This window comes from Halorientalis persicus (assembly GCF_900110215.1).
GTDB lineage: Archaea > Halobacteriota > Halobacteria > Halobacteriales > Haloarculaceae > Halorientalis > Halorientalis persica.
The window spans coordinates 165,293-217,745 of sequence record NZ_FOCX01000001.1 but is presented as its reverse complement, the minus strand read 5'-3'; the positions used below and the strand labels follow the sequence as shown (position 1 = coordinate 217,745).

Sequence of the window (52,453 nt, the reverse complement as noted above, 5' to 3'; positions counted from 1 at the left end):
CTTCGCCGGCAACTTCCTGCCGGCGAGCCCGCAGGTCGCACAGGGCCTCGGGATCGGGCTCGGCGGCGTGAAGCTGCTGCTGTTCGCCCAGATCTTCCTCGGCGGGATCCTCATCCTCTACATGGACGAGGTCATCTCGAAGTGGGGCGTCGGCTCCGGTGTCGGCCTGTTCATCGTCGCCGGCGTCAGCCAGCGTCTCATCGGCGGTTTCTTCGCGCTACCCGGAATCGGCTCGGAACAGGTCGGCTTTTTCCCGTCCTGGATCCTGATCGCGATCGGTGAGCAACCGATCGGCTCGCTGTTCGGCGCGGGCCTCCAGCAGGTGCTGATGAGTCCGCAGTTCGGCCTGATCAGGCTGGTGACGACGGTCACTATCTTCGTGGTGGTCGTCTACGCCGAGTCGGTGCGGGTCGAGATTCCGCTGTCGAACGCACGGGTCAAGGGCGCACGCGGTCGCTTCCCGGTGAAGCTGATCTACGCGAGCGTCCTGCCGATGATTCTCGTGCGTGCGTTGCAGGCGAACCTCCAGTTCCTGGGGCGGATCCTGAACGCACAGCTCGGGTCGGGGATGCCGGCCTGGCTCGGCACGTACTCCCAGTCCCAACCGACCGGCGGGCTGTTCTACTACATGGCTCCCATCCAGTCGCCGAGCGACTGGATCCCCCAGCTTGCCGGGAGTGCGGCAGCGGCCGAACTCTGGCAGATCGCGCTCCGGGTCACCGTCGACCTGACGTTCATGGTCGTCGGCGGCGCGATCTTCGCGGTGTTCTGGGTCGAGACGACCGACATGGGCCCCGAAGCGACGGCCCAGCAGATCCACGGCTCCGGGATGCAGATCCCCGGCTTCCGACAGAACCCGGGCGTCATCGAGAAGGTCCTGGAGCGGTACATCCCCCAGGTCACCGTCATCGGTGGCGCGCTGGTCGGCCTGCTGGCCGTGATGGCCAATATGCTCGGCACAATCGGGGGCGTCGGCGGAACCGGGCTGCTGCTGACGGTCTCCATCACGTACAAGCTGTACGAGGAGATCGCCGAGGAACAGCTCATGGAGATGCACCCGATGATGCGCCAGATGTTCGGGTAACACCGGCCTGGCGACACGTCGTTTCCATTCTTTCACATCTCGACCCACAGCGGCGGCCGTGTCGGGTTCACCAGACGGAAGACCACTATTCGGGTCCTGCGTTCTCCGGCAACGGATGCCTGATGTCGTACTGCTGACCGTTGACTCGGTTCGGCGGGACTTCGTGGATGCCATCGCGGATCACGAGGTGTTGACCGATGTGACCGCGGGTCACTACACACGACCGAGCCTGGCGGCGGTGCAGTCCTCGCGGTTGCGGGCGTCGGTCCAGTCCCGCGTCGTCGGCCCCACGATCGTCGAGGCGTTCAGCGACGCGGGCTACACCACCATCGGGCTCGTGCCCACTGCGCAGGCGGACCCGGCCTTCGGGTTCGACAGCGGATTCGACCACTACGACAACTATCTGTCCGAGTCGGGCAACGCCGCGTCGAACCGCCGGAGCGGGCTCCGGGAGTACCTCGGCTCGTACGACATCGTCCGGCAGGTGTACCGGCGGGTCTACCCGATGGAGGCGACCAGGGACGATCTGTCTGCGGTCCGAGGCACAACGCATTTAACCGTTCTCACGAAATCCGGGTCCCATACGTATGTTGGCGATTCGGCCGCTCTTCCAGGCCACTGGCCTCGACAGTCCGACGCTGACGGCGGTGCTGGTGGTCGTCGCCCTCCTGATCTTCCTCTGGGGGTTCAGACGCTACCAGCGTAGTTTCTCCAAGACCGAGTTCGGCGTGGCGACGGCCATCGCGCTCGGCACGCTGGTAATCGCTCTCGTGCCGGATCTGTTCAACGCGCTCGGGAACGTCCTGCAGATCGAGCGGCGGCCGCTGGTCATCTCGCTGGTGGCCACCATACTGTTGACGGCGCTCGTGCTGTACGTGATCGGTCGGCTCTGCGAACAGCAGTTGGCGGTCGCCGAACGGGAACACGGCAAGAAGCCGAAGGTCAGATACGCGCTGGGGTTGATGCGGACGATATTCGTGACCTGGATCCGCTAGCCGAACAGGCGCTCCAGCAGCGAGCGGTCGCGTGACTTCTCGGCCAACAATACTGAGCACTCCACGTCGTCGACCACGTCGAGGACCAGCGAGCCACGGACGAGCCGTTCGAGCAGACCCTCCTCGGTCGCGCCGATGATGACCAGCGACGCGTCCCTGGCGGCGGTCTCGATGGCCGTCTCCACGTCGCCGGTCTCGACCCGGAGGTCGGCGTCGCCGAGGCCGTGTTTGCCCGCCCACTCGTCGAGGAAGGCCCGACCCTCGCTCTCGTCGTCGGCGACGTGGAGCAGGGTCACGTGGGAGTCGTACTCGGCCTGCAGGGTCCCCGCGATGGCGGCGCTCAGATCGGAGTCCGGGCCGCCGGCGGTGGGGACGAGCAGGCGCGACGGGTCGAACCCGCGGTTCTTGAGGACGAGGAAATCACAGGGTAGGTCCTGTGCGAGTTCGTCGATGGCGGACTCGGCTCGGCCCGGCGAGCCGTGGGCGTCCGGGCCCCAGCCCATCACGACCAGATCGGCCTCGTGTGACTCCGCGGCGGTGAAGATCTCCTCGAACGAGCGGTGTGAGATGATGGTTTGGGTCTCGACGGGCACGTCGAAGGTCTCGGCGTCGGCCTCGGCGGCGGCCAGCAGGTCGGCCGACTGGCTGTCGAGTTCGTCGACGTGTTCGGCCCCGTAGGACAGCGAGGTCTGATCGGGGACGGTGACGATGTGGGTGGCCAGGACGCTCCCGCCGCGCTGTTTGGCGACGGCGCTGGCCAGCGTGATGAGGTCGGTCTCGTGTTCGGGGTTCGCGAGTGGGACCATCACCTTGTACTGGCCCCCGTCGGGCTGGACGCTGTCGGCGGCTGTGACTGCGGAGTCGGGCATCTCCTCGGAGCGTGCCTGGATGTACTGGCCGAGGATGCCCTGTTTGTCGGCCCGCGTCCGGGCGTAGGCGAAATACCAGACGATGCCGCCGACGACGAACAGGAGACTGAGCAGTATCTCGAGGGGGGCCATGAACCCAATCAGGCCGAAGGAGAGAAACGCGCCAAGAATCGGTGTGATCGGATAGAGCGGGACGGTGAAATCCGGATCGTACTCCGGGACGTTGGCTTCCCGCATCACGATGAGTGCGAGGTTCAACAGGCCATAGACGATCAGGTGGAGGACGCTACCGGCTTTCGCGAGGGTCTTGATGTCGCCGATACCGATGAAAAGGAGGATGAGTCCGCCCGTGATGGCGATGGACCGGTACGGAGTGGCGAACCGCGGGTGAATCTGGTTGAGCCAGGCCGTCACGAGCTTGTCACGCCCCATCGCGAAGTTGATCCGCGACGACGCGAGGATCGACGCGTTGGCGCTGGACGCTGTCGCGAGCAGGCCCGCAAAGAGGATCAGGCCGCCGCCGAGCGTGGCCAGCCCCAGTGTGTTACCGAACGCGACCTCCGCGACGTCTATAACAGGTGTATCCGACCCGGCGAGGATGTCCCAGTTGATGACACCCATCAGCACCACCATGATGATGGCGTACATGATGGTCACGATGACGACCGAGCCGACGATCGCGAGCGGGAGGTTTCGACCGGGATTTCGTATCTCCTCGGCGACGGTCGTGATCTTCGCGAACCCAAGGAAAGAGACGAACACGAGCGCTGTCCCGGGCAACAGCGAGCCATAGCCGAAGGGGGCGACCGGCGTGAGCGTCGAGAGATCGGCGTTCAGTGCGCCGACGATCGTGAAGACCGTCAGGATCGAGACGAGCGTGATGACGATGATGTTCTGGAGGCGGCCGGTCTCTTTGGCCCCGACGTAGTTGACCCCGACGAACGCGACGCCGGCGACCAGTGCTGCGACCTGGGTCGGCGAGAGCGCCACGATGCCAAGATTCACCCCTGGGACGCCGACGAGTTCGATCAGGAACCCGCCGAACCCGATCATGTAGAACGCCGAGGCGAACGCCAGCCCCATCCAGTTCCCCAGCCCTGCTACGGACCCAAAGAGCGGACCAAGCGCGTGGTTGACGTAGTAATAACTGCCACCGGCCTTCGGCATGGCCGTCCCGAGTTCGCTGGCCGAGAGGGCGGTGAACAACGAGATGACACCGCCGACAACGAACGACGCGGCGACCAGTGGTCCCGCGACGCCAGCCGCTTGACCGGGCAACACGAAGATGCCCGCGCCGATCATCGTCCCGACCCCGATGGTCAAGGCGGCAAGCGGCCCCAGGTCCTTGGCGAGTTCTTCGTCGCTCATTCATCCCCTCCGTCGGTCGCCGTGTCGTCGTCCGGCAAGACGATCACGGGACGATCCGTCTCGGTGATGAGGTCGAGGGCCACGTCTCCGGTGAGCAACTGGACCCAGCGGCTCCCGCCCCGCGGCGTGAAGACGATGGCCGTCGCCTCCATCTCGTCGGCCACCTCGAAGATCGTCTCGGCCACGTCGGTGCCGTAGGCAATTTCGGTCTCGATACCGTCGCCGAGTTCCTCCTGAACGATGGCGAATATCTTCTCGGCTTCCTGCTCGCGTTGCTCGACGGAGGCCTTGTCGGGTGCGCCGCCGGCCTTCTCGATCACGTTGACCGCGACGACGTGGTCGCTGTCCGCTGCATACGGGGCGAAGGCCTGCGCGGTCGTTCGACCGTCCTCCGTGCTCGCCACCGGCAGGAGGACGCGCTCGAAGATGTCAGTCATCGGTCACCCTGTCCGCACACTCGTCTCGTCGGTCGGTTCCCCCGATTCCAGAGCCGACTCGTCGTTTCATGGGCGCGATTGCGAATGGACCGGACTTAAGTTCTCGTACCTTCGGCCGAGGACGGACCTCGCGGAAGGGAAATTCTCTTGAGTAGCCCGTGGGTACGGGCCTGCAATGATTGCCGGTGATCGGTCGTGCGCGTAATTATCGTCGGTGCCGGCCAGGTCGGCTCGACAATCGCCGAGGAACTCGCCCCGCTTCACGACGTGGTGGTGATCGACGTGGACCGGGACCGCGTCGAGTCGCTCACCTACGACGTGGACGTGCTCGCCGTCGAGGGTGACGGGGCCGAACTGGCGACGCTCCGGGAGGCCGGCCTCACCGACGCGGATATGCTGATCGCCAGCACGGACGACGACGAGACGAACATCGTCGTCAGCGGGACTGCCAAGACCGTCGCCGACGTTTTCACCATCGCACGGGTCAAAAACACGAAGTTCCTCCGGACCTGGCGACAGGCCGCGGGGGCCTTCGGCGTCGACCACATGGTCGGAACGAACCTCCTGACCGCTCAGACGGTGGTGCGAGTCATCGGGCTGCCGGCGGCCCGCGACGCCGAGACGTTCGCCGAAGGCTGTATCCAGATGGCCGAGTTCGGCGTCCCCGAAGACAGTCCCGTCGCGAACCAGACCGTCCGCGAGGCCGATCGCTTCGAGTCGCTGACGTTCGCGGCGATCCTCGGCGAGGACGACGTGGTCATCCCGCGTGGGGACACGGTGATCGAACCCGGTTCCGACGTGGTCGTCATCGGCAGTCCGGACAGCGTTCGGGAGTTTGCGGGCGCGCTGGTCCCCGACGCCGACGGGCTCAGCGACGTGTTCATCATCGGTGGGAGCGACATCGGCTTCCACACCGCGCGCCTGCTCGAACAACAGGGGCTGACGCCACGAGTGATCGAGCAAGATCCCGACCGTGCCCGGGAACTGGCCGAGGAGCTGACAGGAAGCACGGTTCTGGAGAGCGACGCGACCGACCGCGAGTTCCTCGAACGCGAGAACATCGACGAGGCCGACGCCGTCGTCACGGCACTGGATTCCGACGAGAAGAGCCTGTTATCGGGCCTGCTGGCCAAACGGCTCGGCGCGTCGCGGGCCATCGCAGTCGTGGACAACGGGGAGTACGTCCCGCTGTTCGAGGCAGTCGGCATCGACGTGGCGGTCAACCCGCGCGAGGCGACCGCCGAGGAGATCACCCGGTTTACGCGCGAGCAACGCGCGGAGAACGTCGCGATCATCGAGTCCGACCGCGCCGAAGTGCTGGAGATCGAAGTCGACGCGGAGAGTGTACTGGTCGACCGCCCAATCCGCGAGTCGGTCGCCGACCTCCCGGACGGGGTCGTCATCGGCGCGATCTCGCGGGACGGCGAGCTGATCAAACCGCGCGGTGATACCGTCATCGAGATCGATGATCACGTGGTCGTGTTCGTCGACGCCGAAGTGATCGAGGAGGCGAACTCACAACTGTGAGCCGACTCCGTGTCGACTGGCGGGCGGCGACGAGTCTCGTCGGGACCGTCATCAAGTACCTGTCCGTCCCGCTGCTGGTGCCGCTGATCGTTGCGCTGCGGTACGGCGAGGGGATCGCCGAGTTTCTGGTGACCATCGCAGTCGTCGTCGCCATCGGGACCGCGCTCGAACGACTCGACCCCGATCCAGATCTCGGGGCTCGCGAGGGATTCCTGATGGTCGCGTTGACCTGGTTGCTCGTGCCCGTCGTCAGCACACTGCCGTATCTCATCGCGGGCAACGGTATCCCGTTCGTCCTCGCGCCGTACGAGCCCGCGTCGACGCTCGGGAACCCCGTCAACGCGCTGTTCGAGACGATGTCGGGGTTCACCACGACGGGCGCGACAGTCGTCGGTGAGATCAGCTTCGAGCGCCACTCCCACGCGATCCTGATGTGGCGACAGCTAACCCAGTGGCTCGGCGGGATGGGGATCGTCGTCCTGGCGGTCGCGATCCTCCCCGAACTCTCAGTGGGTGGGGCACAACTGATGGACGCGGAGGCCCCGGGACCGGGCATCGAGAAGCTCACGCCCCGGATCGCCGAGACCGCGCGGGCGCTGTGGATCGCCTACGCTGGGTTCACCGTCCTGTTGTTCGTGCTGCTGTACGGACTCCACTGGGCCGGGATCTTGCTGGACGTGCCGCTGGCCCCGAATATGGGACTGTACAACGCCATCGCCCACCCGTTCACGACGCTGCCGACCGGCGGGTTCTCGCCGGAGGCCCGGAGTATCGAGGCGTTCTCGGCGGCCGTCCAGTGGGTCATCATCCCCTTCATGGTCGTCGCCGGGACGAACTTCGCGCTGTTGTGGCGCGCGATGACCGATGAACCGGGCGCACTCTTCGAAGACGGCGAGTTCCGCTTTTACCTCGGAATCATGGCCGCGCTGACGGCCCTCGTCGCCGGACTCCTCGTCACCGGGGCCGGGACTGAAGCAGTTACGGAGGCCGTCGGACCGCTCGCGGGTCAGGGTGAGGCGGCGCTCCGACACGCGACCTTCCAGGTCGTCTCCATCGTGACGACGACGGGATACGCGAGTATGGACTTCAACGCCTGGAGCGGCGCGGCGCAGTACCTGCTGCTGTTCGCGATGTTCGTCGGCGGGTCGGCGGGGTCGACCGGCGGTGCGATCAAGATCGTCCGCTGGCTGGTGATCCTCAAGTCGATCCGGCGGGAGCTGTTCACGACCGTCCACCCGGAGGCGGTCAGACCCGTCCGGCTCGGCGGTCGCGCGCTCGACGAGCGGGCGCTCCGGGGGATCTACGCCTTTACCCTCCTCTATATCGCTATCTTCCTCGTCGCGACGGTCGTCGTGCTGGTCGACGCCACACGCGTGTTCGACAACCTCTCCGCGTTCGACGCGATGAGCGCCGTCGCGGCGACGCTCGGCAACGTCGGCCCCGGGTTCGGCGTCGTCGGACCGATGAACAGCTACCTCGACTTCCCGGCGACCTCGAAGCTGTTCATGGTCTTCCTGATGTGGATCGGCCGGCTGGAAATCTTCCCCGTCCTCGTCTTGCTGACGAAGGCCTACTGGTCCTCCTAACCCGGGACCTCAGGGGTTCAACCCGTAGATCGCCGAGCGGACGAACACCAGCACCGGGATGATCTCCAGGCGGCCGACCCACATATTGAGGACGAACATTCCCTCGGCGACGGGGTGCATCGACGGACCCGTGATGCCCGATGAGAGGCCGACGTTGCCCTGGGCGCTCGCCACCTCGAACAGCGCGTCGGCGTAGCCGAAGTCGGGGCCGGCGAGGTTCACTAGGACGACGCTGCTGGCGATCAGCAGGAGAATCCACAGGATCGTGACGATGGCGGCCTCGCTGAACTCCCGTTCCATCGCCTCGCGATCCAACTGGCGGTCGCCGATCCGTGCCGTCACGACGGCGTTTTTCGGGAGGAAGACCCGCGAGAACTGCCACATGATGCCCCGGGCGATGGTGTAGCCGCGGACGATCTTGATGCCCCCGACGGTCGACCCGGCGGCACCGCCCAGCGTCATCGCACCGACGACGAGGACCTTCCCGCCGGCGAGCCAGCGGCCGATCGGGGCCGACTGGAACCCGGTACAGGTGAGCGCGCTGATCCACTGGAACGTCGAGTCACGGACGGCGTCGAGCGACGGCGCGTCCAGCCACGGGACGGACAGGAACGCTGGGCCGGTGAACGCGTCGGCCGCGATCCGGACCGACGTGACGTTCTGGACCGAGAGGACGACAACGCCCAGTCCGAGCAACGCGAACAGCCACCGGGTCTGGAGGTCGGCGACGAGTTCGCGGAAATCGCGGTCGTGCAGGACGACGTAGTGGATCGGGAACGCGATGGCACCGAGGATCATGATGGGGAGGAGGACGAACTCGACCAGCGGGGAGCCGTAGGTCCCGATGGAGTTGTCGGTGACGCTGAATCCCCCGGTCGTCAGCCCGGTCATTGCGTGGTTCAGGGCCTGCCAGCCCGTCTCGAACAGCGACAGCGAGGCGGCGTACTCGCTCTCGCTCAGTGAGATGGCTGCGAACAGGAGCACCGTCGACAGCAGTGTGTAGCCGACCACGAGTTTCCAGACCGTCCGGACCGTCGAGACGACGCTCGGGTGGATCTTCTCCTCGCGTGCCTCGCTCTGATAGAGGGCGTAGCTCCCGCTCCCGGGCCGGGCGAGGATCGAGACCGTCAGGACGATCACGCCGACGCCGCCGACCCACTGGATGAACGAGCGCCACCACTGGATCGCCCGGGGGAGCGACGGCTCGTGGATCGCCATGGTGAGCCCGCTGCCCGTCCACCCACTCATGCTCTCGAACATCGCGTGGAGCGGGTTCCGGAAGTACGCGAGACTCGACAGGGTCGTAGTGCCGCCCACACGGACCGGCTCCCAGTTCGCGGCCGCGGGGACGAAGGTGTCCATCACTGCCGGGGGCGTCAGCCACGCGGTGAGGAAGAAGGGTAGCGCGCCGAACACGGCGGTCATGAACCAGCCCCCGGCGGCGATGACCATCCCGTGTTTCATCTTCGGGGCCGGGGCCTCGGCGAACCCGCGGTTGGCCAGCCCGCCGACGCCGGCGGTGAGGCCAGCGGCGAGGAAGATCGCGAAGGCCGCACGAAACTCGCCGAACCCGACCGCGATCGCGACGGTGATCGTCATCAGCGCCGCCTCGATCAACAGCAGTGAGCCGATGTCCCGGGCGATCGTCGCCAGGTCGTCGGGGATTCCGGGTCGCAGTCGACTCATCTCAATGGTCTTCCTTGTGACCGAACACGTCCGTGACCTCGGGCGTCGCGCCGGTCGCCGAGTACACGGTCAGCAGGTCGTCGACCTCGATCTGCGTGTTCCCGCGCGGCGTGATCGGCTCGCCCTCGCCGTTGCGCTCGATGGCGACGATCAGCATATCACCGCCGATGTAGCCCTCGTCAGCGGCTTCCGAGAGCGTCAGCCCGGCGATCGGAGCCCCGCGCTGCACCGTGATCTCGAACACCTCGGCCTGCTCGCCGATCCGCATGAAGTCGACGATGGAGGGGCGCTTGACCGCCCGGTAGAGGTGTTCGGCGATGAGCCGCTGGGGGTTCTCCATCGTGTTGACCCCGATCTGGCGGAAGAGACTCATGTGCTCGGGGTTGTGGACGACGGAGACGACTTCCGGGACCTCCAACTCCTGGGCCAGCAGACAGACCATGATGTTCGTGGCGTCCTGATCGGTCGTGCTGATGAGGGCGTCGGCCCGTGTGGCTCCGGCCTCCTCCAGGGTCTCCTTGACCGTCGCGTCGTCCTGGATGACGAGACAGTCGTACTGGGAAGCCGCGCGTTCGGCCCGGCCCTCGTCGCGTTCGATGACGACGACCTCGTTGCCCCCCGCAGTCGCGATCTCGATGAGGGGCGTCCCGATGTCACCGGCACCGACGATGACGATATACATCTGGTCCGGTGTTCAGAACCGACGGTCGAAAATCTGTCGTTGTATTTATGTCGTCCGGCGATGGCTCGTACGGACCCGTAGAACCCTGTCAACCCTCGATTCGGAGGTCGTAGTCGTCGGGCCGGTCGAATACGTCGAGAAACAGGGTATCGAGGAAGTCGGCGGCGTGTTTCGGGTCCGCGATGGCCGAGACGTGGACCTCGCCGTCGGGTGCTTTTCTGGTCGCCGGCTGGGCGATCTTGAACACCGGAAACTCGGCGAGCAGGGCGTCGAGTCGGTCTCGTTGCGCGTCGTCGACGCGGACGACGATCTCGCGGTCGCAGTACTCGACGTACGGCGGATCGTCGGCGGCGACGGCGACGAGGACTGGCGACTGGCTCCCGGCCCGACGGTGGGCCGTGATGGCCTCGGCGATCCGGGTCCGACGCTCGATTGCGCGCTCACCGTCGGCTGTCATGACCATACCGAGGAGGGCCAGCGGTAAAACGACCGTGCTCGTCGCCGGTCGCCGGAGAACGTCAGGTACAAATCCCGGGCTGGAGAAGCCGGTCACATGGCAGACGCACACGTGCTGATTCTCGGCCCGCCGGGCGCAGGCAAGGGGACACAGAGCAGTCGGATCGCCGACCAGTTCGACGTGGAACACGTCACCACCGGCGACGCCCTGCGGTCGAACAAGGACATGGACATCTCGGACATGGACACCGAGTACGACACGCCCCGCGAGTACATGGAGGCGGGCGATCTGGTGCCCGACGCCGTGGTCAACGCCATCGTCGAGGAGGCCCTCCAGAGTGCCGACGGGTACGTGCTGGACGGCTACCCGCGCAACATGGATCAGGCCAAGGAACTCGCGGACATGACCGACCTCGACGTGATCCTCTCGCTGGAAGTCAGCCGCGACGAACTCGTCGACCGGCTCACCGGCCGCCGGGTCTGTGACGACTGTGGCACCAACTACCACGTCGAGTTCGACCAGCCCGAAGAGGAGGGCGTCTGTGACGAGTGTGGCGGCGAGTTGATCCAGCGCGACGACGACAACGAGGAGTCGGTGAACAACCGGCTGGACGTGTTCGAAGACAACACCGCGCCCGTGATCGACCACTACCGCGGCCGTGAGGACTTCGTCGAGATCGACGGCGAACAGACTCCCGACGAGGTCTGGGCGGCCATCGAGGCGGCCATCGACGAGCGCGTCTGATCGGATCGGTTCCGAAATCCCGTTTTCGCCGCATCGAGAGTAAAAGCTTGATTAGCGGTGGTGCCTAGAGCTTCGACAATGCCACGCACCGCCGAGAAAGTAGAGTCGCTCGCCCGGGAAGACGGGGCGTTGCTGGACGCGCTCGAAGCGGTCCTCGACGTCGTCGAGGACGATGGGGTCGTCGAGTGGAGTGACGTCAGCGACGAGATGACCAGCGGCCAGTGGGGTCGCCTCATCGAGAAGGGACTGCTCGTCGACGCCGACGGGTCCGGGTTCGTCGTCGACGACCCCGAGGGTGTCCGCGACGCGCTCAGCGACGACGACGTGAGCGACGCGGCCGCCGACGGCGACGGGGAGTCCTCGTGGTCGTCCTACGACAAACTGGCCGGCGTCGGCGCGCTCGGGATGATGGCCGGCTACTCGTTGCCGGCGGTCCGGGACGCTATCGGCGGGAGTCTCGACGTGCTCTTTGGCCCGCTGGAGGCGATGCTTCCCTTCTACGTCGTCGTCATGGTCCTGGCCATGCTCACTGGCCTGTACTCGACGCTGTTGCAGGCCAATCTGATGGACATGGACAAGATGAGCGAGTACCAGGAACAGATGCAAGAGATCCAGGAGCGCCGCAAAGACGCCAAGGAACGCGGCGACGAGGAGGCCCTGGACCGCATCCAGCAAGAACAGATGGAGGCCATGGGTGACCAGATGGGAATGTTCAAAGAGCAGATTCGGCCGATGGTCTGGATCATGCTGCTGACCATCCCGGTCTTCCTCTGGATGTACTGGATGCTGCTCTCGCCCAACCAGTCGATCCACCCCCAGACTATCACGCTGCCACTGATCGGGTCGGTGAACTGGACCGACGGCGTCCTCGGCCCGCTCCAGGCCTGGATCCTCTGGTACTTCCTCTGTTCGATGGGCTTTACCCAGATCATCCGGAAGTCGCTGAACATCCAGACGACGCCGACCTGAGGCGGTACTCCCCGAGCCTTCTCGGGCCGATCCGAAGACACAACCTCTTTTACCGCGACCACCGCAGGTCTGATATGCTGATTACCGTCTCCGGCCCCGCGGGCAGCGGGAAGAGTACGCTCGCCGCGGGACTGGCCGACGCGCTCGGGTACGAGCACGTCAGTGGGGGTGACATCTTCCGCGCGCTCGCAGACGACCGCGGCTACTCGCTGGTCGAGTTCAACGAACTCGCCGAGGAAGACGACCAGATCGACCGCGATCTGGACCGCCGGCTCCGCGAGACCGCCCGCGAGTCGACCGACCTGGTACTGGAATCGCGACTCGCCGGCTGGATGGCCGCCGAGTACGCCGACCTCCGGGTGTGGCTCGACGCCCCGCTCGACGTACGGGCCGACCGTATCGCCGATCGCGAGGACAAACCCCTCGACGAGGTCCTCGAAGAGACCCGCGCCCGCGCCGCCAGCGAGGCCCAGCGCTATCGGGAGTACTACGGCATCGACATCGAGGACCGCTCGATCTACGATCTGACCGTGAACACTGCCCGCTGGGACGCCGACGCCTGCCTCTCGCTCGTGCTGTCGGCCGCCGAGTCCTACAGCTCCGACCGCGACGAGGGCAAATACCCCGTCGAGGGCGTCCGGTACGAGTTCTGATGGCCGACCGCGGCGCTCCCGACGACCGGTCGATCCCCAATCTGCTCGAATTCGGTGTCGTCAACCTCGACAAACCGCCCGGCCCATCCGCCCACCAGGTCGCCGCCTGGGTCCGGGACATGGTCGCCGACGCCGTCCCGGGCGGCATCGACGGCGTCGCCCACGCCGGCACGCTCGACCCGAAGGTTACCGGCTGTCTGCCCCTCCTGCTGGGCGACGCCACCCGCATGGCCCAGGTGTTCGACGACGCCGTCAAGGAGTACGTCGCCGTCCTCGAACTCCACGGCCGGGCCCCCGCCGATCTCGAATCCGTCGCCGCCGAGTTCGATGGCCCGATTTACCAGAAACCGCCACGAAAGAGCGCCGTGAAGCGCCAGCTCCGGGTTCGAGAGATCCACGACCTCGACGTGCTCGAAATCGAGGACCGCCGCGCGCTCCTCCGAGTCCGCTGTGAGAGTGGAACGTACATCCGCAAACTCTGTCACGACCTCGGGCTGGCGCTCGGGACGGGCGCGCACATGGGCCATCTCCGGCGGACCAGTACCGGCCAGTTCGACGACCGGGATCTGGTGACGCTGGAGGACCTCGCCGACGCGCTCGCGTGGTGGACCGAGGACGACGACCCCGAACCACTCCGGGAGATCGTCCGGCCCGCCGAGTACGCGCTGGAACCCCTGCCGTCCGTGACCATCGCCCCCAGCGCCGCCGAACAGGTCGCCGAGGGCGCGCCGGTGTACGCGCCCGGCGTAATCGAGTCCGATCTCGATGCCGACGACGCGGCGGATCGACCGCTCGTGGCCTGCTACACCCCGAACGGGGCGGCGATCTGTCTCGGTCGACTGGTGGGTGACCCCGACGGTGAGTCGGGGACCGTCGTCGAGTTAGAACGCGTACTGGTTTAGCGGGAAAACGACACCCTTAATCCGGGGACCCTCGTGATCCAAATTGCGGGACCGTGGGGTAGCGGTATCCTCGGCGCATGGGGTGCGTCGGACCTGAGTTCGAATCTCGGCGGTCCCACTCCAAAATAAAGGATAGCGGCCTTCTTCGCCGCTTTCTCACCGAAACGAGGTGGTCAGCGTGAGCCGTGCGGCCGACGCTGACGACGCCGATTACCCGCCAGTGTGCGACTTCTGCGGGTGCTTCATCGACGTTCCCAACAAGCTGTGCCCGGCGCTCGATGACGGGGTGTGTCGGCCATGAGCAGCCAGCCACGCACCCCGACGTGGGACCCGAGCGACGACCTGCCGGACCGACTCGGCGGGACGCCGACGCTGTCGATGCCCGACGACTGGACGCTGTCGACGCCGTGGCAGCGTGCCCAGGAGGAGACCGACGGGGGCGGCCCGATCAACGACGCCGAGCGCATGGTGTACCTGGAAGGGAGCGACTACCCCCATCGCGTGACCTTCGCGCTCGACGGCGCGGATCTGCTCGCCGAGTGCGACTGCAAGGCCCATCGGTACAACGACGGGTGGTGCAGCCACGTCGCCAGCTTGTGGTGGCAGTGGGTCCGCGGGGAGATCGTCGTTCACCACCTCGACACGGGTCGGGAGTACCCAGCGCCACCATGCTGGCTGTCTCTCGATGGCGACCGAACCGACCTGCCGACCGACGACCTCACATCTGCCGAACTCGACGCCTGGCTCACCTGCGACCTCGGAGACGTGAGTGTCCGCGAGTTCGCGCGCTTTACTGACCGAAGCCCCGGCACTGTCGGGAACCTGCTTCGCTGGGCACGCGAGAAAGTCGGAGGTGAGGGCCGGTGACGGGGGGAGGCCCCAACCCACTCCCGAGCGGACGGGGAGGGGGGTGTCCGCCACCATACCGCGCAGTCGAAACCGACCCGTCAAATCGGACCCCCCGGATGCGGGGGAGCGCGACCCCCGTTTCATCTGTGTCCGCACAGGCTTCGGTGTCTGCGGACAGGAGGACAGCATGAGCGGGACGCGCCTGCCGGGCGACTCAGAGGCCAACGACCGGCACAAGAGCGACCTGCGCGCCGAGACACGGCTGTCCGGCGACCTGGCCGCCCGCTTCGAGCAGTTCATGGAGTCTCACGACGCCCAGAAGAGCGAAGTTCTGCGGGAAGCACTCGACGAGTTCCTGCCGTCCTCGGCAAACTCCGAGTACGTCCTCCCCCGCAATCCCGAACTGAAAGACGCTTACCTGGCGCTCGCCGGAGAGGACGAAAAGCGGGTGATGCCCGTCTCGAAGGCCGAGAGTATCCTGAGCCAGCAGACCCATCCCAACGAGCCGTTAGAACTCATCCGCGAGGACGTGATTGCCGAACTCGATGGGTCCGGCCTGCTGGCCGTCAAGGGCGGCAGGGTCGCAGTGGCCCCGCTCACGCCACGCGACGAAGTGACGCCTCAGGACGGTGATCGGAATGAGTGACGATGCTCAGTGTGCGGGCGGTATTGAGCGCTCACGGCTCCGCGAGCAGGCGGCTATGGAACGGGACGCGCGGGACCACAATCGGAAGGTTCGGCAACGTGACGAGTGTCGAGTCTGTGACGGTGACGTTCCCGAAAAGGACTTTCCCACGAAGTACGCGGCCGCTGCCGGCTGTCTCGCTGGACCGTTCTGTAGCAGTGAGTGCTACTGGAGGTGGATGAACTCATGACGGACGGCACTGACCGATTCCAGATCCTCCACGCCTTCGCGGATCACGCCGTGGAGTCGGAGGTGTTGACGACTGTTGGGACTGTCACGCGGTGGACTCGTGACCCTCGACCGAACCCGCACGTCGCCGAGACGGTAGCCGTCGACCTGATGGAGCGAGTACCGAGCGGTCAGTTCGACCTTGCGGTACTCCACCCGCGGTGTACCGACGAGAGCGACATGACGAGCATCAGCGGGGACCCTGACGATCACGAGAATCAGATCCCCCGCGCCCGGGAGATCGCCGAACGGGTCGCCGAGGACTACGTCATCGAGAACAAACCGCGGGACGACCTTCGGGACCCGACGGTACTCCACGGCCGGATGTTCGGCCTTCCGCTGGCCTACAAACGGGCCTTCGAGACCACATTCCCCGTTCGGTCCCCGGCGCGGCACCAGCCGCTTGGCGAGAAGACTGTCACGCCCTACTACTACTCCGACCGGACGAGAGAGTGGTGGGCGGCGACAAAGGGTTTTCGTGGCGATTACCCGAAGCAGCACCTCGCCAAGAACACCCTTCCAGCCGCTTACGTCCGCTGTCTCGTCCGTTCGTGGCTCGAATCGCTCGACACCCGAGACGCCGAGGTTCCCCAAGACAACAACCAGCCCGCCCCACCGAAGGTACCCGACGATCAGACGACTTTAGTCCAAGCCGACGGCGGACGAAACACCCGCTACGTAGACACGGGAACTGAACAGGAGGACCGATGAGCGACGGTCGCCAGGTCGGCTATCGGTGTATCGCGCCCGGCTGCGGCAACGTCGAGGACAACCTGCCAGACCACCACCGCCACCTGGCCGACGCCGATCACCCCGACCACGGCGAGACAGTCGTCGACCTACCAGCGGACCGGTAGACCACTCTCCCCGTGCAGTCATTGATTAATTGATTAATTAATTGATTACCTGACAGGTTTTATCCCCAGCGACCGCGTTGGTGGGGCTGTATGGAGGGATTTGCTCAGTGCCGGAGGTAGAGTTCGGATCACTGGACGCTGCAAACCAGGCCAGAGACAACTACGCGGACCACCTGTGTCCCGACGACAACCGGAGCCGGAAGACCGTCACCTTCCGGAGCGACACCCCTGCGGACGTTCTCGAAGCGGCCCGGCGGGACGCCGACGACTCACGGACCGGCGACACGTCGGGATACTCAACGGCCCTTACAGACCGTGAGAAAGACCAGATCGACTTTTCGGACATCCACATCTCGAAGGCCAAGCGGGCGAAAGGGATCTTCCTCGATGAAGGCGTGAGCGACTGGCTCTCGTACTTCAGCGAGGATCTGAAGACCGAATCGGACCAGCGTCAAGCTGCCCAACGAGCAGCCCGCGACTCCCAGGGGAAGCGGATGGACGCCGAGACGGACGCGCAGGAAAAGGCCGCTGATAGTGTTCGGACGGCCAAATCCGAAGAGTGCGACCATGCCGCGGGCCACTGCGCCCACGGGGACCCCGAAGCCTGCGAGTTCATCGCTGACGAGTGTGGTTTAGACCCGGAGAGGGTTCTCGCCCGGCGGGAGCCCGAGCCGCGACCGGAGCAGGAACCTGCTCCCGAGGACCTGCCGGAGCGTCAGGAACCCCAGAATGACCCCTCAGATAGGGTCCAACCAACCCCAGCAGAGGCCGCGGCCCTCACCGACGAGGAGATGGGGGCCATATCTCGTGCATGGGAAGGCTATCACGGGGCTATTGAGACACTATCAGAGGCACTCGAATCGGTCCGCGAAGAGTGGGAGAACGCCCAGCAGGCCGCGAAGGCCGTGAACTCCATCCGCCAGGACAACGATCAGCCCCCGCTGCACTTCACGGATCTGGAGGAATCACAGGCTGTACTGACTGACATCCTGCGGAAAGCGGCTAACGACTGTGCAGAGTGTCATGCGGACCATTCCGGCCACGATCACCCCGTGACGAGTGGCCCCAGAGAGTCCATTCAGACTTTCGTCAACCGCTCAGCCGCAGCAACTCCTGTCGGCCGTGGCCGAGTCGAGATCGAGACCAGCGACCTTCCCGAAAGGGGCCAATCTGGCCCCTCGAAGGCCCCCGAACAGGCCAGGAGCGACGACAGCGCCGTACACCAAACTGGGGACCAATCTGGGGGCCAGTTCGCGCAGGAACAGCAGGGGACCCTCGGCGTAGGGGTCGATCCGGAGGCCACGGCCGAAGAGAAGCAGGTAACGCTGACCGGCGCGGACGCCACTGAATCCAACCAGGCGGTCCCCGGCGCGTGGTACGTCGAGCGGAAGGCCCCGAGCGGCGCGGCCGTGAAGTACAGCGGTGGCCCCCACACGGTCGAAGTGGTGGGCGACGGGGACCAGTTCGGTGTCCTGCTCGACGGTCCCGACGACCTGAGCTTCACCGTCGCCAGTGGGCTTCGAGATCGGGCGACCGCGGCCGACGTAGCCGGCGAGTTTACCCGGCGCGTGAAGCCGGACGAAGTATCGTTCAAGAGCGACAGTGGCCGGATCGACACCGCTGCCGCCGAATCACTTGATGCCGCTGTCGACAACGAGGGCGGCATTCTCGCGTATGCAGACTGACCCATGACAGACGCAGAACCTCACTGGTGTCCCGTCTGTGGGCCGGAGGACGACGGTCGAGACCTCGCCTCAGTGCGGGGTCACATCGTCTCGTCCGGTGACCAATCCCACGACTGGCACGAACTGAAAGACGACGTTCACGCACAGACCGAAGACCAGCCGACCGACGACGAGGGAAATTCATCTACGCCCGAGACGGGACCCGACTCGGGCCAGTCGAGCGACGAATCCTCAGAAGCCCCTGAATCGGACGACGACCAGCCCGACGACCCCGAAGACGACGATATGCCCACCCCCGAGGAACTGGAACGGCAGCGCGAGAGTACCGATACCGACGAGAACGACGACGGCGACGACGACACCACCACGTCGACGGACTCGGGGACCGGCGCGGGCATCCCGATTCCCGTCTCGACCACGACGCTGGCCGCTGGCGTCGGGCTCGTGCTGGTCGCCGCACTGCTGTACCTCTACCTGCGGAGTGGGGACAGCTCTAGCGACGACCCGGCCACGGTCGACGTGGAGGACGACGACGAACCGACCGACCAGGGCGCTGGTCTCGTCGCAACAGAGGAGGCCGAGGTCCGATGAGCGACGATGATCCCGATGACGCCCCTGCCGACGACGCTCCCGAACCCGACGAGCAGGCGGCCGACACTGCCGACGACGAGCAGCCGGAGATCGACGACGACGAGATGGCCGACTTCGGAGCGGTAGCCGACGAGATCGAGGACGCCGCCGGGGCCGATCCCGACGACGACGAGGACGACCAGGAGGACAGCGACGACGAGGACGAGCCGAGCTTGTCGATGGACGCGACCGCGGACGACCGGGTGACGCCGGGGGACATCTACTGCAACGCGCTCGGGATGGGCGCGGCGGTCGCACGGGCCAACTACGGGACCGCGGACCCCGACGACCGGAGCGACCTCGTTGACGAGTACGGCGACATGGCCCGCGACCTCCAGATAGACGAGTACGTCGACCAGTGGCTCGAAGAACACGGCGGCATCGACGAACTCGGGCCGGGGCAGGCTATCCTGCTGTCGACGGTCATGTTCGGCGGTATGGTTGCGATGGACGACCCGGAGATGATAGAGAACGTCGCCCAGCGGGGTGGTGAGGCGTGAGCCCCGACTTCCTCGACAAAGGGAAAGAGGCGATGGCGAAACGGATGATGGGCCAAATCACCCCCAGCGAGACGCCCATCGCCCAGGCTGTCGCTACCTCACTGACGACCGTCGAGCATCGACTGGCGGCGGCTATCGACTCGGCCCACGAAGCGGCCGGGACCGGCGAGCGAATCCGGCACGATCCCGACGAACGGAAAGACTCGCTGCTGTCGCTGGCCGATGCCGTGGCCGAACAGCGGGTTCAAGATTGGTGGTTCGAGAACGTCGGGGCGTACCTACTCGACAACCACGAAAGAGCGAAGGGCTACGTCGGTCTCTCCGGTGACGAGTGGCGCGGCCAACTCCGGCGCTGGTACGAGCAGTATCACGAGGCCGGGGTCGTCGACACTCCGCTCGACGAGGCCGACCCGGCGGAGATCGGGACCGTGGCCGACCGACACATCCGCGAGACCTTCGGCATCAGCCTTCGGGAGTTCGTGGCGGCCATCGTCAACTGGTCCCGCGGCGAGCAGTTGCAGGGAGTGATGTTCGGTCCGATCAAGCAGTACACCGCCCAGGTTCGCCGGCTGGAGGAAGAGATCGAGCAGCGAGACGAACGTATCGCCGAACTAGAGGAGCAAATCGACGGAGAAGCATGAGTCACGCCCTGATAGCGGCAAAGAGCGGCTGGGGAAAGTCGTGGTTCGCGCAGTGGTGGACTGAGGACAACCTGCCGAACTACGATCACGTGGTGATCCTCGACCGGCGCGACGAGTTCCGCGGGCTCGTGAAAGCGGGCTTCGCCACTTGGGGGATCGTCAGCAACGCCGAGGCGGGGCTGTCACCGGCTGACTGGCGCGAGTTCATCCGCTCCAACCCGCGTGTCGTACTCGCCCGGCACCATCTTGACGGGGACGCCTGGAAGGGCGTGGCCGCCGCGATCATCCGCGCGGCCCTGTCGATGGACGACGACGTACTGCTGGTTATCGACGAGGCTCACAAGGTCGCTCCACAGTCCGGCTCCTACCCCGACGCAATGGAGGACTTGGCTACCGAGGGTCGAGGACAGGTTGCGAGTCTCTGGGTCACTCAGCGGCTCGCAAAGCTCGACGAGACGCCCATCAGCGAGATGATGGTCTACATACTCGGCGGCTTCAAGTCCGACAACGACTTGCGGAAGATCGCCGGAAACGTCGGCTACAACGCCGATGTTCACAAGGTCTCGGAGGACCGCGTGCCAGGACTCTCGAAAGAACTGCGCGCCGACGACGCGGGCGAAGTGCCAGTCCGGAAGTTCACACAGGACGGTCGAACCGTCGGCTCAGAGTGGATTTATAGCGACGACTCCGGTCAGCAGAAACGAATCAACAGCAAACGGAAGAGCATGGAATCGGAACACTACGGTCCCGAATCACTCCCGCTCACTGTCCCATAATGGCAACTGAACGTGAGAACATCGACCTCCACGGCGGCCAGGCCGAGCGGTTCCGGGAGATCCGCGACCGGCTGGAGAACAAGCTCGGGTATCGACCCACGAAACCCAGAGTCGTCGGTCACCTGCTGGAACACTACGACGGCCCGCTCGATTAGTTCCCTGAGAATCCCAGGGATTCCCTGTGAAAGCACGGGATAGTGCGTAATCCCCCGCGTAGCCTTCTAACATCGTATCTCCGCGACATTTGCCCGTAGTCATGAACGAACTGGCAGACAGTATGGACGTACTCGCCGACCCCGACGCCTGGATTCAGGCGGCGGCCGTCGGTGGCGGGTACGCAGGTAGTGCAATTCTAGACAGCCTCATCGTCGGGATGGCTCCCGGCCCCGACGCCGTCGCAGGTGTCGCCTCCGGTGCCGCGGTCGGTGCCGGCGGCTACGTCTACGGCGGGGAGTACAGCGAAGCGATGACGACCGGCGGCCTGCTCTTCGCGGTCGGTTCGGTCGCCGAACACTTCGGGTTCAAGCAGCAGATCTTCGAACTCGGTCAGGGTGGTGGCAACTGATGACGAAGCAACTCAGCAACGCCACCACGTACGCCGACGAGCGCCAGAACGTCCCGGACGTGATGAGCCCGATCCTCTCGTTCACGCCCGACGACGGCCTGATGCTCGTCATCCGGGGCATGGTCTCGGCCGGCTCCGAGCGCGGGTTCCCGATCTACATGGACCTGCGCGACACCAACGGCGACCCGCTCCCCGAGGACACGCGGCTGGCCTTCAAGTACAAGGCTCCCGGGATGGACGACGCGCAGACCGTCACCCACCCGCTCGACCACATCCGGCCGTGGAACGCGCTCACGCTCGAAGAGCAGCAGGATGCCGAGTACATCGATCAGGTGAAGACCATCCTCAAGAACACCGACACCGCCCTTCAGCAGGGCGAAATCCCCGACCTGAACGTCCGGGACATCGACGAACTTCGAGTGTCGGTCAAGTCGAGCGCACAGGTCGACTGGGACAACTCCCGGTTCTACATCGACCGCAACGCCGTGCGGGAGGTGTAACCGATGGCGAGTGCAGAACAGATCCGGCAGGCCATCGCCACCGTGCCGCGCCAGAAGCAGAAGCTCTCGGGCGGCGAAATGACCCTCAAGCCCAACAGTCAGGGCCAAGAGTCGGTCGTCGCCACGTTCCAGGCCAACCGGCCCATCGGGCTCCGTGACGGCGTCCCCTACGACGCCGACATCCCTGCCTACGATTCGTTCACGTCAGACGGAACCGGCGGCGACAGCGAGACCAAGAGCCTGTCCCACGACCTCGTGGACGCCCAAGGCGTCCCGAATCCCGTCGTGGTCTACATCGAGGGTACGGGCTACGTCCAGCCCGACAGCGTGGACTACGCCAACGACACGGTCACCTTCACCGACCCGAACACGAACAACCCCGTCCACGTCTGGTACATGGCAGGCGACCAGGCCCGACTCGTTATCCGGAAGACCTCGCCGAAGGGCGTGCCCGAGGACGTGGACGAGGACGACATGGGGCTGAAGAACCTGCGGGACCAGCACAAGGACCCGCTCCGGTTCGACTTCGACCGGCCCTTCGAGGGGATCGTGCCGACCGACTGGAGCATCGACATCCGTATCGACGCTCCCTACCCCGTCTCGTGGAGTGAGGCGGGCGGGGATGCAACGCCGACCAACGCCCGGATTTCGCTCCCGATCTTCCGCGCCCGGGACGAGATTTCGGGACTGGGCTCTTTCATCGGCTCTCTCGCCGGGAGTCGGTAACTCACCATGCAAGGCGGAGGCTACAACCCCGGTCTGGGGTACGGTCTGACGACGACCGCGACCTCCGCCACGACCACGGGCGGGTCTTCTCCCCCCGAGCAACCCCTCGCAGTCGCAGGTGACAAGTCGGACATGTCTCACCTCGACTCGTTTTTTGCGTCCAGTGGGTGGACGCGGGTGGACGTGCTGGTCGTGGCGGCAGGTATGCAGATCGCCCTGTGGCTGGTCCTGCTGTACCTGGAGGTGACCGAAGAGTGAACAAGAAAGACATCACGGTCGAGAAGATGAGCGAGACCGAAGAGCGACAGACCCGACAGCGCCGGCTCGACGCTGACGGGAGGGATAACGATGATGCGTGACCCGTCGACCGTCGTCGAGGACGGCGCGGTGCCGGTGAACACGACCTACTCGGCGGTCCTTTCGCCGGGGCAGAAGGTGACGGCGACGTTCACCCCTACCACGTCGGACACGACGTTCTACATGCCCGTCGTGGCCGTCTCGAAGCACCCCGATTCGGCGTACACGATCACGGCCGACGGGACGACGATCTTCGGCGCAGACCAGGCGATCCCGCCGACGGACATCGACGACCTGTCGACGTGCTGGTGGCCGCCGCGGGAGTGGGACACCAAGCTCGAAGTGACGGCGAAACGGCTCTCGTCCGCGACGGGTGACGAGATGTATCACATCCAGCCCGTGGGGTGGGAAGAGTAATGCCGGTGAACACTCGCGGGAAGGTTGGCGAGATCGACAACCTCGAAACGATACAGGACGCCGACGACTCCGACGCCCACCCGGCGAGTGACGAACGCCTCGAAGAGGTGCGTCAGCAGGGGCAGAACCACAGCGGGCTCGTTGACGGGCAGTACACCGTCGACCAGGCCGACACGGCGGAGTCACTACCTGACCAGCCGATTCCGGACGGCATCGAGGTGGTCGTGGCCTACGATCCGGCCAACGACGGCGTGGTCTACGCAGGTGACGGCTCACCGAGTTATCCCCTCACTGACGTTGGCCAGGCGCTCACGCTCCGGGTTGACAACCTGTCGGTCATCACCATCGAGGCGGGCAACATGAGGGACGGCGTCCGGTACATCGCGGAGGTGAGCAACTGATGGCCGGGTTCACGGCAGGCGGCGGCTCACGGGTTGACTACACGGGACCCGACGAGCCGACCGACCCCGATCAAAACGAGGTGTGGCTGGATACCGACGCGGACCCGGACGGCGACGGCACTGCCGAAGGCCAGTACAAGCGATACGGGTCAGATGGCGAGTGGCACGCTACCAGCGTCGACGATCACCGCGAACTCAAGGGCGTGCTGGAGGACAACCACCACCAGTACCCCATCCCGACCGCCGGGCTGGTTGACGGCGCTGTGACAGCTGCGAAAGCGGCCTTCGATTACGTTACGCCGTCGCAGTTGCAGGACCACACCAGCGACGAGACCAACCCCCACAACGTCACCGACGAACAAACGGGGGGAGCGGCCCGGCCGGTCATCACCGACACCTCAATCATGACAAATGGCCCTGAGTTCCTCACCCCTGCAGATGGTAGCATGGTCGTTCCCCAAGACGGGTCGGTGGTGTCGTCCGATATTGTCTCCGGGGCCGACGTGACGACTATCAATGAGGTTATAGTTGATATGACCCTCACCGCCTCCGTTGCAGGCTACATAAACGCCAGTCTGGACATCAACGGGCAACAAGTCGATAGCGTGGTCGTCGAAGACCCATCATCCACCTTAACCGGGTCTGTCGCAATTCCGCAAACCACGACTTTAGACGTGACTCTCCGCGCCGATCAAAACAACACGTCGGACGAAACCTTGGACTGGACCAACGTGAGCGTCAAACGGGAGCTACAGGTGAAGGACCTATGACCCTCTGGAGCCGAATCCGTGATGACCTTCAGGTCCCGCTCGTCGGGGCGAGCGACCTGCCGACGCTCCGACGACAGGCTCCGGATCACGTCGTGAACCAGATCGAGGAGGCCCTACAGAACGCCGATCCGTCGGAAGCCAAGACGATCAACATGAACGGCCGGTCTATCTACGGGATTCATCGCGAGATCAGCTATGGAGCCCAGTTTACCGGCATGACCAGCGAGATCGGAGTCAACGACCGGACGGCCAACGTCTGGCTGGACCCCGACGACCTGCTCGGAAGCAACGACAGCAACGAGACGACGAGCAACAGCGACAATTCAGACATGAGTAGAGACTGGGACGATAACAGAGTCGAGGGCGGTCTGTCCGGCCTCGATGATGACGATTTCGACAGTAACGGCACCGTCGACTTGGGAAGTGGGACCCAGGGCGGCGAGTACAACGTAACGCCGGGCGGCCACACCGTGACGGACGAGCAGGTGGCAAACAGCGATCAACTGACCCGGACGGGCAACGACACCGTGGCCGTAACCGGCAACGGCCAGAGCAACCAGCAGAGCGGCAATGGCGCGCTCGCTGGGGTTCTCAACGGCGACGATAACATGATGCTCGTGGTCGCGGTGGCCGCGGCGGCGGCGCTGGCCTGGGGGGTGAGCCGCTGATGGGACTCACCAGCGAGTTCCAGGCGCTCGCAGAACAGGGTCCGGGAGCCTTCGACGCCGACCCGAGTAACGGTGAGTACAACCCTGATTCCGGTACCGTAGAGGCTCCCCAAGAGGCGGCCGCGAGTCTCGCTGAAGACACGCTTCGCCAGGGCGCGGTGCCCGACTGGCTCGCGCAGTCTGACACCGGTAGCGGGTCCAACAACGGCAACACGCTTCTCGGCGGGGGCAACCAGACGCTCCTGCTGGCAGGCGTGGCGGTCGCCGTCGTTCTCATCGTGGGGGTGAGCAGCTGATGCCGGACCTCCCCGGACCCGTCGACAACTGGATGGGAGCGGCGACTCAGACCGGCATCGAACTGACCCAGGAAGGTGCGAACGCTGGCGCCGAGATCGTCGGCGGCACCCTCGGCTGGGCCGGCGGGGGTACAGCCGACTACCTCGACGACGTGGGCGACGCGGCCGGCAGTGCTGTTGGAGACCAGGCCGGCGAGTTCGGAGATGCCGCGCTCGACTTCGGCGAGTTCGCCGGTAACGCGGCGACCGGGACGACTGAGACCGGCGCAGACATCTTCGGAGACGCTGGCGATGCCCTCGGCAACTTCACGAGCGGTGCGCTGAACGCGCAGACGCTCATGCTCATCGGTGCCGTCATCGTCGCCGTCTACCTGCTCGCCAACAGTGAGGCCGGAGAGGCGGCGGTCAACGCAAAGACCGGAGGTGTCGCCTGAGCATGAGCGAGTGGACCGACCTGCTGTTGCAGGTGTTCCCGCCGGTGCAGGCGCTCCTGTTTATCGTCCTCTCCGGCGGTGGGTACCTGGCGTTCCGATCCATCTCGAAGCAGGTGGAGCGGACCCGCGAAGACCTCGCCGGCCGGATCGACGCCGTCCAGGGCCGCGTTCGCCGGCTCGAAGACAGCCACATTCCTGATCACCCCGACTACCAACGGAGGGCTCAGAGCGATGATTAGGCCGACTCGCCCGTACCGGGCTGTCCGAGCCTTCGCCGGGCTCGTCATGGTGCTGGGGTTCTTCGGCGTGTGGGCTCACGGGATGCTGACCGACTCCCCCGTCGGCACGTTCTACGAGGTCGTGACCATCGCGCTCGTGCTGGCCGGGGCCTACGCGGTTCTCGGAAAGGAGACGGTCGCGGCCGCCGTCGAGGACGCCCAGGAGATCGCGGGCGAGGGGAGCGACGAGCAGGGCGGTGACGACCAGGGCGGAGGTTCGGCGTGATCGAGAGTCTGTGGCCGGCGACGTTCCCCGTCGAGGCCGTGCCGGACGGGGACGTACTCCGGTCGCATCACCTCATCTACCCGCTCCTGGCCGCGTTCGTGTCGTGCCTGCGCGTTCACGACTGGTACCCGCGACGGGACCCGTGGCTCGTCGAGGGCGGAATCGTGCTGGCGCTGTTTGGGTTCCTGGCGGCGTGGCCCCATCGCCCCGGACTCGGTGCGAGTCTGACCGGGATCGGCGTGGCGCTCGTGCTGGCCGGGTCTCTGCGGCCGCTGTGGTGGCAGTACTTCCCGCGGGACCAGCAGGTTGCGGTGTTCCTGCTGGGTGCGGCCGCGGCCGACGACTGGATCAGCCACGCGCTCGGCTGGCCGACGCCGTTGGACCTGGCCTTCAAACGCTGGGGTGTCGAGGGCGCGGCCGTCGCCGTGATCGTGCTGTCGGTCGTCGTGGTGATCGGGCTCCGGGCGCTCCCGCGACGAGACTATCCCGAGCCCGTGTGACTGCGCCATACTCTCAGTATGGCTCAGTATGAGTCGGTGTGACCCGTCCGGTTCTCGGTCCAGAATCAGACAAAATATATTTGCTCTGATTGTTAGTATAGGGATATGCCTTCTCCGGAGGGGGAAAGTGAGTGCAATGAATCAGACTCGCTAAATCAATATCAGGATGCCCTGAATCAAGTCGACACCGATCTTTTAATTGAGGAATATAAAGAACTTGGTGAAGAGGTTAGATATCGAGATGGTTTGATGCACAACTCATACTATCTGATAGCGATTGCCATAGTCTTCTTTGTTGGAAACGTAATCGATTGGACCGACGGGGACATTTATAATATAATAAGTGAATTTACAGAATTTGTACTATTATTTGGGTCTACCTCTGGTGCCTTGATGATGTTTGTTGCAGTAGTATTGAGAACTTACAATGAAAAGCGTGTTAGAGCAGAACGCCGGCGGAGAGACATTGAAAAAGCCCTCAACATGAGGGAAAAAGACGCAGATAAGAATGTCCCATTATATGCTGTTCAGAAAGATGTTCTCAATAATAACCTAGAGTGTAGAAATGAGGATAGCACTTCTTCTCTGATGTTGTCTTGTCTCCAAAAAATAGAGACTATCGGGATGAGTCACTATTCTCTATGGTTATTCACTATTGGTGTTGCCTTGGTGCTATTTGCTATGTCTATATTAGTAATTAATGTAGTCTTGTAGGGTATAAACCCAAATTCAGAGTATAGTTTCTCGTTTTCTCTGACGGATCAATCAGCCTCGGTCGCTGATCTGAATATATGTTTTTCTTTGACAAAATCGCACACTGAGAATGTTGTAGCAGATACTCAAACGCACTGAAGCCTATCCTGCGCCTTCCCGGAACTTCCGGAAAAGACCCCACTAAACCCATTTAGCTACCTGCCGTCGTATCAGTGCGGGGGACGCCCCAGCGGCGTCTCGCGCGGTCCCCGGCCCTGCCGCTGGACACCGAGAGAGCCATGTCTCGAACTCGAATCGGCCCCGACGGGTCACGAACGGCACAGTGCGCCGAGTACCGGACGAGGAGGGTGTGCCAGTGATGTTGCTCGTCTATCTCGCCACCGGAACGGTCGTCCTGCTCGTCGGGATGGTGCTGGTCGCCATCGCGAAGGCGAACAGGGACGTCGAGATCGACCTGACGCTCGTCCGGCTCTGAGGCCGGACAAGCCGGGCTTACTCGCCGACACGCCGTCCGTAACTAACAGTCGGGCGGCCGTCCCGGAAGCCATGACGCGAGGGCACGGACGTTTTTCGACACGACGGCTACTGGCGGCGGCTACGCTCGTGGCGCTGGCGCTCGCCGTCCTCCCCGCCGCTACCGCGGCACAGACGACACCGATCGATAGCTGCCGGACCATCGAGGACGCCGGCCGGTACACGCTCGTCGGGAACCTCTCGGGTAACGGCTCCGAGGACTGCATTCGAATCAGTGCCAGCGACGTGACCCTCGACGGGCAGGGCAACGCAGTCGTCGGGACCGACACCGACGCCACCGGCGTGCTGGTCGAACCCGAGAACGACGACACGCTCCGGAACGTCACCGTCACGAACCTCACGACGACGGCCTGGGCGACCGGGCTCGCGTACCGCGGCGGGGTGGCCACCGGCACGGCCAGCAACGTCACCGCCAGCGACAACCGGGACGGCATCGTGATCGACCCGCGATTCCGGTTCCAGGCCGCTAGCGGGACGATTTCACTGATCGACAACCGTGCGGTCGGCAACGAGCGCTGGGGGGTCACGCTCCGCCCCGGCGCGGACGCCGACCGCGTCACCGGGACCACGCTCCGGAACAACGACATCGGATTCGTGGCAGCGGACCTCCGGAACCTCTCGCTCGCGGACACTCAGGCGACCAACAACACCTGGGGCGTCGTGATCGGTGACGCGACCGCGACGACGCTCCGGAACACGACGGTCCGGGCCAACGCCCGCGATGGACTGCGGGCCGGCAACGGCTTCGACGACGGCCGACTGCTCGACACCACGGCGCGGGACAACGGCGGTGTCGGCCTGCAGCTCGGGCCCGCGACCAACGTGACGCTCCGCAACGCGACCGCGGCCGACAACGGTGCGAGCGGGCTCGTTCTCCAGGACGCTGCCGGCGTGGAAGCGACGGGGATGACCGTCACCGGCAACGGTGAGTGGGGGCTCGACTTCGACGGCGTGGCGGACGCACTGCTGGTGAACGTAACGGCCCGCGAGAACGCTGCCGGATTCTACACCGCGACCGACAGCGGCAACGTGACCATCGAGTCGGTCTGACGGCCCCGATCCTGTGGCCAGGGCCTCCGCTATTCCAAAAACAGCAGGAAGATGCTCGGCGCGACGAGCAAGACGAGTCCGACGGCCATCAGGGCCGCCGGCAGGACGAGCAGGGACATCTCGGCGACGAGCCACATCCCTGCCCCCGCAAGTAGCGCGAGCAGCCCGATGAGTCGGACGATCCAGGCCATCACTCCCTCTAATCCGAAGTCGGCTGCCACTTCCGCTACTTCGAGTATTTCGTCCATGACTATCCGGCGTTGGATTATCCACGCACTTATGTCTGTCTGAGGGACAGTACCACGTCCTGTCAGTTCCGATGGCGTCCGGCGGTCCCGCGGCCGCTAGTTCTCCTTCGCGCCGGGATTCCTGACCGCCCACCTTTTTCCGCCTCGGGTTCGCGGCCCGAACCACTCGGCGCAAAAAGCTGGAGCAAAAAGACGGGACCTCGTTACACTCGGTCTCGGGAACCGCGCTCACTCCGTTCGCGCGGATGCTGGACCACCTTCAGTCCTGCTTCGCGCCGGGATTCGTCACTGCGCCGTTGGCCGCCGAGTCGAACATCTCGCCGTATTTGGCCAGCACGCCGTTCGTGTAGTTCGGTTCGGGCATATCGCGTTCCTCGAGGCGGCGCTCGATCTCCTCGTCGGAGAGGTCCACCGACAGTTCGAGGTCGTCGATGTCGATGGTGATGGTATCGCCGTCCTCCAGCGCCGCGATGGGGCCGCCGACGTACGCTTCGGGCGCGACGTGGCCGATAGAGAAGCCTCGCGTCGCACCGGAGAACCGGCCGTCGGTGAACAGCGCCACGTCCTCGGCGTGGCCCTGGCCGGCGACCGCGGAGGTGACGCCCAGCATCTCCCGCATTCCGGGGCCGCCGCGTGGGCCTTCGTTGCGGATGCCGATCACGTCACCGGACTCGACGTTGCCCTCCTGGACGTACGCCATGGCGTTCTCCTCGTCCTCGAAGATCCGGACGGGACCCTCGTGGTGGAGGTGGTCCTCGCCGGTAATCTTGATGACCGCGCCCCCGGGCGCGAGGTTGCCCGTCAGGATGCGGATGGCACCGCGCTCGTGGATCGGATCGGCCACGGTTTCGAGGAAGTCGGCGTCCAGATCGCTGATCGCGGGCGGGTCGTACGCCTCGATGGCTTCGGCCATCGTCTCGCCCGTCACGGTCAGGGCGTCGCCGTGGAGCAGGTCGGCGTCCAGCAACTCGCGGAGGACGACCGGCACGCCGCCGACCTCGTGGAGGTCGTTCATCACCTTCTCGCCGCCGGGCTGGAGGTCGGCAATCTTGGGCGTGCGAGCGCTGATGCGGTTGAAGTCCTCGATGTCCAGGTCGACGCCGGCCTCGGCGGCCATCGCCAGCAGGTGGAGGACGGCGTTGGTCGAGCCACCGACCGCGACCTGCAGGGCGATGGCGTTCTCGAAGGACTCCCGCGTGAGGAAATCGGAGGGCTTGCGTCGCTCCCGAACCACCTCGACGGCGAGTTCGCCGGCCTCGCGGGCGACCTCGTAGCGAGATTCGTCCTCGGCGGGCGGCGACGCGGAGCCGAGGGGCGCGAACCCGAGCGCCTCGGAGATCGAGGCCATCGTGTTGGCGGTGAACATCCCGCCACAGGACCCCGCGCCGGGACAGGCGTTGCGTTCGAGGTCGTCGAGTTCGTCCTCGCTCATGTCGCCGTCGGCGACCGCACCGACGCCCTCGAAGACGTTCTGGATGGTGACCTCCCGGCCGTCGTGTTCGCCGGGCATGATCGACCCGCCGTACAGGAAGACGGAGGGCAGGTCCGTCCGGATCGAGGCCATCATCATCCCGGGCATATTCTTGTCACAGCCGCCGATGGTGACGAGCCCGTCCATGCGCTCGCCGAAGGCGACGAGCTCGACGGAGTCGGCGATCACTTCCCGGGAGATCAGCGAGGCCTTCATCCCCTCGGTCCCCATCGAGATGGCGTCGGAGATAGTGATCGTGCCGAACTCGATTGGCATCCCCTCGCCGTCGTCGATCCCCTCGTAGGCGGACTCGGCCACGTCGTCCAGATGCACGTTACAGGGCGTGATGTCGGCCGCGGGGTTGGCGACGCCGACCATCGGCGAGGACAGGTCCTCGTCGTCGTAGCCCATCGCGCGGAACATCGCGCGGTGGGGCGCTTTCTCGGTCCCTTCGGTGACCTCGTTGCTCGGGAGGTCGTCGGGTTTCCCCTCCTCGCGCTCGGGATCCTGCGGTTGCTGGCTCATGGCCGTAGGATTGCCACCCTGGCGCTTTAACTTCCCGGATTCCCGGATCGATAGTCCCGCCGCCGTCCGAATCCGCTCGTCCGACTCCGTCTCAGAAGTGACAACACTTATTCCAGTCCGATTGGAGGGTCCGGTATGGGTGACACGCTGACGCGGATTGGTGGGGGACTGCTCTGTCTCGGTGCCGTCGTGATCGGGTGGGTACCGATCCAGTTCGGGACCGAACTGGCGATCATCGGCGGGAGTTTCGTTCTGGTGGGTCTCGTGTTCGCTGCACTTGTCGGTCTCTGCGGGCTGGTCGCCGCGCTCCTCCCGGAGTACGGCCTCTACGCTGGGGTGATGGGCGTGCTGTTTTCCGTCCTCTCGTTGATCGGTGCGCTGGGTGGACTCTTCGTCGGTATGCTCATCGGGGTCGTCGGCGGCGTTCTCGCGATCGTCGGCGGAACGCGGGGGAACGCGGACGTGGCCTCGGCATAGGTGGATCGTTTCGGCGTCCTCGACACGTCTGAGATCGGTGGCTGTGCGTCCGCGGTCGGGCCGCTCGCTCTGACCCGCAACTGCCATGCCGGCCGAGCGAATAGCTCGCTCCATGACTCGCGTCGCCGCCGGTGCACGCCTGCACTTTGGCTTCCAGAACCTCTCGCTGGCCCGGGAACGTCTCTACGGCGGGGTTGGCGTCGCCCTGGACGAGCCGCGGGTGGTGATCGAGGCCGACCCTGCCGAGGGCGTCCACTGCGACGACGCGACCGTGGCCACCCACGCCCGGACGGCGGTCGACCTGCTCGGCGTGCCGGGCGTCGAGTTGACCGTCGTCGAGCACCTGCCCCGCCACGTCGGCCTCGGCAGCGGGACCCAACTCGCGATGGCGACGCTCGCGGCGGTCGCGGCCGCCCACGACTGCGACCCGAAACTCCGTGCCTACGCGCCAGCGCTGGGACGCGGCGGCCGGAGCGGTGTCGGTGTCGCGGCCGCCGAGATGGGGGGATTCGTCGTCGACGGTGGCCACCCCACCGAACTGTTCACGGCCGCGCCGCCCGCCGACGGCGCGTGGACGGTGCCGCCGGTGACCGCCCGCCACGAACTCCCGACCGACTGGCGGTTCGTCGTCGTCGTCCCCGACGCTGACCCGGGCCGGAGCGGGGACGCGGAAGACGAGAGTATGCGCACGGTGGTCGAACGTGCCGATCCGGGTATCGCCGACGAGATCGGCGGTGTCCTCCTCCGGCGGGTCCTCCCGGCGGCCGCCGAGGGCGACCGGACCACCTTCGGGGCCGGTGTCGCCAAACTCGGCCGGCTCAACGGGGCCTGGTACGCCGACGAGCAGGGCGGTGTCTACCGCCCCCCCGCGGGCCGGATCGTCGATGACCTCTCCAGTTGTCCCGCGATCACCGGCACGGGCCAGTCTTCGTGGGGGCCCGCCGTCTACGCCCTGACCGACGCCGAACTGGCCGAGGACGCCCGAACTGCCGCACGGGACGCCCTCGACGCGGTCGGTGTCGACGGCCGAATCGTCGTGACCGCCCCGGCCAACGACGGACTGTGGATCGACCCCTGACCGCGCGTTTCGACGGTCGAACCCGTCGCAAGTAGTAAACGGGCCCGCCCGTTTGGTGGGGCCATGGACCGCATCCCCTTCGGTATCCGGCAGCTGGATACGATCATCGACGGGGGGGCTCCGCCGGGCAACGTCGTCTTGCTGTCCGGGGAAGCGGGGGCCGGCTCGCGGGAGTTCATGTACACGAGTGCGATCATCAACGGACTCGCAAACACCGACCGGGAACTCCACGACCTCTACTACGGCGACGTCGCGGCCGGCGCGAGCGTCACCGACGAGATCCACTACGTCTCCTTTACCGCCGACAGCGATCAGCTCTACCGCGAGATGGACCGGACGATGGACACCGAGATCGTGGAATCTGGCTTCGACGCCGTCGAGTTCATCGACATGGCCGAGTCGTACTTCCACACCAGCAGCGTCCCCCGGGACTGGTACGCCGAGGAGACCGGCCACATCCGGGACATGGCCGGCCGCCACGACCGTGAGGATCTCTTCGCCGCACTCGGGCACTACCTCAACGAACACGCCCCGGGCAACCTGATCGTCCTCGACTCGCTGTCGGACCTCATCAGCGCCATCGGTGACGACCGTGACTGGTCCGACATCGTCTACCTCGTCAAGGGCCTCCAGAAGGCCGCCCACTCCTGGAACGGGCTGATCCTCGTTCACGTCAACCACGAGACGGTCACGCCCGAACAGCACGGCCAGCTCGTCGACGCTGCCAACGGGACGATGACCTTCGAGTGGGAACAGGGTGGCTCCGAACGCGCCCGGACACTCGTGTTCAAGAAGTTCCGCGGCGTCCTCTCCCGCATCGAAGACGAGAACATCATTCGCTTCGAGACCGAGATCGGCGACGCCGGCTTCGACATCAGCGACGTTCGGAAGATTCGTTGACATCTTCTCGATCCCTCTCCCGCTCGCACTCGATTTTCGACGTGAGCGCACCGCTTTCCCGACCGTCCGTTGTTTTACGAGCTGATAAACTGTGGCAAACCCTTAACTGCGGAAGGGGCCAACTGCGAGTAGATGGCCAGTGAGCCGACGGACGAGCCGGTGACGGTGTCGCTCCCGCCGGAGGTGGCGGCGTGGGTCGACGAGCAGGCCGCCGACCGCGGCACCGACCGCGATACCGTCCTCGCCCAGTTGCTCGCCGCCCACCGCGCCGCCGACGACCTCGACGCCGAGGATCCCGAGGCGCTGACCGAGGTCGTCGACGTGGCAGCCGCCGTCGACGACGTGCTCGCCGACAGGCTTCCCGACATCGTCGACGCCGTCACGGACCAGTTGGAGGTCGAGACCCAGGTGCAAGAGGCCGTCGAGCGACACCTGCAGGACGCTCTCGAAGACCAGCTGGCGGAAGTCTCCAAGTCCGCCGCCGACCGGGCCACCGAGCAGGTCGGGGACCGACTCGACGACCGGCTCGAGGCGGTCGAAGACGACTACATGGACAAGATCCAGGACGTTCGCCAGCGCGTCATCCAGGTCAAACAGGAGGCCGACAGCAAGGCACCGGCCGATCACGGCCACCCCGACCTGGCCGACCGCATCGACGGACTCGCCACCGATATCGAGACGGTCGAGGACGAAATCGAAACGCTCCGGGCCCAACTCGACCAGCGGACCGGCGACACGTCGGCCCGGGTCGACGACCTCGACGAAACGGTCGGCGATCTCGAAGAGAAGGTCCGGACGGTGGCCCACGTCGTCCGCGACCTGCGGGACGACGCCCGGACGGGCTCGAAACGGGCCACGTCCGTCGAGGGGATCAAACGCGCCGCGGCCGAACTCGACGTGGACCGCGCGAAGTGTGGCGTCTGTGGCGAGGGCGTCCAGATCGGACTCATGACCGAGCCCGAGTGTCCCCACTGCGAGGCCGTCGTCACTGACGTCGAACCCAAGGACGGCTTTTTCGGCAGTCCGAAACTCGTCAAGGCCCAGAGCATCGAGGCCCCGGAGGACGACGATGGCTGAGGACGAAGACGACCCCTTCGACGCCTTCGACGCGCCCGAGGACGAGGACGACCCGTTCGAGGACCTGAGCCCTGCCGACGCCGACGACGGGGAGACCAGCGGTGACCACCCGCCCGAAGACGCTCTGGACGATACGCCTGCCGACGAATCGCCACCGGGCCGGCTCCGTGACGACCCATTCGATACCACGGCCTCGGCCGACGACAGCGCCGACGCTGGCGGTGCCGACGAAGTCGCGTCGCCGACGCCCGACGACGCGGGTGGCGACGCCCCACAGGAACCCACGGACGACCCCTTCGCGTCGTTCTCGACGGCCCGCCGGGACGAGGGAGACGACCCGTTCGACGCGTTCGAGTCGGCCGGCGTCGACGAGATCGACCCCGACGCCGTCTGGGACGACCTGGAGAGCGGCGGTCCCGAGGCCGAGGAACGGACGTACTCGGAGGTGTCGAAACACCGCTTCTGTGAAGGGTGTGAACACTTCAGTCCGCCGCCCGATATCGAGTGTACCTACGAGGGCGCGGCTATCGTCGAGTTTCTGGACACGGAGACGGTTCGGCTCTTGAACTGTCCCATCGTCGCCGAACAACGCGCGCTCGAGGGGAGCGGCGTGGAGATCGGTGAGACCGACTCAGAGTGAGGTGCGAGAGCCACGGTCGACCGACCGGTGGGTCTCGACGATCTCCTCGAAGTCGTCCATCGACTCCCGGAGTTCTTCGCTCAGTTTCACCGCGCGGCGCTTGAGTCGCTGGAACTCCTCGTCGTCTTCGAGTTCGCTCGGCTGGAGTTCCGACTCCAGCACGGAGAGTTTCGACAGCAGACTGAAAAACTCGTCCAGTTTCGGGTCGGTGCCGGTCCGGTCGACGTGCTGGTCGAGCGTCGCCCGGAGCGTCTCCTTGTCGACCGGTTTACAGAGGTAGTCGTCGAAGTCCATCTCCAGGATGTTGAGGTCGGGATCGACCGCGGTCACCATGATGATCGGGAACTCGTAGCCCTGGGCCCGTAGCTTCTCGAGGACTTCGTCCCCGTGGATGTCCGGCATTCGCCGGTCCAACAGCATGGCGTCGGTGGTCGCGTCGGCCTTCTCGAGGGCCGCCTCGCCGCCGAACGCCAGTTCGGTATCGTAGTCGGCGCGGAGCTTCAGGGCGTAGGCCTCCGCGACGTCTTCTTCGTCGTCGACGACGAGAACGTTCGGCGCGGTACTGGACTCGTGGGACACAGTCGCAGTAAATCGTATCGGAGGCGCGCTGAAATACCTTTGCGCGGTTTCGGGCACCGAGTCGTCGGCTCATCGCTCGTAACGGCCGACAGCTACTCCAAGGGGCTGTCCGAATTTCGGAGCGACATACATGGTCGAGGGGGACGGAGCCGACGACCTGCTCAGCGCCCACCCCGACCCCGTGGTCAAGTACGGGAGAGGGGCCGAGGGCATCGTCGTCGAGGCGATCAACCCCGCGTTCCGGGAGACCTTCGCCGTCGACGGGGCCGACGTGTCCCTCCGGGCCACGCTGGCCGACGACGACGCCCTGGCGGCCGTCGCGGGCGCGATCCAGTCCGGCGACTCCCTCGACCGCGAGACCGTCTGTGACACGACCGAGGGCGACCAGCGCTTCCGACTGCGCAACGTCCCGACCGACGACGGCGGCTACCTGCTCTACACCGCCCTCGGCGACGGCCACGAACGCCACACGGAACTGCAGGCGGAAGTCGACCGACTCACCGAGCGCAACGACCGGCTGGAGACCTTCGCCAGCGTCGTCTCCCACGACCTCCGGAACCCCCTCGAAGTCGCCGAGACCTATCTCGAGACGGCCCGCGAGACCGGTGAGGACGAACAGTTCGACCGCGTCGCCCAGGCGCTCGACCGGATGCGAACCCTCATCGAGGACGTGCTCGAACTCGCCCGCGAGGGCCGGGTGATCGACGACCGGGAGCGAACGACGCTCGAATCGGTCGCTACTGCCGCCTGGGAAACCGTCGACGGCGGTGAGGCCACGCTGACCGTCGAGAACGGCGAGGCGACCCTCCGGACCGACCCCGACCGCCTCCGGCAGGCGCTGGCGAACCTCTTCAGAAACTCGCTCGAACACGGCGGGACCGACGCTACCATCCGGGTGGGTACCCTGGGCAACGCCGACGGCACCGGCTTCTTCGTCGAAGACGACGGCCCCGGCATTCCCGACGAGGAGCGCGAGGACGTGTTCGAGCCCGGCGTCACGACCGATCAGGACGGGACCGGCCTCGGCCTCGCCATCGTCCAGCGAGTCGTCGAGGCCCACGGCTGGACGGTCGCGGTGAGCGAGGGCGACACTGGCGGGGCACGGTTCGAGGTCCGGGATGTCGAGTCGCTCCAGCCGCTCTGAACCAGTCGAAAGAGCCAAGTGTGGTTGGCGGCCGAGTTTCGGCAACCCCGAATATGCAATTCTGTGACGAGTGTGGTTCGATGATGCACGCCGACGGCGACGTGATGGTCTGCTCTTCGTGTGGCGCGGAACAGGCGAAAGACGAGGACGCCGCCGAGAAGTTCGTCTCCACGGAGGAACAGAGCGGCGACGAACTGATCGAGACCGAGGAGGGCGACAGTTTCGAGGGGAAACCGACCGCCGACGACGTGACCTGTGAGGAGTGTGGCCACGGCAAAGCCTGGTATACGATCAAACAGACCGGCTCGGCCGACGAACCGCCGACGCGCTTTTTCAAATGCCAGGACTGTGGGAACCGCTGGCGCGAGTACAACTAACCCGCTTCCCAGCAGGGTTGGACGCTCTCTTCCGGCGAAAGAAACAGGCGCACATCCTCGATGGCGGCATCTTCCCAGAACACTCTGTTGAAATCGGAGACCTCGTAGCTCTCGCTGTCACCGCCCTCGAGACTGCCGGAAAACGAGGTGCGATACAGTTCGTCGTAGATCGTGTTCTTTCTGCCATCCGTCAGGTACTCGAAATCGATACCGACCGACTCGATTTCGCGTGCCTCGACACCGGTATTCACGATACTGACGGTCACCGTCTGTGCAGACTCGTCACGGACCAACCCCCGTATCTCGAACCTGTGTTCCCCAGTCGAGCAGTGTGGCAGCCCACGTTGCCACCGTTCCTCGGGTTCCGGCGGTCCAGAACTGCTGCTATCTGGCGTCGATGTGCCGGACGTACTGCCATCTGGGGTCGAGTCATCGCTCACACATCCAGCGATCCCCAGGGAACCGATAGTAGACAGACCCGCGACAACGTCTCGTCTCGTGAGCCCGTTCGCTCGTCTCATGGCCTACAGTTACGTGCTGTTTATATACGTATTTTCAACGTGGGCTCGCGTGTCAGGACTGCGGAAGCCACGAGTCCGACCAGCCCCCGATTCCACGGCGACTGGTTCAGGATTCGTCGCCGAGGGCGGTCAGCGGTGACGCACCGCCGACGATCGCAGCGCCCGCGAGGACTGCGGCCGCCAGGGCGACGAAGTCGCCGCTCGGCGAGTACCCGGCCAGGCCGGCCCCCGCCTGCACGATGAACACCGTGACGAAGTAACTGAGGATCGCGAAGACGAGCAAGACGAGTGACGCGACGATACTACCGACGAGCGCACCGAACGAATCGAGAAGTCCCATTCCAATCACCCGACTCCCGGACGGCGGATAAGTGTGGTGTCCGACCGGCGACGCCGGACCGACGATTCCGGAGGGACTGCGTGGCGTCGCCGCGGTCGGCTACACCTCAGCTCTCTGTGACTTCGAGCCCGCGCACCTCGTCGGGTTCGAGGCGGAATCCGTACATTTCCTCGATGTCGCCCGCGCGCTGGAAGTCACTGGAGAACCAGGCGTTGTCTTCGAGCGTCTCGACCAGGCGGTCCCAGTCCTTGCTGTCGGTCGGGACCCGGCGCACCGGGCCGGTCACCGCGATGGACTGCCAGTCGAACCGGCTCCCGATGTCGGTCACGAGCAGGCGCGCCGTCCCACCTTCCTCGACGAAGTCGAACTTCCGGCCATCCGGGCTGTCTTCGAGGAACACGAAGTACACGTCCGACCCGTCGTAGCCGAACGAGATCGGCAGGCTGTACGGCTCGTCGTCGCTGGCCAGCGAGAGGATGCCGTAGCCGCTCGCTTCGAGCAGGTCGTCGATGTCGCGCTGGTCCATCGGCGTCCCCATCCACTGACCGGTCGTGTCCATGGTCATACTCGAACCTTGGTACGGCACGGCCTTGTAAGTACACCCCACAGAGCGTTGGACGGCCCGACGCGCGCAACCGTCGAGCCACTCGCTCAGCTGACGCCCGTCCAGCTACAGGACAGACAGCCGAACACACCCTGCCCGTTGACCGTCTCGCCGCCACAGGTCGGGCAGGCGAACTGCCCACCGTCGGTGACGACCACCTGCTCCTCCGGGGTTCCGCTGGTTTCGGGTTCGGCCGTCGCCTCGGTCCCGGCCTCCGTGTCCGTCTCCGCCGTGGTTTCGGTCCGGAGCGTACTGGCCAGTTTCGGGTGGCAGTCCGCACAGACCCAGCGCTGTTCCCTGTGGGTGACGGTCTCGGTGATCGCGCGGTGTCTCCATACGTGAAGTACCTCGTCTTCACAGGCGTCGCATTCTACCATGCTTACTACAACGACTGTCCTGGTATAGTAAAAATCTTCTCCTGAATGTACACCAATAGACCTCAGAATAGATATATTGTCCTTATATTCTCCGAGGCAGGACTACGGACGTGCTATTGTGACGTGGACAATTCGAAGTTCAGTAAAACCGCTCGGACAGATGACATCAAACGAGCGTCAGGGACCGACCGCGAACCAGGCGAGAAACACGGCGAGACCGCCGAGTGCGGTGCTGGCGACGGCGTGGACCCGGAGTCGGTCGAGCAGTTCGTGGGCGTGGCCGGAGACCTGTGCCACTTCGCCGACCTCGCCGCCGACTTCACAGCGCGGGAGAAAGTCCATGGCGACGTGGAGGAACACACCGGCGGCGAAGCCGAAGACGGCCGCGTTGACGGCCGGGATCGCCGGCAGGTCGAGGAGCGCGGCCGGGATGGCCGTGATGCCGACGCCCGCCGCGGGGAGCAGGATGACCGAGGCCGACCGGTTGCCGGCGGCCAGCCGGCGCGCCGCGGCGTAGCCGGCCGGGCCCTTGTGCGAGACGATGGCCAGCCCGAGCAGGAGGCCCAGTTCCGGCATCGCCCCGTACACGAGACCGATGATCGCGCCCGCCGAGAGCGCGTGCGCCGACAGCTGGACCGCCGTGTTGTCGAACGTCGCGTTGACGTGTGAGAGCCGGTGGCCCAGTACGTGCGAGCCGAACCCGACGAGGATGCCGGCGGCGATGCCGAACCCGCCGACCCGCGGATCGAATCCCATCGCCTGTGGCACCAGAAACACGGCCGCGCTCGTGATCATCGCGCCGCTGGCCAGTCCGTAACCCCAGACCAGTCGGCGTGCGCCGCCGACCTCGGCCGCCCGGACGCCGAGCGGGATCGACCCCGCCATCGCCGCGAACGCCACCCACGAGATCACCAGCACCTTCCACAGCTCCGAGACCACTGCGAGCCCCGAAAACGCCAACAAGAGTCCCACGCCGACCAGGCCGACCAGCGACGGACGCTCGCCGATGTTAATAATACCTGCCCCCATGTTATTAGACATCTGGCTATAGAACTAGCGATGATAATAATAAAAGCTCCGATCCGCGGGCCGAGTCTTCGGTTCTCAGCGGGTAGCGCGTTTCCAGGCCTTCAGATCGAGGACCTCGCCGTCCAGGTCCTCGGTGGGGGCGTCGGTCGCCGCCCAGCGAAAGAGGGGTGCGATCTCGTCGGGCTCCCGACCGGTCCCCCCAGTGAGGTCGGTCGCCACCACGCCAGGATCGACGACGCCGACGGGGTGATCGAGGTCCACGGCGAACCCGCGGGCGACGGCCTCGGCGGTCGCCTTCGAGACGGCGTAGGAGCCATAGCCCGGCTTCGCCTCGCGGGCGACGCTCCCGGAGGTGACGAGGACGCGCGCGTCGGCGGCGAGGTGTGGGAGCGACTCACGGATCGTGGTGAAGGTGCCGCGCCCGTTCGTCCGCAGGTGATCGTCGAAGGCCGCGTACGACTCCGACGCGAGCGGCGTCTCGCCCGGCTGTCCGTGGTAGACGCCGGCGTTCGCGACGACGGTGTCGATCCCGCCGCCCTCGCGGGCCGCCGTCTCCATCAGTCGCTCCACGTCGAACTCGTCGCGCACGTCCGCGCGTCGTGTCGTCACGCTCCCTTCGGCCGATTCGACCGTCGCCGCCAGGTCGTCGAGTGCGTCGGCCTCGCGTGCACAGGCGACGACGTGTGCGCCTGCCGTTGCAAACTCGCGGACGACTGCGGCACCGATACCCCTGCTCGCGCCGGTGACGACGGCTGTGTGCCCGTCCATCCTCTCGTCTTTGGGGCGTGACCCACATCCCGGTTTCGCGTGACCGGCTCCCGAACCACACTGGTCAGCCATCCCATTTATCCCGGTTCCGGACCGTATTCTTGCCAATGAGTTCGCTCGCTGGAACGACCATCGATATCGTCGGCGGTGGGTTCGGGGGACTGTCGACCGCGTGCTATCTCGCCGACGCCGGTGCGGACGTGCGCGTGCTCGAAAAGAACGAGCAACTGGGCGGCCGTGCCAGCCGACTCGAAGTCGACGGCTTCCGCTTCGATATGGGTCCCTCGTGGTACCTCATGCCCGACGTGTTCGAGCGCTTCTTCGGCCACTTCGGGAAGTCCACCGACGATTACTACGACCTCGAACGGCTGGATCCACACTACCGGATCTTCTTCAAGGACGGTGATCGGGTCGACGTATCCGCCGACCGCGCCGAGGTCCGGGAACTGTTCGCCGAGTACGAGACCGGCGGCGGCGAGGCCTTCGACGCCTACCTCGAGGAGAGCGAGTCCAATTACGAACTCGCCATGGAGAACTTCGTCTACGAGGACCGCCCCCGCCTCCGGGACTGGGTGGATCTGGACGTGATGAAAGCGGCCCCGGTCGGGCTGAAACTCCTCGGAAATATGCAGGGCCACGTCGAGAAGTACTTCGAGAACCCAAAGCTCCAGCAGATCATGCAGTACACGCTGGTCTTCCTCGGCGGTGCGCCCCACAACACGCCGGCGCTGTACAACATGATGAGCCACGTCGACTTCAACCTCGGCGTCCACTACCCCGTCGGCAAGGACGGTCGGGACAACGGCCTCGGCGCGGTCGTCGACGCCGTGGTCGACCTGGGCGCGGAACTCGGCGTCGAGTACGTCACCGACGCTCCGGTCGCCGAGATCACCCGCCGGAAGGAGGGCTTTCTCGTCGCCACCGAGGACGGCACCGAGTACCACCCCGACTTCGTGGTGAGCGACGCCGACTACGCCCACACCGAGCAGGAACTCCTGCCCGAACACGAGCGACAGTACGACGAAGACTACTGGGAGTCAAAGACCTACGCACCTTCCGCCTTCCTGCTCTACATGGGAATCGAGGGCGACGTGGACGAACTTGCCCACCACACGCTCGTCCTCCCCGAGGACTGGGACCCCCACTTCGAGCAGATTTTCGACGAGCCGACCTGGCCCGACGATCCGGCCTACTACATCTGTGTCCCCTCCGAGACCGACGAGACCACGGTGCCCGAGGGCGACACCGACGCCTACAGTAACCTGTTCGTCCTGGTGCCCATCGCGCCCGGACTGGACGACGACGAGGCGACCCGTCAGCGCTACCGCGAGAAAGTCCTGACCGACATCGCCGAGAACACCGGGGTCGACCTCCGGGATCGGATCGCCTTCGAGAAACAGTTCTCGGTGTCGGACTTCGGCGAGCGGTACAACTCCATCCAGGGGACGGCGCTGGGTCTGGCCCACACCCTGCGACAGACCTCGCTCCTGCGCCCGCCCCACCGGTCCTCGGCCGTCGACGGGCTCTACTTCACGGGCTCGTTCACGACCCCCGGCATCGGCGTCCCGATGTGTCTCATCAGCGGCCAACACACCGCGAACGCCGTCATCGACGACAGATGAGCGACAACGCCGTCCGAACCCGTCTCGAATCGGTCGCCGGCTACCTCCCCTCCGAGGAGACGCGGCTGGGCTATCTGTTCTGGCTCTCCCGGCCCCGGTTCTGGCTCTACCTCGGCGGCCCCGTCATCGTCGGCGCGACCTTCGCCGCCGACAGCGTGGCCGAACTGTTCGCTCCCATCGCTGTCCTCCTGCTCGCGTACTTCACTATCCCTGCGAACGTCTTCCTCTACGGCGTCAACGACGCCTTCGACGCCGACGTCGACGAGGAGAATCCGAAGAAAGACGACAAGGAGGTGCGCTATCGCGACGACATCTGGGTCATCATGGCCGTCGCCCTGAGCGGCGCGCTCGGCGGGATGTTCATCTTCCTGTTGCCATCCGCCGGGACGCAGGTGCTGGCGCTGTGGTTCCTGCTGGCCGTCGAGTACAGCGCGCCACCGCTTCGGTTCAAGACCACACCGTTGCTCGATTCGATCTCGAACGGGCTGTACATCCTCCCCGGGGTGATCGCGTTCACCGCTGTCGCCGGCGAGTTACCGCCCCTGCTGGCGATCGCTGGCGGCTGGCTCTGGACGATGGGGATGCACACCTTCTCGGCCATCCCGGACATCGAACCCGATCGCGAGGCCGGCATCCGAACCACTGCCACGGTGCTGGGCAAGCGACGGACCTACTACTACTGTGCGGCCTGCTGGTTGGCGGCCGCGGTCGCCTTCGCGGGCGTCCACTGGCTGTTCACCGCCCTCCTGCTGGCCTACCCCGTGCTGGTGTTCGGTATCGCCTTCTCCGGAATCGACGTCGACGACGCCTACTGGTGGTACCCCGCCATCAACACCCTGATCGGCATGACGATGACAATGGGCGGTCTCTGGGTCCTCCTGTTCGGCTATGGCGGTTGAGACGCCTACGCGGGCGGCTGTCGAGGCCCGGCTGGACCGTCTGGTCCGGGACAACCGCTTCACCATCGCCGTCTTCTTCCCCGCCGTCGGCGCGGTCATGTTGCTCGCCAGCGCCGAGGCCCTCTTTCCCGCCCCGATCAACTTCAACCCCTATCTGGTCCTCTTCGGGACCTTCGTGATGCGCCTGCCGCTGATCGCCGGCGTCGCGCCGCTGGTCGATCGCCGGGCCGCCGTCGCTCTGCTCGCGTTGACGGCGTACTCCTACGGCATCGAGTACGTCGGGGTGACCACCGGCTGGCCCTACGGCTTCTTCGAGTACGGCGTCGAACTCGGGCCGATGCTTTTAGACACCGTGCCGCTGGGCCTCCCGATCTTCTTCTTCCCGCTGGTGCTGAACAGCTACCTGCTCTGTCTGCTCTTGCTCGGTGATCGGGCGAGCCGCTGGGCGATCCGGCTGCCGGCAGTCATCGCGACCGTCCTGCTGGTCGATCTGGTGCTGGATCCCGGCGCGGTGGCGCTGGGCTTCTGGGCCTACGACGGCGGCGGTGCCTACTACGGCGTCCCGTGGTCGAACTATCTGGGCTGGGTCCTCTCGGCCACCGTGGCCGTGGCCCTCTTCGACATCGCGTTCGACTGGACGGAACTGGTCGCTCGCGTCCAGTCGTGTGCGTTCATGCTCGACGATCTGGTGAGCTTCGTGATCCTCTGGGGCCTCATCAATGCCTACTTCGGCAACTGGGTGCCCGTGGCGCTCGCCGGCCTGTTTTTCGCCGGCCTCGTGAAGATCGAGCGGTTCGACTTCCGGGTCCTGCGAACGGTCCCCGGCCGCTCCGGTCGGTGGTGAGGGTCGGAGCGGGACCGAAAGAAATTCAACACTCAGTATCGGTTCCTCGAATATGTCACAGACCGCGTCGATAGACTACCAGACGTACGCCAAACGGGGCTTTTTCCTCGGCCTCGCCCTCCTCCTGATCGGCGTCGTCGGCTCCGTCGTCGGCCACGCCTTCTTCGAACCGCTCCCCGCCTGGGAGAACACCCTGTTCGTCGGTGCCGAGTTCGCCGGCCTGCTCATCGGGTTTTTCTCGCCCATCCTGTTCGGCATCGTCCTCCCGCTGATCGAGTGAGCTACTGGGTGGGGGTCCACTCGGGCGGTTCCGGCCCGGGCGAGGGGGTCGGCGCGTCCCCGATGGTCGAGACGCGCTCGAACACCGCCTCGGGGTCCTTGTTCCAGTGCCAGTGCCAGCGCGTCTTGGCGATCAGCCAGAGCTTTCGCGTCGTCGAGAGACTCGGCGTCTCCGAGAGCACGTCGTAGTCCCGTTCCCGGATCAGCCGGTGGTGGTCGGCGTACAGCACCGCTGCCAGCAGGACGGCGAACTGGCAGTCCTCGGGCAGGTACTTGATCCCGGCGACCCCCTCGCGGTAGAGCTTCTCGGCCCGGGCCATCTCGTGGATCATCGCTGATCGGAACCCGTCGTTCATCTCCAGATTCTCGATCTCGGATTCGGTGACCCCGTACTGCTGTAGCGTCTCCCGTGGCAGGTAGATCCGGTCGCGGTCGACGATATCCTCGCGCACGTCTCGCAGGAAATTCGAGAGCTGGAACGCCTCCCCGAGCGCCCTGGCGTGGGGTCGCGCTACCGCCGGGTCCTCGACGTCCATGATTCCGGTCATCATGTACCCGACCGCCGACGCCGAGCCGCGCATATAGGCTTCGAGTTCGTCGTAGGTCTCGTAGCGGCTCTTGTCGATGTCGGTGGCCATCGCGTCCACGAACAACTCCACGTCCCCTTCTGTGATGTCGGACTCGCGGCGCACGTCGTCGAACGCCTGGAGGACCGGGTCGTCGGTCTCGCGGCGACCCAGCGCCGCCTCGCGGAACTGCTCCAGGCGCTCGCGTTGCTCGGTGGGCGTGAGGTCGTTGTCCTCGTCGTCGACGACCTCGTCCGCGATCCGGAAGAACGCGTACAGGACGTAGGTCTTGTGCCGGATCCGCTCGGGCAACAACCGCGTCGCGTAGTAGAACGTCTTACCCGTCCGCCGGTGGATCTGCCGGCTCTCCTCGAGTGAGTCGTTCGTTACCATTCTCTGATCGTTCGTATAGTTCGGAAGACGGCGCGCTCGCTGGGGGGACGGCAGTGGGAATCGTACACGTGCTTATATGTACGGGCCGGACTGGTTTAACGACGGTACCTTACTGGTTGGTACCAGACACATTTCGTCCCGTATCCGTTCGGAAAGTGTTTTTGCCGACGTTGGTCGAAGGGATACCTATGGCTCGACAACAACTCGAAACCGCGGCGACGAATCTCCGGACAGCAAGCGACGCGACGGCCGACGAGGCGAGCGACCGTCTCGACGACCTGGCCGACCAGCTCCACGACCTCGCGACGCGGGACTCGGGTCCCGATCACGGCCGCCTGGCACGCATCCAGTCCGCGCTGGCCGACCTCGACGACGAGGTGGGTGCCGACGCCGCTGACGCTATCGACGACGCCGACGACGCCATCAACGCCTACCGCGAGACCATCGAGGGCGTCTAAGTCCCGCAACTTCTTTGCTCGTGCCTGACGGATCCCTCTGGTAGAGGGGAGTATGCGACACGAACTGACGGGGATCTCGAAAGCACATCGCCAGCTGTTGCTCGCATCGGAACTGACCGTCGACCGCGCCCTGGCCGAACGGCTGGCCGATCTGGCCCATCAGGTCGGCGACCTGTCAGCCGACAGCCCGAACCACGAGGCCATCCGGACCATCGAAACGCAACTCCGCACCGTGGGCCGCGACTCGCACCCCGACGTGCGCGCCGCTATCGGTCGTGCCCGGACACTGTTGACACCCTACAGCGAATCGGCCGACTGAGACCGCGCGCCGGTCGCGGCACCGCCGATCTGGCTATCCGGGGGACTTTTGTACTCGCGACGAACTACCCGCGCTCATGTCCGAGGGTGACGAGGGGATCACGGGCCGTGACCGCGAGGAGATCGCCGAGCGGGTGCGGGCCGTCATCGCCGCCGAACTGGGGGACGACGAGGCAGCACAGATCGCACGGAGCGTCGCCCGCGTCATCAGCGAGTACGTCGAACGAGAGGACGACGCCGAGCAACTGGTCGCCGCCGTCGGCGACGAGATCGTCGACAAACTCGAGGGCGAGACGGCCGACGAGGTCGTCGAGGCCGTCGCCGATATCGTGATGGACAACCTGCCTGGCCTCAGACACTCGGTCGTGATCCGCCAGTCGGTGCGCCGGATCGTCAGACGGCTCACCAGCGGTCGCTCGGAGGCGATCGTCCAGCAGGTCGGCGACGAGATCGTCGCGATCCTGATCGAGAACGGCCACGCCGAGGCGCTGGTCGATGCCTCGCTCGAAATCGCCATCGAGGCCGCCATCGAGGGCGGCTACGCCGAGGAGTTGATCCAGGAGATCTTCGACGACGGCGTCACACAGATCATCGAGGAAGACGGAGCCGAGACCGCCTGACGGCTGCTACCCCCTCACATATGCGCGGGAACATTTTTGTTCGCCTCTCTCTCGCCCGTACACATGGGGGACACGTATCAGATCGAGTTCGACGGCACGGAACGACACGGCGTCGCCGACACGATCAAGGCGGGGATCGGCGATCAACTGGACGACGACGAGATGGTCGAAGCGGTCGGCGCGCTGATCGCCGCGCGCATTCACGATGCCGACGACGACGACGCCGTCGTCTCGGCAGTGGGGGACCGCATCGTTCATCACCTCGTCGAGGGTGGCCATTCCGACGCTATCGTCCAAGAGGTCGCCGACATCGTCATGGACGAACTCCCTTTCGGCGGGATGTTGATCAAACGCGCGGTCAGGCGTATCGTGAAGGGGTTGATGGGGCGCTCGGATCGGGTCGTCGAGGGCGTCGGTGACGTGATCGTCGAGAAACTGATCGAGGGCGGGCACGCCGACGACCTCGTGGCGGAGACCGTCGTCTACGTCGTTCAGCGCGCCATCGCGGAGGGGTACGCCGACGATCTCGTCGAGGGAACGCTGGTGGCCGGCCTCGACAACCTCGAAGCACACGACGGGATCGACCCCATCGCCGAGGCCGTCGAGACTGAGTATTCCGCCGACGCGTCGGTCTCGGCGGACTGAGAACGGCGACCGACCCGTTCAGGAGTTAGCCGACCCACGGCCGAGCAGGCGGTCCGCCAGACTCCCGAGTGACTTCATCGCGACGTTGACGTACAGGCCCACCAGAAAGGAGAGCCCGGCCGCGTACTGCTGGCCCGACCCGCCGCTCGTGAAGGCGGTCCCGGCCACGAACAGCAGGTAGATGCCTGCCGCCAGCACCCACGCCGCCGGAATCCGGAGGGCCATCTCGGCCAGTTCCTCGATCTCGTCGTACTCGTCGTAAGCCTCGACGTTCGTCATCAGCTTGGTGAACACGTACCCCAGCGCGCCCAGCGACGCGTAGAGGTAGACGTACGGCGGGACGATCACCGCCCCGTCCGACGCCGTGAGCCACCCCTCGACCGGGACGAAACCCGCCGAGAGCACGATCCCGACGAGCGTCAGCGCCGTGAGCGCACCGATCAGTAGCCAGTTACCCGACGACCACCCGTCGACCGCCCCGGCCCCCTCCGCCGTACTCGTCCCGGTTCCGGTCCCCGTCTCCGAAGATTGGGCGTCCGCGTTCCCCATAATCGAACCGACGCAGGCGCTCGAAATAAGTGTGGGTGCCAGTGCTCGAACGGTATCAGAGCCGGTCTTCCCACTCCTGGACCGGCATCGACTCGCCGGTGATGCCGTCCGGGCCCTGTGCGAGCAGGCTCGTCGCGGCGTCGTTCATCACGTCGGGGTCGAGAATCCCGTCCCGTTCGGCCTCGGGCAGGTGGTCCCAGAAGCCGGTCTCGACCCGCCCGCCCGGGTCGAGTGCGTTGACGTTGATCCCGTGGTCGTCGAGTTCCTGGGCCTGGGTTCGGGTCATCCCCTCCAGTGCCCACTTCGAGGCGACGTACGGGCCCCACCGTGCCGATCCGCGGCGACCCAGACCCGACGAGACGTTGAGGACGTTCCCGCGACCGGCCTCGATCAGTTCCGGGACGGCGTACTTCGAGAACAGGAAGACGCCGGTGACGTTCACGTCCAAAATCCGCCGGAAGTCCGCGGTGTCGACCTCGTGGAGGACACTGCCCTCGCCGTACATATTCAGGAGGCCGATGCCGGCGTTGTTCACCAGTCCAGTGACCGACCCGTGTTCCTCGGCCGTCGCCTCCACGACGGCCCGGACTGCGTCCTCGTCGGTCACGTCGGCGGGGGCGACGAGTATCTCGCCCTCGGCGTCGTCGGCGACCGCCTCCAGCTCCGACTCGCTGCGTGCGGTCACCGTGACGGCCGCGCCCTCGCGAGCGAACCGCTTCGCCATCGACGCGCCGAGTCCGCGGCTCGCCCCGGTCACGATTATCACCTCGTCTTCGAGTGTCGGCATAGTCAGCGTACTACTGCGATGGCCTAAAAAGGCGGGCGTCCCGTGGCGCCACCACTTCTCCTCGGTCAACAGCGCCCGGACAGCGGTCTACACGGAAAAGCCCACTCGCGGGATAGTTCCCCGTCGACGTGGCGATAGAGAGATACGAACCGTGCCGGATCCTCACGCCTCGGTTCTGGTGAACACGAAATCGCTCAACCCGAGAACGATGATAGCACCGACCAGCGTCGCTGCGAGGCCAAACACCGTTCCGGGAATGCTCAGCAACCAGGACGGGTCCGCCCACGAAGATGGTGTCTGGAGGAGCGTTCCGACGGACGACGCAAACATCGTGACCCCCAGCACGAACGGGGGGAGACCCATCATTCGCGGGTTCCGCATACCCTCGGATCCAGTCGGCGTCGGAAGTGGCTGTATATGTGCTATCCATACCGTCTGGGGCGGGAAAGCGCGTCTATTGGGGGGTATATATCCCCGCTCGTTCGGGTGGTTCACTACACTCACCTCCGCTCGCTTCCGGTGGCCGCTCGCGGCAACTACTCCTCGTCCAGCACCTCCTCCGCCAGAAGCGGCACGAACGTTCCGATGTCGGTGACCATCCCGACGGCCTGCGCGCTCCCACGGTCGAGCAACTGCGTCACGGTCGCGGGGTTGATGTCGACACAGACGACCCGGGTCGTCGAGGGCAGGCAGTTACCCACGGCGACGGAGTGGAGCATGGTCGAGAGCATGAGTACCATGTCAGCCTCGTGAGCCTGCTCGCGGATGGCGTCCTGTGCCTCCACGGCGTCGGTGATCGTGTCGGGTAATGGGCCGTCGTCGCGGATCGACCCCGCCAGTACGAACGGCCGGTCGTTGTCGACGCACTCGTACATGACGCCGGACTCGATCGTGCCGCTCTCGACGGCTTCCTCGATGCCGCCCTCCCGGATTACCTCCGAGATTGTGTAGATGTGGTGTTTGTGGCCCTTCCGGGGGTGATCCAGGCTCTCAGTGTCCATCCCGAGCGAGGTGCCGTAGAGGTCTCGCTCGATGTCGTGGACGGCGAACCCGTTGCCCGCGGAGATCATGTCGATGTAGCCCTCCCGGACCAGGCGGGCGAGGTCCTCCCGAGCGCCGGAGTGGATCAGCGCGGGGCCACAGACGGCCAGCACCTTCCCGCCCTCGCTTTTGGTCTCCTCGATGGCCTCGGCGATGTTGGCGATGGTCGTCTCGGAGGGTCGCTCGGAGGAGACACCGCCCTGCATGAACCCGAAGGCACCCTCGGAACCGCGGGGTCGTTCGGGCGGGCTGACGCGGATGCCCGCCTCACCGGTGACGATCAGGTCGCCCTCCTCGACGGCGTTGAGGACCTTGGTGTAGGCGTACGGATTCTCCCCGTCCTCCACCACCACGGCACAGTCCATCTCGATGTCCTCGACGTCGATCCACTCGCCGTCGTAGCGGATCTCGGTGGGGTGGTTGGTCGTCGAGTAGAAGCCCTTGGGGACGACCTGATCGGCCGGGGCGGGTTCGAGGTGGGCGTCGTTGGGGTCGGCCGGGTTGGCCCCGTTCTGGTGGAGTTCGTGGACGATGGACTGGAGTTGCTCCTCGTCGTCGGCGCTCACGAGCAGTTTCGCGTAGGAGCGTTCGTCCTCGTGCCGGCCGATGTCGAACTCTTCGACCTCGAAGGAGCCGCCCATATCCATGATGACGCCGAAACACGTCTGCATCATCCCCGAGTCGATGATGTGTCCCTGCAACTCGACTTCACGGGAGACAGTCATGGTCGAGCAATGGATACCCGGTGACAAGTCGATTACGTGTCCGCAGTTGTCCGGGCCGGAACGCCTCCCGCCGTCACCCCTCTCCCGCGCTCTCGACACGCCGGCTCACGTCCCACTCGACGCCGTCGGCGCTATCCTGAAGCCGGTCGAAGAACTGCCGGAGCCCGCCCGACTCCGTCGCGGGCAGGACGTGCAACCGGATGGTCCCGTCCCGGACGCTGATCCGGAACACGTCACCGGTCCCCTCGTCGTGGACCAGATACAGCGGCATCGGCAGGTCGAACCAGTCGCCGTAGGTGTACCCCTCGCCGTCGAGGACGCCCTCGACGACCCCGCGGAGCCAGGCGTCCTCCCGTTCGGAGTCGGGGGCGAGCGAGAACGTCGTGCCGCCCTCGTACTCGACGCCACCACCCCGCGGGTAGCGCCGCTTCGGGCGACTCGGGATGGCGAAGGGGTCGTCCTCGACTGTCATGCCGCGCTCACCTCCCTCTACGTCGCCTTCCGTTTTAAGTACGTGGCCGGGACGGCGGTCCAGTGATCGACGGTCGGGCGACGACGGGTCACCGGACGCCGGCCCGATCCGGTTCGTCGTCGAGGGGTGGACGGGCGCTGTCGAGGACGAGGCGGACGACGCTGCCGCCCTCCTCGGGCGTCTCGAAGACGACCTCGCCGCCGGAATCGCGCGTGATCCAGGCGACCAGCCACAACCCGAGTCCGCTGGCGTGGTCCAGCGGCGTCTCGCTGCCTTTCCCGACGATGCGTCGCTCCTTCTCGGGGATACCCGGGCCGTCGTCGGCCACGGTCACGGTCACCGCGTCCTCGTCGGCCGACACCGACACCTGAATCAGGGGTTGCTCGGTGTGTTCGACGCTGTTCTCGATGAGGTTCTCGACGGCCGTGTCGATCAGCGGCGTCGCCTCGACCCAGGCGTGGGCGGGCAGGTCCGTCTCGAAGGTCGCGTCGGGGTACTGGTCGCGGAACCGCGCGACCTGTGTCGCCAGTAACTCCCCGAGGTCGATCGGCTTGCGTGTCTGTTCGTGATTCGCCAGGGTCTGTTCGATCTCGCGGGCCTTCTCGCTCAGACTGTTGATCCCCTCGGCCCGGTCGACGATGGTGTCGAGTTTCTCCCGTGTCCGTGCATCGGAGACGGTCCGCGCGACGAGTTCGGCGTTGGCCATGATGACGTGCATACTGTTGCGCAGGTCGTGCCGGAGCGCCCGGTTGAGGACGGTCAACCGCCGCTCCCGTTCCTTGCGGTCGGTCACGTCCCGGAGGACGCCGACCGAACCCCGAAATTCGCCGTCCTCGTCGGTCAGGAGGGCGACGTGATTCTCGCTCGGGATCGGCTCGCCGTCGACCGGTTCCA

71 protein-coding genes and 1 tRNA gene (2 of these 72 cut by a window edge) are annotated in these 52,453 nt (G+C 65.6%); 52 read left to right on the top strand and 20 right to left on the bottom strand.

The features are described from left to right. The 3 genes from secY to BMX17_RS01230 form a co-directional block, all read left to right on the top strand. A protein-coding gene (secY, locus tag BMX17_RS01240; protein ID WP_092656813.1) for a preprotein translocase subunit SecY crosses the window boundary here: on the top strand, nucleotides 1–1,084 show its 3' portion. 392 nt of this gene lie to the left of the window's left edge; the window shows 1,084 of its 1,476 coding nt (coding positions 393–1,476); the start codon falls outside the window, past its left edge; its stop codon occupies nucleotides 1,082–1,084. A 115-nt stretch (nucleotides 1,085–1,199) separates the two neighbouring features. Then, on the top strand, nucleotides 1,200–1,790 hold the full coding sequence (locus BMX17_RS24950) for an alkaline phosphatase family protein (protein ID WP_139203394.1): 591 nt from the start codon (nucleotides 1,200–1,202) through the stop codon (nucleotides 1,788–1,790). Beyond that, a complete protein-coding gene (locus BMX17_RS01230) occupies nucleotides 1,732–2,079 on the top strand; it encodes a DUF2304 family protein (RefSeq protein WP_170845295.1) in 348 nt (115 codons plus the stop codon). The genes BMX17_RS24950 and BMX17_RS01230 overlap by 59 nt, the downstream gene beginning before the upstream one ends. Here BMX17_RS01230 and BMX17_RS01225 read toward each other — a convergent pair. Both BMX17_RS01225 and BMX17_RS01220 read right to left on the bottom strand, forming a co-directional pair. Continuing rightward, nucleotides 2,076–4,316: an amino acid permease gene (locus tag BMX17_RS01225; protein ID WP_092656807.1), complete on the bottom strand. Its 2,241-nt coding sequence runs from the start codon at nucleotides 4,314–4,316 to the stop codon at nucleotides 2,076–2,078. The two genes, BMX17_RS01230 and BMX17_RS01225, sit on opposite strands and share 4 nt — an antisense overlap. Further along, nucleotides 4,313–4,753 carry a universal stress protein gene (locus tag BMX17_RS01220; RefSeq protein WP_092656805.1) on the bottom strand — a complete coding sequence of 147 codons (441 nt, stop codon included), beginning with the start codon at nucleotides 4,751–4,753 and terminating at the stop codon, nucleotides 4,313–4,315. Before BMX17_RS01220 ends, BMX17_RS01225 begins: the two co-directional genes overlap by 4 nt. 195 nt (nucleotides 4,754–4,948) lie before the next feature. Here BMX17_RS01220 and trkA point away from each other — a divergent pair, with 195 nt between their 5' ends. Both trkA and BMX17_RS01210 read left to right on the top strand, forming a co-directional pair. Beyond that, a complete protein-coding gene (gene trkA, locus BMX17_RS01215; RefSeq protein WP_092656803.1) occupies nucleotides 4,949–6,280 on the top strand; it encodes a Trk system potassium transporter TrkA in 1,332 nt (443 codons plus the stop codon). After that, entirely contained in the window at nucleotides 6,277–7,866 is a 1,590-nt protein-coding gene (locus tag BMX17_RS01210) for a TrkH family potassium uptake protein (protein WP_092656801.1), read from the top strand. Before trkA ends, BMX17_RS01210 begins: the two co-directional genes overlap by 4 nt. 9 nt (nucleotides 7,867–7,875) lie before the next feature. Here BMX17_RS01210 and BMX17_RS01205 read toward each other — a convergent pair whose 3' ends face one another. From BMX17_RS01205 to BMX17_RS01195, 3 genes are all read right to left on the bottom strand, one after another. Then, on the bottom strand, nucleotides 7,876–9,552 hold the full coding sequence (locus BMX17_RS01205) for a potassium transporter TrkG (RefSeq protein WP_092656799.1): 1,677 nt from the start codon (nucleotides 9,550–9,552) through the stop codon (nucleotides 7,876–7,878). Between the two features lies 1 nt (nucleotide 9,553). Beyond that, nucleotides 9,554–10,234, bottom strand: a complete 681-nt coding sequence (locus tag BMX17_RS01200; RefSeq protein ID WP_092656798.1) for a potassium channel family protein — start codon at nucleotides 10,232–10,234, stop codon at nucleotides 9,554–9,556. An 88-nt stretch (nucleotides 10,235–10,322) separates the two neighbouring features. Beyond that, nucleotides 10,323–10,691, bottom strand: coding sequence for a DUF7975 family protein (locus tag BMX17_RS01195; protein ID WP_092656796.1), 369 nt, complete (start codon nucleotides 10,689–10,691; stop codon nucleotides 10,323–10,325). 96 nt (nucleotides 10,692–10,787) lie between these two features. Between BMX17_RS01195 and BMX17_RS01190 the strand changes: the two genes are divergently transcribed. The 32 genes from BMX17_RS01190 (at nucleotide 10,788) to BMX17_RS01055 (ending at nucleotide 29,186) form a co-directional block, all read left to right on the top strand. Then, on the top strand, nucleotides 10,788–11,435 hold the full coding sequence (locus BMX17_RS01190) for an adenylate kinase (protein ID WP_092656794.1): 648 nt from the start codon (nucleotides 10,788–10,790) through the stop codon (nucleotides 11,433–11,435). A gap of 78 nt (nucleotides 11,436–11,513) precedes the next feature. Further along, nucleotides 11,514–12,404: a DUF106 domain-containing protein gene (locus tag BMX17_RS01185; RefSeq protein ID WP_092656792.1), complete on the top strand. Its 891-nt coding sequence runs from the start codon at nucleotides 11,514–11,516 to the stop codon at nucleotides 12,402–12,404. A gap of 74 nt (nucleotides 12,405–12,478) precedes the next feature. Next, complete coding sequence (gene cmk / locus BMX17_RS01180; RefSeq protein WP_092656790.1) at nucleotides 12,479–13,057, top strand: (d)CMP kinase; 579 nt, start codon at nucleotides 12,479–12,481, stop codon at nucleotides 13,055–13,057. Continuing rightward, entirely contained in the window at nucleotides 13,057–13,959 is a 903-nt protein-coding gene (locus BMX17_RS01175; RefSeq protein ID WP_092656787.1) for an RNA-guided pseudouridylation complex pseudouridine synthase subunit Cbf5, read from the top strand. Before cmk ends, BMX17_RS01175 begins: the two co-directional genes overlap by 1 nt. A 47-nt stretch (nucleotides 13,960–14,006) precedes the next feature. Further along, nucleotides 14,007–14,077, top strand: a tRNA-Pro gene (locus BMX17_RS01170). A gap of 179 nt (nucleotides 14,078–14,256) precedes the next feature. After that, nucleotides 14,257–14,826: an SWIM zinc finger family protein gene (locus BMX17_RS25795; RefSeq protein WP_170845294.1), complete on the top strand. Its 570-nt coding sequence runs from the start codon at nucleotides 14,257–14,259 to the stop codon at nucleotides 14,824–14,826. Nucleotides 14,827–14,995: 169 nt separating this feature from the next. Further along, a complete protein-coding gene (locus BMX17_RS01160) occupies nucleotides 14,996–15,454 on the top strand; it encodes a hypothetical protein (RefSeq protein ID WP_092656785.1) in 459 nt (152 codons plus the stop codon). Then, on the top strand, nucleotides 15,447–15,683 hold the full coding sequence (locus tag BMX17_RS24945; protein ID WP_139203393.1) for a hypothetical protein: 237 nt from the start codon (nucleotides 15,447–15,449) through the stop codon (nucleotides 15,681–15,683). The genes BMX17_RS01160 and BMX17_RS24945 overlap by 8 nt, the downstream gene beginning before the upstream one ends. After that, nucleotides 15,680–16,432 carry a hypothetical protein gene (locus BMX17_RS01155; protein ID WP_139203392.1) on the top strand — a complete coding sequence of 251 codons (753 nt, stop codon included), beginning with the start codon at nucleotides 15,680–15,682 and terminating at the stop codon, nucleotides 16,430–16,432. The genes BMX17_RS24945 and BMX17_RS01155 overlap by 4 nt, the downstream gene beginning before the upstream one ends. Further along, the gene (locus tag BMX17_RS25790) at nucleotides 16,429–16,578 is read left to right on the top strand and encodes a hypothetical protein (protein ID WP_170845293.1); all 150 of its coding nucleotides are present in this window, start codon (nucleotides 16,429–16,431) and stop codon (nucleotides 16,576–16,578) included. The genes BMX17_RS01155 and BMX17_RS25790 overlap by 4 nt, the downstream gene beginning before the upstream one ends. A 107-nt stretch (nucleotides 16,579–16,685) precedes the next feature. Continuing rightward, nucleotides 16,686–18,263, top strand: a complete 1,578-nt coding sequence (locus BMX17_RS01150; RefSeq protein ID WP_092656780.1) for a hypothetical protein — start codon at nucleotides 16,686–16,688, stop codon at nucleotides 18,261–18,263. A gap of 3 nt (nucleotides 18,264–18,266) precedes the next feature. Continuing rightward, a complete protein-coding gene (locus BMX17_RS01145) occupies nucleotides 18,267–18,854 on the top strand; it encodes a hypothetical protein (protein WP_092656778.1) in 588 nt (195 codons plus the stop codon). Next, nucleotides 18,851–19,393, top strand: a complete 543-nt coding sequence (locus BMX17_RS01140) for a hypothetical protein (protein WP_092656776.1) — start codon at nucleotides 18,851–18,853, stop codon at nucleotides 19,391–19,393. Before BMX17_RS01145 ends, BMX17_RS01140 begins: the two co-directional genes overlap by 4 nt. Further along, complete coding sequence (locus tag BMX17_RS01135) at nucleotides 19,390–20,034, top strand: hypothetical protein (protein WP_092656774.1); 645 nt, start codon at nucleotides 19,390–19,392, stop codon at nucleotides 20,032–20,034. Before BMX17_RS01140 ends, BMX17_RS01135 begins: the two co-directional genes overlap by 4 nt. Then, nucleotides 20,031–20,810 carry an ATP-binding protein gene (locus BMX17_RS01130; protein WP_092656772.1) on the top strand — a complete coding sequence of 260 codons (780 nt, stop codon included), beginning with the start codon at nucleotides 20,031–20,033 and terminating at the stop codon, nucleotides 20,808–20,810. Before BMX17_RS01135 ends, BMX17_RS01130 begins: the two co-directional genes overlap by 4 nt. Further along, nucleotides 20,810–20,965 (top strand): hypothetical protein, encoded by a 156-nt coding sequence (locus BMX17_RS25785; protein ID WP_170845292.1) that lies wholly within the window; start codon nucleotides 20,810–20,812, stop codon nucleotides 20,963–20,965. Before BMX17_RS01130 ends, BMX17_RS25785 begins: the two co-directional genes overlap by 1 nt. Before the next feature lie 101 nt (nucleotides 20,966–21,066). Next, a complete protein-coding gene (locus BMX17_RS01125; protein WP_092656770.1) occupies nucleotides 21,067–21,375 on the top strand; it encodes a hypothetical protein in 309 nt (102 codons plus the stop codon). Further along, entirely contained in the window at nucleotides 21,375–21,875 is a 501-nt protein-coding gene (locus BMX17_RS01120) for a hypothetical protein (RefSeq protein WP_092656768.1), read from the top strand. Before BMX17_RS01125 ends, BMX17_RS01120 begins: the two co-directional genes overlap by 1 nt. 3 nt (nucleotides 21,876–21,878) lie before the next feature. Beyond that, nucleotides 21,879–22,601: a hypothetical protein gene (locus tag BMX17_RS01115; protein ID WP_092656766.1), complete on the top strand. Its 723-nt coding sequence runs from the start codon at nucleotides 21,879–21,881 to the stop codon at nucleotides 22,599–22,601. A 132-nt stretch (nucleotides 22,602–22,733) separates the two neighbouring features. Continuing rightward, nucleotides 22,734–22,859, top strand: coding sequence for a hypothetical protein (locus BMX17_RS27205; protein ID WP_280141348.1), 126 nt, complete (start codon nucleotides 22,734–22,736; stop codon nucleotides 22,857–22,859). Between the two features lie 90 nt (nucleotides 22,860–22,949). Beyond that, entirely contained in the window at nucleotides 22,950–23,315 is a 366-nt protein-coding gene (locus BMX17_RS01105) for a hypothetical protein (protein ID WP_211611255.1), read from the top strand. Next, nucleotides 23,315–23,716, top strand: a complete 402-nt coding sequence (locus tag BMX17_RS01100) for a hypothetical protein (protein WP_092656760.1) — start codon at nucleotides 23,315–23,317, stop codon at nucleotides 23,714–23,716. Before BMX17_RS01105 ends, BMX17_RS01100 begins: the two co-directional genes overlap by 1 nt. Then, nucleotides 23,716–24,486, top strand: a complete 771-nt coding sequence (locus tag BMX17_RS01095) for a hypothetical protein (RefSeq protein WP_092656758.1) — start codon at nucleotides 23,716–23,718, stop codon at nucleotides 24,484–24,486. The genes BMX17_RS01100 and BMX17_RS01095 overlap by 1 nt, the downstream gene beginning before the upstream one ends. Beyond that, entirely contained in the window at nucleotides 24,483–25,154 is a 672-nt protein-coding gene (locus BMX17_RS01090) for a hypothetical protein (RefSeq protein ID WP_092656756.1), read from the top strand. Before BMX17_RS01095 ends, BMX17_RS01090 begins: the two co-directional genes overlap by 4 nt. Then, a complete protein-coding gene (locus BMX17_RS01085) occupies nucleotides 25,154–25,450 on the top strand; it encodes a hypothetical protein (protein WP_092656754.1) in 297 nt (98 codons plus the stop codon). Before BMX17_RS01090 ends, BMX17_RS01085 begins: the two co-directional genes overlap by 1 nt. Then, entirely contained in the window at nucleotides 25,450–25,884 is a 435-nt protein-coding gene (locus BMX17_RS01080) for a hypothetical protein (RefSeq protein ID WP_092656752.1), read from the top strand. Before BMX17_RS01085 ends, BMX17_RS01080 begins: the two co-directional genes overlap by 1 nt. 2 nt (nucleotides 25,885–25,886) lie before the next feature. Continuing rightward, complete coding sequence (locus tag BMX17_RS01075) at nucleotides 25,887–26,123, top strand: hypothetical protein (protein WP_092656750.1); 237 nt, start codon at nucleotides 25,887–25,889, stop codon at nucleotides 26,121–26,123. Continuing rightward, on the top strand, nucleotides 26,116–26,388 hold the full coding sequence (locus BMX17_RS01070) for a hypothetical protein (protein ID WP_139203391.1): 273 nt from the start codon (nucleotides 26,116–26,118) through the stop codon (nucleotides 26,386–26,388). The genes BMX17_RS01075 and BMX17_RS01070 overlap by 8 nt, the downstream gene beginning before the upstream one ends. Further along, complete coding sequence (locus BMX17_RS01065) at nucleotides 26,385–26,888, top strand: hypothetical protein (RefSeq protein WP_092656746.1); 504 nt, start codon at nucleotides 26,385–26,387, stop codon at nucleotides 26,886–26,888. Before BMX17_RS01070 ends, BMX17_RS01065 begins: the two co-directional genes overlap by 4 nt. A gap of 105 nt (nucleotides 26,889–26,993) precedes the next feature. Continuing rightward, nucleotides 26,994–27,602 carry a hypothetical protein gene (locus tag BMX17_RS01060; RefSeq protein ID WP_092656744.1) on the top strand — a complete coding sequence of 203 codons (609 nt, stop codon included), beginning with the start codon at nucleotides 26,994–26,996 and terminating at the stop codon, nucleotides 27,600–27,602. Between the two features lie 322 nt (nucleotides 27,603–27,924). Further along, a complete protein-coding gene (locus BMX17_RS25780; protein ID WP_170845291.1) occupies nucleotides 27,925–28,077 on the top strand; it encodes a hypothetical protein in 153 nt (50 codons plus the stop codon). A gap of 71 nt (nucleotides 28,078–28,148) precedes the next feature. Then, nucleotides 28,149–29,186 carry a right-handed parallel beta-helix repeat-containing protein gene (locus BMX17_RS01055; protein ID WP_092656742.1) on the top strand — a complete coding sequence of 346 codons (1,038 nt, stop codon included), beginning with the start codon at nucleotides 28,149–28,151 and terminating at the stop codon, nucleotides 29,184–29,186. A gap of 29 nt (nucleotides 29,187–29,215) precedes the next feature. On the opposite strand, the gene BMX17_RS01050 is transcribed toward BMX17_RS01055, so the two are convergent. After that, nucleotides 29,216–29,434 carry a hypothetical protein gene (locus BMX17_RS01050; protein WP_092656740.1) on the bottom strand — a complete coding sequence of 73 codons (219 nt, stop codon included), beginning with the start codon at nucleotides 29,432–29,434 and terminating at the stop codon, nucleotides 29,216–29,218. A 259-nt stretch (nucleotides 29,435–29,693) separates the two neighbouring features. After that, entirely contained in the window at nucleotides 29,694–31,430 is a 1,737-nt protein-coding gene (ilvD, locus tag BMX17_RS01045; protein ID WP_092656738.1) for a dihydroxy-acid dehydratase, read from the bottom strand. Between the two features lie 135 nt (nucleotides 31,431–31,565). On the opposite strand from ilvD, the gene BMX17_RS01040 reads away from it, so the two are divergent. The 5 genes from BMX17_RS01040 (at nucleotide 31,566) to BMX17_RS01020 (ending at nucleotide 35,602) form a co-directional block, all read left to right on the top strand. Beyond that, entirely contained in the window at nucleotides 31,566–31,907 is a 342-nt protein-coding gene (locus BMX17_RS01040; RefSeq protein ID WP_092656736.1) for a DUF6114 domain-containing protein, read from the top strand. A 112-nt stretch (nucleotides 31,908–32,019) separates the two neighbouring features. Continuing rightward, on the top strand, nucleotides 32,020–32,985 hold the full coding sequence (locus tag BMX17_RS01035; RefSeq protein WP_092656734.1) for a beta-ribofuranosylaminobenzene 5'-phosphate synthase family protein: 966 nt from the start codon (nucleotides 32,020–32,022) through the stop codon (nucleotides 32,983–32,985). A gap of 63 nt (nucleotides 32,986–33,048) precedes the next feature. Beyond that, entirely contained in the window at nucleotides 33,049–33,885 is an 837-nt protein-coding gene (locus BMX17_RS01030; RefSeq protein ID WP_092656732.1) for an RAD55 family ATPase, read from the top strand. A 132-nt stretch (nucleotides 33,886–34,017) separates the two neighbouring features. Continuing rightward, nucleotides 34,018–34,962: a coiled-coil domain-containing protein gene (locus BMX17_RS01025; protein WP_092656730.1), complete on the top strand. Its 945-nt coding sequence runs from the start codon at nucleotides 34,018–34,020 to the stop codon at nucleotides 34,960–34,962. After that, a complete protein-coding gene (locus tag BMX17_RS01020; protein WP_092656728.1) occupies nucleotides 34,955–35,602 on the top strand; it encodes a DUF8135 domain-containing protein in 648 nt (215 codons plus the stop codon). The genes BMX17_RS01025 and BMX17_RS01020 overlap by 8 nt, the downstream gene beginning before the upstream one ends. Here the strand turns inward: BMX17_RS01020 and BMX17_RS01015 are convergent. Then, on the bottom strand, nucleotides 35,594–36,181 hold the full coding sequence (locus BMX17_RS01015) for a response regulator transcription factor (RefSeq protein WP_092656726.1): 588 nt from the start codon (nucleotides 36,179–36,181) through the stop codon (nucleotides 35,594–35,596). The two genes, BMX17_RS01020 and BMX17_RS01015, sit on opposite strands and share 9 nt — an antisense overlap. A gap of 130 nt (nucleotides 36,182–36,311) precedes the next feature. Between BMX17_RS01015 and BMX17_RS01010 the strand changes: the two genes are divergently transcribed. Then, nucleotides 36,312–37,325, top strand: coding sequence for a sensor histidine kinase (locus BMX17_RS01010; protein WP_092656724.1), 1,014 nt, complete (start codon nucleotides 36,312–36,314; stop codon nucleotides 37,323–37,325). Nucleotides 37,326–37,378: 53 nt separating this feature from the next. Next, on the top strand, nucleotides 37,379–37,702 hold the full coding sequence (locus BMX17_RS01005) for a transcription factor S (protein WP_092656722.1): 324 nt from the start codon (nucleotides 37,379–37,381) through the stop codon (nucleotides 37,700–37,702). Here the strand turns inward: BMX17_RS01005 and BMX17_RS01000 are convergent. From BMX17_RS01000 to BMX17_RS00975, 6 genes are all read right to left on the bottom strand, one after another. Then, a complete protein-coding gene (locus BMX17_RS01000; RefSeq protein ID WP_139203390.1) occupies nucleotides 37,699–38,142 on the bottom strand; it encodes a hypothetical protein in 444 nt (147 codons plus the stop codon). The two genes, BMX17_RS01005 and BMX17_RS01000, sit on opposite strands and share 4 nt — an antisense overlap. Before the next feature lie 187 nt (nucleotides 38,143–38,329). After that, entirely contained in the window at nucleotides 38,330–38,563 is a 234-nt protein-coding gene (locus tag BMX17_RS00995) for a hypothetical protein (RefSeq protein WP_092656718.1), read from the bottom strand. Nucleotides 38,564–38,669: 106 nt separating this feature from the next. Beyond that, on the bottom strand, nucleotides 38,670–39,128 hold the full coding sequence (locus BMX17_RS00990; protein WP_092656716.1) for a pyridoxamine 5'-phosphate oxidase family protein: 459 nt from the start codon (nucleotides 39,126–39,128) through the stop codon (nucleotides 38,670–38,672). Nucleotides 39,129–39,214: 86 nt separating this feature from the next. After that, entirely contained in the window at nucleotides 39,215–39,544 is a 330-nt protein-coding gene (locus BMX17_RS00985; protein WP_092656714.1) for a hypothetical protein, read from the bottom strand. Nucleotides 39,545–39,721: 177 nt separating this feature from the next. Then, complete coding sequence (locus tag BMX17_RS00980) at nucleotides 39,722–40,585, bottom strand: ZIP family metal transporter (RefSeq protein WP_092656712.1); 864 nt, start codon at nucleotides 40,583–40,585, stop codon at nucleotides 39,722–39,724. 63 nt (nucleotides 40,586–40,648) lie between these two features. Continuing rightward, on the bottom strand, nucleotides 40,649–41,341 hold the full coding sequence (locus BMX17_RS00975; RefSeq protein ID WP_092656710.1) for an SDR family NAD(P)-dependent oxidoreductase: 693 nt from the start codon (nucleotides 41,339–41,341) through the stop codon (nucleotides 40,649–40,651). Between the two features lie 107 nt (nucleotides 41,342–41,448). Here BMX17_RS00975 and BMX17_RS00970 point away from each other — a divergent pair, with 107 nt between their 5' ends. Genes BMX17_RS00970 through BMX17_RS00955 form a run of 4 tightly spaced genes read left to right on the top strand, consistent with a single transcriptional unit; the run spans nucleotide 41,449 to nucleotide 44,986 of the window. Next, entirely contained in the window at nucleotides 41,449–42,963 is a 1,515-nt protein-coding gene (locus BMX17_RS00970) for a phytoene desaturase family protein (RefSeq protein ID WP_092656709.1), read from the top strand. Continuing rightward, nucleotides 42,960–43,862: a prenyltransferase gene (locus BMX17_RS00965; protein WP_092656707.1), complete on the top strand. Its 903-nt coding sequence runs from the start codon at nucleotides 42,960–42,962 to the stop codon at nucleotides 43,860–43,862. The genes BMX17_RS00970 and BMX17_RS00965 overlap by 4 nt, the downstream gene beginning before the upstream one ends. Then, nucleotides 43,852–44,706, top strand: a complete 855-nt coding sequence (cruF, locus tag BMX17_RS00960) for a bisanhydrobacterioruberin hydratase (RefSeq protein ID WP_092656705.1) — start codon at nucleotides 43,852–43,854, stop codon at nucleotides 44,704–44,706. The genes BMX17_RS00965 and cruF overlap by 11 nt, the downstream gene beginning before the upstream one ends. A 52-nt stretch (nucleotides 44,707–44,758) precedes the next feature. Continuing rightward, nucleotides 44,759–44,986, top strand: coding sequence for a DUF7860 family protein (locus tag BMX17_RS00955; protein WP_092656703.1), 228 nt, complete (start codon nucleotides 44,759–44,761; stop codon nucleotides 44,984–44,986). 1 nt (nucleotide 44,987) lies between these two features. Here the strand turns inward: BMX17_RS00955 and BMX17_RS00950 are convergent, their stop codons facing one another. After that, nucleotides 44,988–45,944, bottom strand: coding sequence for a phytoene/squalene synthase family protein (locus BMX17_RS00950; RefSeq protein ID WP_092656701.1), 957 nt, complete (start codon nucleotides 45,942–45,944; stop codon nucleotides 44,988–44,990). 188 nt (nucleotides 45,945–46,132) lie between these two features. Here BMX17_RS00950 and BMX17_RS00945 point away from each other — a divergent pair, with 188 nt between their 5' ends. The 4 genes from BMX17_RS00945 (at nucleotide 46,133) to BMX17_RS00930 (ending at nucleotide 47,985) form a co-directional block, all read left to right on the top strand. Continuing rightward, on the top strand, nucleotides 46,133–46,402 hold the full coding sequence (locus tag BMX17_RS00945) for a DUF7553 family protein (RefSeq protein WP_092656699.1): 270 nt from the start codon (nucleotides 46,133–46,135) through the stop codon (nucleotides 46,400–46,402). A 52-nt stretch (nucleotides 46,403–46,454) separates the two neighbouring features. Continuing rightward, nucleotides 46,455–46,721, top strand: coding sequence for a DUF7553 family protein (locus tag BMX17_RS00940; RefSeq protein WP_092656697.1), 267 nt, complete (start codon nucleotides 46,455–46,457; stop codon nucleotides 46,719–46,721). A 76-nt stretch (nucleotides 46,722–46,797) separates the two neighbouring features. Further along, the gene (locus tag BMX17_RS00935; protein WP_092656695.1) at nucleotides 46,798–47,340 is read left to right on the top strand and encodes a hypothetical protein; all 543 of its coding nucleotides are present in this window, start codon (nucleotides 46,798–46,800) and stop codon (nucleotides 47,338–47,340) included. Nucleotides 47,341–47,403: 63 nt separating this feature from the next. Then, nucleotides 47,404–47,985 (top strand): hypothetical protein, encoded by a 582-nt coding sequence (locus BMX17_RS00930; RefSeq protein ID WP_092656693.1) that lies wholly within the window; start codon nucleotides 47,404–47,406, stop codon nucleotides 47,983–47,985. A gap of 18 nt (nucleotides 47,986–48,003) precedes the next feature. On the opposite strand, the gene BMX17_RS00925 is transcribed toward BMX17_RS00930, so the two are convergent. The 5 genes from BMX17_RS00925 to BMX17_RS00900 all read right to left on the bottom strand — a co-directional run. Then, nucleotides 48,004–48,534, bottom strand: a complete 531-nt coding sequence (locus BMX17_RS00925) for a hypothetical protein (protein WP_092656691.1) — start codon at nucleotides 48,532–48,534, stop codon at nucleotides 48,004–48,006. Nucleotides 48,535–48,589: 55 nt separating this feature from the next. After that, a complete protein-coding gene (locus tag BMX17_RS00920; RefSeq protein ID WP_092656689.1) occupies nucleotides 48,590–49,321 on the bottom strand; it encodes an SDR family NAD(P)-dependent oxidoreductase in 732 nt (243 codons plus the stop codon). Nucleotides 49,322–49,857: 536 nt separating this feature from the next. After that, entirely contained in the window at nucleotides 49,858–51,087 is a 1,230-nt protein-coding gene (locus tag BMX17_RS00910; protein WP_092656685.1) for an ornithine cyclodeaminase, nickel-pincer nucleotide-dependent, read from the bottom strand. A gap of 73 nt (nucleotides 51,088–51,160) precedes the next feature. Next, a complete protein-coding gene (locus tag BMX17_RS00905; protein ID WP_092656683.1) occupies nucleotides 51,161–51,559 on the bottom strand; it encodes a hypothetical protein in 399 nt (132 codons plus the stop codon). A gap of 88 nt (nucleotides 51,560–51,647) precedes the next feature. Continuing rightward, nucleotides 51,648–52,453, bottom strand: the 3' portion of a protein-coding gene (locus BMX17_RS00900) for a PAS domain S-box protein (RefSeq protein ID WP_092656681.1). It continues 1,699 nt past the right edge of the window; 806 of the gene's 2,505 nt are visible here — the last part of the coding sequence; its start codon lies off the right edge, out of view; the stop codon is at nucleotides 51,648–51,650.

What these genes read in the sequence shown, in the direction of transcription:
- BMX17_RS24950 (WP_139203394.1), top strand. Translation starts at nt 1,200, where the DNA reads ATGCCTGATGTCGTACTGCTGACCGTTGACTCGGTTCGGCGGGACTTC.
- BMX17_RS01225 (WP_092656807.1), bottom strand. Translation starts at nt 4,316, where the DNA reads ATGAGCGACGAAGAACTCGCCAAGGACCTGGGGCCGCTTGCCGCCTTG.
- BMX17_RS01220 (WP_092656805.1), bottom strand. Translation starts at nt 4,753, where the DNA reads ATGACTGACATCTTCGAGCGCGTCCTCCTGCCGGTGGCGAGCACGGAG.
- BMX17_RS01205 (WP_092656799.1), bottom strand. Translation starts at nt 9,552, where the DNA reads ATGAGTCGACTGCGACCCGGAATCCCCGACGACCTGGCGACGATCGCC.
- BMX17_RS01200 (WP_092656798.1), bottom strand. Translation starts at nt 10,234, where the DNA reads ATGTATATCGTCATCGTCGGTGCCGGTGACATCGGGACGCCCCTCATC.
- BMX17_RS01195 (WP_092656796.1), bottom strand. Translation starts at nt 10,691, where the DNA reads ATGACAGCCGACGGTGAGCGCGCAATCGAGCGTCGGACCCGGATCGCC.
- BMX17_RS01190 (WP_092656794.1), top strand. Translation starts at nt 10,788, where the DNA reads ATGGCAGACGCACACGTGCTGATTCTCGGCCCGCCGGGCGCAGGCAAG.
- BMX17_RS01185 (WP_092656792.1), top strand. Translation starts at nt 11,514, where the DNA reads ATGCCACGCACCGCCGAGAAAGTAGAGTCGCTCGCCCGGGAAGACGGG.
- cmk (WP_092656790.1), top strand. Translation starts at nt 12,479, where the DNA reads ATGCTGATTACCGTCTCCGGCCCCGCGGGCAGCGGGAAGAGTACGCTC.
- BMX17_RS01175 (WP_092656787.1), top strand. Translation starts at nt 13,057, where the DNA reads ATGGCCGACCGCGGCGCTCCCGACGACCGGTCGATCCCCAATCTGCTC.
- BMX17_RS25795 (WP_170845294.1), top strand. Translation starts at nt 14,257, where the DNA reads ATGAGCAGCCAGCCACGCACCCCGACGTGGGACCCGAGCGACGACCTG.
- BMX17_RS01160 (WP_092656785.1), top strand. Translation starts at nt 14,996, where the DNA reads ATGAGCGGGACGCGCCTGCCGGGCGACTCAGAGGCCAACGACCGGCAC.
- BMX17_RS24945 (WP_139203393.1), top strand. Translation starts at nt 15,447, where the DNA reads ATGAGTGACGATGCTCAGTGTGCGGGCGGTATTGAGCGCTCACGGCTC.
- BMX17_RS01155 (WP_139203392.1), top strand. Translation starts at nt 15,680, where the DNA reads ATGACGGACGGCACTGACCGATTCCAGATCCTCCACGCCTTCGCGGAT.
- BMX17_RS25790 (WP_170845293.1), top strand. Translation starts at nt 16,429, where the DNA reads ATGAGCGACGGTCGCCAGGTCGGCTATCGGTGTATCGCGCCCGGCTGC.
- BMX17_RS01145 (WP_092656778.1), top strand. Translation starts at nt 18,267, where the DNA reads ATGACAGACGCAGAACCTCACTGGTGTCCCGTCTGTGGGCCGGAGGAC.
- BMX17_RS01140 (WP_092656776.1), top strand. Translation starts at nt 18,851, where the DNA reads ATGAGCGACGATGATCCCGATGACGCCCCTGCCGACGACGCTCCCGAA.
- BMX17_RS01130 (WP_092656772.1), top strand. Translation starts at nt 20,031, where the DNA reads ATGAGTCACGCCCTGATAGCGGCAAAGAGCGGCTGGGGAAAGTCGTGG.
- BMX17_RS25785 (WP_170845292.1), top strand. Translation starts at nt 20,810, where the DNA reads ATGGCAACTGAACGTGAGAACATCGACCTCCACGGCGGCCAGGCCGAG.
- BMX17_RS01125 (WP_092656770.1), top strand. Translation starts at nt 21,067, where the DNA reads ATGAACGAACTGGCAGACAGTATGGACGTACTCGCCGACCCCGACGCC.
- BMX17_RS01120 (WP_092656768.1), top strand. Translation starts at nt 21,375, where the DNA reads ATGACGAAGCAACTCAGCAACGCCACCACGTACGCCGACGAGCGCCAG.
- BMX17_RS01115 (WP_092656766.1), top strand. Translation starts at nt 21,879, where the DNA reads ATGGCGAGTGCAGAACAGATCCGGCAGGCCATCGCCACCGTGCCGCGC.
- BMX17_RS27205 (WP_280141348.1), top strand. Translation starts at nt 22,734, where the DNA reads ATGTCTCACCTCGACTCGTTTTTTGCGTCCAGTGGGTGGACGCGGGTG.
- BMX17_RS01105 (WP_211611255.1), top strand. Translation starts at nt 22,950, where the DNA reads ATGATGCGTGACCCGTCGACCGTCGTCGAGGACGGCGCGGTGCCGGTG.
- BMX17_RS01100 (WP_092656760.1), top strand. Translation starts at nt 23,315, where the DNA reads ATGCCGGTGAACACTCGCGGGAAGGTTGGCGAGATCGACAACCTCGAA.
- BMX17_RS01095 (WP_092656758.1), top strand. Translation starts at nt 23,716, where the DNA reads ATGGCCGGGTTCACGGCAGGCGGCGGCTCACGGGTTGACTACACGGGA.
- BMX17_RS01090 (WP_092656756.1), top strand. Translation starts at nt 24,483, where the DNA reads ATGACCCTCTGGAGCCGAATCCGTGATGACCTTCAGGTCCCGCTCGTC.
- BMX17_RS01085 (WP_092656754.1), top strand. Translation starts at nt 25,154, where the DNA reads ATGGGACTCACCAGCGAGTTCCAGGCGCTCGCAGAACAGGGTCCGGGA.
- BMX17_RS01080 (WP_092656752.1), top strand. Translation starts at nt 25,450, where the DNA reads ATGCCGGACCTCCCCGGACCCGTCGACAACTGGATGGGAGCGGCGACT.
- BMX17_RS01075 (WP_092656750.1), top strand. Translation starts at nt 25,887, where the DNA reads ATGAGCGAGTGGACCGACCTGCTGTTGCAGGTGTTCCCGCCGGTGCAG.
- BMX17_RS01070 (WP_139203391.1), top strand. Translation starts at nt 26,116, where the DNA reads ATGATTAGGCCGACTCGCCCGTACCGGGCTGTCCGAGCCTTCGCCGGG.
- BMX17_RS01060 (WP_092656744.1), top strand. Translation starts at nt 26,994, where the DNA reads ATGCCTTCTCCGGAGGGGGAAAGTGAGTGCAATGAATCAGACTCGCTA.
- BMX17_RS01055 (WP_092656742.1), top strand. Translation starts at nt 28,149, where the DNA reads ATGACGCGAGGGCACGGACGTTTTTCGACACGACGGCTACTGGCGGCG.
- BMX17_RS01050 (WP_092656740.1), bottom strand. Translation starts at nt 29,434, where the DNA reads ATGGACGAAATACTCGAAGTAGCGGAAGTGGCAGCCGACTTCGGATTA.
- ilvD (WP_092656738.1), bottom strand. Translation starts at nt 31,430, where the DNA reads ATGAGCCAGCAACCGCAGGATCCCGAGCGCGAGGAGGGGAAACCCGAC.
- BMX17_RS01040 (WP_092656736.1), top strand. Translation starts at nt 31,566, where the DNA reads ATGGGTGACACGCTGACGCGGATTGGTGGGGGACTGCTCTGTCTCGGT.
- BMX17_RS01035 (WP_092656734.1), top strand. Translation starts at nt 32,020, where the DNA reads ATGACTCGCGTCGCCGCCGGTGCACGCCTGCACTTTGGCTTCCAGAAC.
- BMX17_RS01030 (WP_092656732.1), top strand. Translation starts at nt 33,049, where the DNA reads ATGGACCGCATCCCCTTCGGTATCCGGCAGCTGGATACGATCATCGAC.
- BMX17_RS01025 (WP_092656730.1), top strand. Translation starts at nt 34,018, where the DNA reads ATGGCCAGTGAGCCGACGGACGAGCCGGTGACGGTGTCGCTCCCGCCG.
- BMX17_RS01020 (WP_092656728.1), top strand. Translation starts at nt 34,955, where the DNA reads ATGGCTGAGGACGAAGACGACCCCTTCGACGCCTTCGACGCGCCCGAG.
- BMX17_RS01010 (WP_092656724.1), top strand. Translation starts at nt 36,312, where the DNA reads ATGGTCGAGGGGGACGGAGCCGACGACCTGCTCAGCGCCCACCCCGAC.
- BMX17_RS01005 (WP_092656722.1), top strand. Translation starts at nt 37,379, where the DNA reads ATGCAATTCTGTGACGAGTGTGGTTCGATGATGCACGCCGACGGCGAC.
- BMX17_RS00995 (WP_092656718.1), bottom strand. Translation starts at nt 38,563, where the DNA reads ATGGGACTTCTCGATTCGTTCGGTGCGCTCGTCGGTAGTATCGTCGCG.
- BMX17_RS00990 (WP_092656716.1), bottom strand. Translation starts at nt 39,128, where the DNA reads ATGACCATGGACACGACCGGTCAGTGGATGGGGACGCCGATGGACCAG.
- BMX17_RS00985 (WP_092656714.1), bottom strand. Translation starts at nt 39,544, where the DNA reads ATGGTAGAATGCGACGCCTGTGAAGACGAGGTACTTCACGTATGGAGA.
- BMX17_RS00980 (WP_092656712.1), bottom strand. Translation starts at nt 40,585, where the DNA reads ATGTCTAATAACATGGGGGCAGGTATTATTAACATCGGCGAGCGTCCG.
- BMX17_RS00975 (WP_092656710.1), bottom strand. Translation starts at nt 41,341, where the DNA reads ATGGACGGGCACACAGCCGTCGTCACCGGCGCGAGCAGGGGTATCGGT.
- BMX17_RS00970 (WP_092656709.1), top strand. Translation starts at nt 41,449, where the DNA reads ATGAGTTCGCTCGCTGGAACGACCATCGATATCGTCGGCGGTGGGTTC.
- BMX17_RS00965 (WP_092656707.1), top strand. Translation starts at nt 42,960, where the DNA reads ATGAGCGACAACGCCGTCCGAACCCGTCTCGAATCGGTCGCCGGCTAC.
- cruF (WP_092656705.1), top strand. Translation starts at nt 43,852, where the DNA reads ATGGCGGTTGAGACGCCTACGCGGGCGGCTGTCGAGGCCCGGCTGGAC.
- BMX17_RS00955 (WP_092656703.1), top strand. Translation starts at nt 44,759, where the DNA reads ATGTCACAGACCGCGTCGATAGACTACCAGACGTACGCCAAACGGGGC.
- BMX17_RS00950 (WP_092656701.1), bottom strand. Translation starts at nt 45,944, where the DNA reads ATGGTAACGAACGACTCACTCGAGGAGAGCCGGCAGATCCACCGGCGG.
- BMX17_RS00945 (WP_092656699.1), top strand. Translation starts at nt 46,133, where the DNA reads ATGGCTCGACAACAACTCGAAACCGCGGCGACGAATCTCCGGACAGCA.
- BMX17_RS00940 (WP_092656697.1), top strand. Translation starts at nt 46,455, where the DNA reads ATGCGACACGAACTGACGGGGATCTCGAAAGCACATCGCCAGCTGTTG.
- BMX17_RS00935 (WP_092656695.1), top strand. Translation starts at nt 46,798, where the DNA reads ATGTCCGAGGGTGACGAGGGGATCACGGGCCGTGACCGCGAGGAGATC.
- BMX17_RS00930 (WP_092656693.1), top strand. Translation starts at nt 47,404, where the DNA reads ATGGGGGACACGTATCAGATCGAGTTCGACGGCACGGAACGACACGGC.
- BMX17_RS00925 (WP_092656691.1), bottom strand. Translation starts at nt 48,534, where the DNA reads ATGGGGAACGCGGACGCCCAATCTTCGGAGACGGGGACCGGAACCGGG.
- BMX17_RS00920 (WP_092656689.1), bottom strand. Translation starts at nt 49,321, where the DNA reads ATGCCGACACTCGAAGACGAGGTGATAATCGTGACCGGGGCGAGCCGC.
- BMX17_RS00910 (WP_092656685.1), bottom strand. Translation starts at nt 51,087, where the DNA reads ATGACTGTCTCCCGTGAAGTCGAGTTGCAGGGACACATCATCGACTCG.
- BMX17_RS00905 (WP_092656683.1), bottom strand. Translation starts at nt 51,559, where the DNA reads ATGACAGTCGAGGACGACCCCTTCGCCATCCCGAGTCGCCCGAAGCGG.